37 protein-coding genes (2 of these 37 running past the window's edge) are annotated in these 57,671 nt (G+C 65.3%); 7 read left to right on the top strand and 30 right to left on the bottom strand.

Annotated elements, in window-relative coordinates; all coding sequences use genetic code 11:
• A protein-coding gene (locus tag KEG38_RS24125) for a HEAT repeat domain-containing protein (RefSeq protein WP_272422224.1) crosses the window boundary here: on the top strand, positions 1-1,503 show its 3' portion. It extends 498 nt beyond the left edge of the window; 1,503 of the gene's 2,001 nt are visible here — the last part of the coding sequence; the start codon falls outside the window, past its left edge; it ends in the stop codon at positions 1,501-1,503.
• A 2-nt stretch (positions 1,504-1,505) separates the two neighbouring features.
• On the opposite strand, the gene KEG38_RS24120 is transcribed toward KEG38_RS24125, so the two are convergent.
• The 8 genes from KEG38_RS24120 to KEG38_RS24085 are packed head-to-tail and all read right to left on the bottom strand — an operon-like array spanning position 1,506 to position 16,991.
• Positions 1,506-3,143, bottom strand: coding sequence for a hypothetical protein (locus KEG38_RS24120; RefSeq protein ID WP_272422223.1), 1,638 nt, complete (start codon positions 3,141-3,143; stop codon positions 1,506-1,508).
• Positions 3,144-3,150: 7 nt separating this feature from the next.
• Positions 3,151-7,386, bottom strand: a complete 4,236-nt coding sequence (locus tag KEG38_RS24115; protein ID WP_272422222.1) for an RHS repeat-associated core domain-containing protein — start codon at positions 7,384-7,386, stop codon at positions 3,151-3,153.
• Between the two features lie 3 nt (positions 7,387-7,389).
• Positions 7,390-7,764: a PAAR-like domain-containing protein gene (locus tag KEG38_RS24110; RefSeq protein WP_272422221.1), complete on the bottom strand. Its 375-nt coding sequence runs from the start codon at positions 7,762-7,764 to the stop codon at positions 7,390-7,392.
• The gene (locus KEG38_RS24105) at positions 7,761-8,804 is read right to left on the bottom strand and encodes a hypothetical protein (RefSeq protein WP_272422220.1); all 1,044 of its coding nucleotides are present in this window, start codon (positions 8,802-8,804) and stop codon (positions 7,761-7,763) included. Before KEG38_RS24105 ends, KEG38_RS24110 begins: the two co-directional genes overlap by 4 nt.
• Complete coding sequence (locus KEG38_RS24100) at positions 8,801-9,829, bottom strand: DUF2169 family type VI secretion system accessory protein (protein WP_272422219.1); 1,029 nt, start codon at positions 9,827-9,829, stop codon at positions 8,801-8,803. The genes KEG38_RS24105 and KEG38_RS24100 overlap by 4 nt, the downstream gene beginning before the upstream one ends.
• A 7-nt stretch (positions 9,830-9,836) precedes the next feature.
• On the bottom strand, positions 9,837-12,536 hold the full coding sequence (locus KEG38_RS24095; RefSeq protein WP_272422218.1) for a type VI secretion system Vgr family protein: 2,700 nt from the start codon (positions 12,534-12,536) through the stop codon (positions 9,837-9,839).
• A gap of 3 nt (positions 12,537-12,539) precedes the next feature.
• A complete protein-coding gene (locus tag KEG38_RS24090; RefSeq protein WP_272422217.1) occupies positions 12,540-14,774 on the bottom strand; it encodes a type VI secretion system Vgr family protein in 2,235 nt (744 codons plus the stop codon).
• Between the two features lie 6 nt (positions 14,775-14,780).
• Positions 14,781-16,991 carry a type VI secretion system Vgr family protein gene (locus tag KEG38_RS24085; RefSeq protein WP_272422216.1) on the bottom strand — a complete coding sequence of 737 codons (2,211 nt, stop codon included), beginning with the start codon at positions 16,989-16,991 and terminating at the stop codon, positions 14,781-14,783.
• Between the two features lie 128 nt (positions 16,992-17,119).
• Here KEG38_RS24085 and KEG38_RS24080 point away from each other — a divergent pair, with 128 nt between their 5' ends.
• Positions 17,120-17,683 carry a hypothetical protein gene (locus KEG38_RS24080; protein WP_272422215.1) on the top strand — a complete coding sequence of 188 codons (564 nt, stop codon included), beginning with the start codon at positions 17,120-17,122 and terminating at the stop codon, positions 17,681-17,683.
• 65 nt (positions 17,684-17,748) lie between these two features.
• Here the strand turns inward: KEG38_RS24080 and KEG38_RS56045 are convergent, their stop codons facing one another.
• Positions 17,749-18,222, bottom strand: a complete 474-nt coding sequence (locus KEG38_RS56045) for an IS110 family transposase (protein ID WP_372518188.1) — start codon at positions 18,220-18,222, stop codon at positions 17,749-17,751.
• A gap of 375 nt (positions 18,223-18,597) precedes the next feature.
• Between KEG38_RS56045 and KEG38_RS24075 the strand changes: the two genes are divergently transcribed.
• Positions 18,598-21,099, top strand: coding sequence for a type VI secretion system Vgr family protein (locus tag KEG38_RS24075; RefSeq protein ID WP_272422214.1), 2,502 nt, complete (start codon positions 18,598-18,600; stop codon positions 21,097-21,099).
• Between the two features lie 12 nt (positions 21,100-21,111).
• On the opposite strand, the gene KEG38_RS24070 is transcribed toward KEG38_RS24075, so the two are convergent.
• The 3 genes from KEG38_RS24070 to KEG38_RS24060 are packed head-to-tail and all read right to left on the bottom strand — an operon-like array spanning position 21,112 to position 26,694.
• A complete protein-coding gene (locus KEG38_RS24070; RefSeq protein WP_272422213.1) occupies positions 21,112-23,562 on the bottom strand; it encodes a phospholipase D-like domain-containing protein in 2,451 nt (816 codons plus the stop codon).
• 7 nt (positions 23,563-23,569) lie between these two features.
• Entirely contained in the window at positions 23,570-24,334 is a 765-nt protein-coding gene (locus KEG38_RS24065) for a PAAR domain-containing protein (protein WP_372518187.1), read from the bottom strand.
• Between the two features lie 14 nt (positions 24,335-24,348).
• Positions 24,349-26,694, bottom strand: a complete 2,346-nt coding sequence (locus KEG38_RS24060; RefSeq protein ID WP_272422211.1) for a DUF2169 family type VI secretion system accessory protein — start codon at positions 26,692-26,694, stop codon at positions 24,349-24,351.
• 236 nt (positions 26,695-26,930) lie between these two features.
• Between KEG38_RS24060 and KEG38_RS24055 the strand changes: the two genes are divergently transcribed.
• The gene (locus KEG38_RS24055) at positions 26,931-28,091 is read left to right on the top strand and encodes a GTPase domain-containing protein (RefSeq protein ID WP_272422210.1); all 1,161 of its coding nucleotides are present in this window, start codon (positions 26,931-26,933) and stop codon (positions 28,089-28,091) included.
• A gap of 12 nt (positions 28,092-28,103) precedes the next feature.
• Positions 28,104-29,645 carry a hypothetical protein gene (locus KEG38_RS24050; RefSeq protein WP_272422208.1) on the top strand — a complete coding sequence of 514 codons (1,542 nt, stop codon included), beginning with the start codon at positions 28,104-28,106 and terminating at the stop codon, positions 29,643-29,645.
• A gap of 1,203 nt (positions 29,646-30,848) precedes the next feature.
• Here the strand turns inward: KEG38_RS24050 and KEG38_RS24045 are convergent.
• The 5 genes from KEG38_RS24045 to KEG38_RS24025 all read right to left on the bottom strand — a co-directional run bounded on the left by KEG38_RS24045 (position 30,849) and on the right by KEG38_RS24025 (position 34,455).
• Entirely contained in the window at positions 30,849-31,523 is a 675-nt protein-coding gene (locus tag KEG38_RS24045) for a PEGA domain-containing protein (RefSeq protein WP_272422206.1), read from the bottom strand.
• 201 nt (positions 31,524-31,724) lie between these two features.
• Positions 31,725-33,218 (bottom strand): IS66 family transposase, encoded by a 1,494-nt coding sequence (tnpC, locus tag KEG38_RS24040; RefSeq protein WP_272422205.1) that lies wholly within the window; start codon positions 33,216-33,218, stop codon positions 31,725-31,727.
• 65 nt (positions 33,219-33,283) lie between these two features.
• The gene (gene tnpB / locus KEG38_RS24035; protein ID WP_272422203.1) at positions 33,284-33,661 is read right to left on the bottom strand and encodes an IS66 family insertion sequence element accessory protein TnpB; all 378 of its coding nucleotides are present in this window, start codon (positions 33,659-33,661) and stop codon (positions 33,284-33,286) included.
• Entirely contained in the window at positions 33,658-34,026 is a 369-nt protein-coding gene (locus tag KEG38_RS24030) for a hypothetical protein (protein ID WP_272422201.1), read from the bottom strand. Before KEG38_RS24030 ends, tnpB begins: the two co-directional genes overlap by 4 nt.
• 48 nt (positions 34,027-34,074) lie before the next feature.
• On the bottom strand, positions 34,075-34,455 hold the full coding sequence (locus tag KEG38_RS24025) for a hypothetical protein (protein ID WP_272422199.1): 381 nt from the start codon (positions 34,453-34,455) through the stop codon (positions 34,075-34,077).
• A 138-nt stretch (positions 34,456-34,593) separates the two neighbouring features.
• Between KEG38_RS24025 and KEG38_RS24020 the strand changes: the two genes are divergently transcribed.
• Entirely contained in the window at positions 34,594-35,223 is a 630-nt protein-coding gene (locus KEG38_RS24020) for a hypothetical protein (RefSeq protein ID WP_272422197.1), read from the top strand.
• Positions 35,224-35,765: 542 nt separating this feature from the next.
• Here KEG38_RS24020 and KEG38_RS24015 read toward each other — a convergent pair.
• From KEG38_RS24015 to KEG38_RS23955, 13 genes are all read right to left on the bottom strand, one after another.
• Positions 35,766-36,878, bottom strand: a complete 1,113-nt coding sequence (locus KEG38_RS24015) for a PEGA domain-containing protein (protein ID WP_272422196.1) — start codon at positions 36,876-36,878, stop codon at positions 35,766-35,768.
• Positions 36,879-36,947: 69 nt separating this feature from the next.
• Positions 36,948-37,910 carry a PEGA domain-containing protein gene (locus tag KEG38_RS24010; RefSeq protein ID WP_272422194.1) on the bottom strand — a complete coding sequence of 321 codons (963 nt, stop codon included), beginning with the start codon at positions 37,908-37,910 and terminating at the stop codon, positions 36,948-36,950.
• A gap of 14 nt (positions 37,911-37,924) precedes the next feature.
• Entirely contained in the window at positions 37,925-40,006 is a 2,082-nt protein-coding gene (locus KEG38_RS24005) for a serine/threonine-protein kinase (protein WP_272422192.1), read from the bottom strand.
• A 1,153-nt stretch (positions 40,007-41,159) separates the two neighbouring features.
• On the bottom strand, positions 41,160-42,926 hold the full coding sequence (locus KEG38_RS24000; protein WP_272422190.1) for a serine/threonine-protein kinase: 1,767 nt from the start codon (positions 42,924-42,926) through the stop codon (positions 41,160-41,162).
• 301 nt (positions 42,927-43,227) lie between these two features.
• Positions 43,228-43,911: a hypothetical protein gene (locus KEG38_RS23995; protein WP_272422188.1), complete on the bottom strand. Its 684-nt coding sequence runs from the start codon at positions 43,909-43,911 to the stop codon at positions 43,228-43,230.
• A complete protein-coding gene (locus KEG38_RS23990; protein WP_272422186.1) occupies positions 43,896-45,218 on the bottom strand; it encodes a histidine phosphatase family protein in 1,323 nt (440 codons plus the stop codon). The genes KEG38_RS23995 and KEG38_RS23990 overlap by 16 nt, the downstream gene beginning before the upstream one ends.
• Positions 45,215-45,955, bottom strand: coding sequence for a hypothetical protein (locus KEG38_RS23985; protein WP_272422184.1), 741 nt, complete (start codon positions 45,953-45,955; stop codon positions 45,215-45,217). The genes KEG38_RS23990 and KEG38_RS23985 overlap by 4 nt, the downstream gene beginning before the upstream one ends.
• Complete coding sequence (locus tag KEG38_RS23980; protein ID WP_272422181.1) at positions 45,952-48,303, bottom strand: glycosyltransferase; 2,352 nt, start codon at positions 48,301-48,303, stop codon at positions 45,952-45,954. Before KEG38_RS23980 ends, KEG38_RS23985 begins: the two co-directional genes overlap by 4 nt.
• Entirely contained in the window at positions 48,300-49,226 is a 927-nt protein-coding gene (locus KEG38_RS23975) for an NAD-dependent epimerase/dehydratase family protein (protein WP_272422179.1), read from the bottom strand. Before KEG38_RS23975 ends, KEG38_RS23980 begins: the two co-directional genes overlap by 4 nt.
• A gap of 138 nt (positions 49,227-49,364) precedes the next feature.
• A complete protein-coding gene (locus KEG38_RS55595; protein WP_272422178.1) occupies positions 49,365-50,741 on the bottom strand; it encodes an RNA polymerase sigma factor in 1,377 nt (458 codons plus the stop codon).
• A gap of 162 nt (positions 50,742-50,903) precedes the next feature.
• A complete protein-coding gene (locus tag KEG38_RS23965) occupies positions 50,904-51,269 on the bottom strand; it encodes a restriction endonuclease (RefSeq protein ID WP_272422280.1) in 366 nt (121 codons plus the stop codon).
• Positions 51,270-51,292: 23 nt separating this feature from the next.
• On the bottom strand, positions 51,293-51,670 hold the full coding sequence (locus KEG38_RS23960) for a hypothetical protein (RefSeq protein ID WP_272422177.1): 378 nt from the start codon (positions 51,668-51,670) through the stop codon (positions 51,293-51,295).
• Between the two features lie 533 nt (positions 51,671-52,203).
• The gene (locus KEG38_RS23955) at positions 52,204-54,117 is read right to left on the bottom strand and encodes a KAP family P-loop NTPase fold protein (RefSeq protein ID WP_272422175.1); all 1,914 of its coding nucleotides are present in this window, start codon (positions 54,115-54,117) and stop codon (positions 52,204-52,206) included.
• A 217-nt stretch (positions 54,118-54,334) separates the two neighbouring features.
• Between KEG38_RS23955 and KEG38_RS23950 the strand changes: the two genes are divergently transcribed.
• Positions 54,335-57,671 carry the 5' portion of a protein NO VEIN domain-containing protein gene (locus KEG38_RS23950; RefSeq protein WP_272422173.1) on the top strand. Its footprint extends 923 nt past the window's final position, so the window shows 3,337 of its 4,260 coding nt (coding positions 1-3,337); its start codon is at positions 54,335-54,337; its stop codon lies beyond the right edge, outside the window.

Raw genomic sequence — 57,671 nt, 5'->3', positions numbered from 1 at the left:
TTCGAGGAGCTCCGAGCGACCGCTGAGGCGATGCGTCGCCTCGCCAAAGAAAAGGTGAAAACGCGCGTCGCGCCGCCGAAACGCGCAGCGCGGCAGGAGGCCGTCGCGACCGACGAGGGAGCTCCGCCCGGGTTCGCATTCGCGCCGGAGGGTGCCATCTCCGAAGAGACCTTCGTTCACCGCTGGGCGCGCACGTGCTTCGAGGAGATCGGGATGCTCGGGGTGCAGCGAGCCCCGCTGCGCGGCGACGACTGGCGCGCATGTCAAAGCCTGGAGCTGCGCATGATCGCGGGCATTGATGCGGTGGCGGCGCTGGGGCCGAAGGCGATCGCATACCTCGAGCCCTGGGCGATGGACGCGCCGGCCGCGGATCCGATGCGGATCTTCGCGGCAGCGATGGTCGGCGGCTGCCTCGAAGGTCGAGACGCGCTCGCGTGCGCGGAGCGGGTGCTCCATCGATTCGGGCCGGGTGATCCGGCCGTCGCCGAGGCCTTCGCTTCGGCCATGAAGCTCGCGCCGAACCCGTTCGTGCCGAACGTTCTGCGAGCGCTGTACCGATCCCACGAGCGAGGATGCCGGGCCATCGCGGTCGAGGTGCTCGGTCATCGCGGCTGGCTCACGGCGACCGAGATGGAGGAGCTTTGCGCCGAGGAGGACGCTCGCGTGTTCGCGCTGGCGTTGCCGGCGATCGCTGCGTCGAAGCATCCGGGCCTCGAACGAGCGCTCGGGCGGGCGCTCGTGCACGAGGACCCCGATGTGCAGGCGGCGGCCCTCGACGCCATGGCCATTGCGGCGCACCCGCGGGCAGCAGCGGCGGCGCGCGCGGCGGCGGAAGGAGCGCTCTGGGAACGCGCGCTCGTGCGGCTCGCGATCGTGGCGAAAGAGGGCGACGCGTCGTGGTTGCTCGAAAGAATGCGGCGATCGCCGACGCCGTCCGCGATCGAGGCGGTGGGGTGGGCAGGGCTCGTGGAGGCCGTTCCAGCGCTGATCGAGCAGCTCACGGACGATGACGAAGGGGTGCGATTTGCCGCGGCGGAGGCGCTCGATCGGATGCTCGGCGCCAACCTGGTCGAGGAAATCGAGCTCGAGCCCGAGGCGCTCGAGGAGGCGGGGGTTGTCGATCCAAACCCGGAGCCAGCGCGCGGGCGGGTGGCGCTCTCGGAGCTGGTGAGTGATCCGCGGGACAGGCTGCCGGCAGGATCGAAGGACACGGTGGAGGCGCCATCGACGGATCCGGAGCGATGGCAGGCGTACTGGGCCGAGCATGGAGCGCGGTTCGATCGAAAAGGTAGGTATCGGCGAGGACAAACGTATTCCCCGTCGGTGTCGCTGTACGAGCTCGACAGGCTGGCGCTTTCGGCCGAAGACCGGCGGAGGCTTTCGCGGGAGCTCGCGGTGAGGACGGGGCGGTGGGTGCATTTCGATCCGCATGATTTCGTGGCGGATCAGGTGAGGAGCTTGCAGGGGTGGGAAAAGGTCGTGTCGGGCGTGAGGGTTTCGTGAGGTCAGCCCCCGAAGTGCCTTCCTGAAATCCAAGCCTCCACCTGGTCCTCGGCCTGCGCCCAGGCGACGAGCGTCTCTTCGCCGCCGAGGCGCAGGACGATATCCGAAAGCCACTCCGGGTGGACATAGCCGCGATCATACGAGAAGAGGCGCGTCGTCTCGGCCCCGGTGGGCTGCCAGACGGCTGGATCTGCGCGCCTCTTCCATATCGCGAGCAGGTTCTCCTCGGAGAGCCAGGGCAGCATCTCGTAGAGGGAGCTGTCGGACTCCTCGGGCGGAGCGCGGAGCGCGTCCTCGATGGCGAGGGACACCGCCGGTGCGAGCGCCTGTCGCTGCGCCTCGGAGAGCCGGGGAAAGGCGACCGCCCAGGCGGACAGCCGGTTGGCCCCCGAGGCGGCCGTTGCAATGACCTCTGCGAAGCGAGCGATGTCGCCGTCGTCCCGGAGCTCCTCCGCCACCCAGGGGAGATCACCAGAAGCCTCTTCTTCGTGGAGATAGGGTCCCAGCAGCCGCTCTACCTCCTCGAACGGTCCGCTCCGGACGACGATGGAGAGCCGCCCGTAGCGCCGGGTCTCCTCTTCCACAATCGCCGTCTGAAATGCGCGGGCCGGCTCCATTTCACCGAGTGCTGCCGCTCGCTCGGTCAAGGCCAGAAGGGCTTCGTCATCCCACTGTTCCATGAGCGGCAGGAGCTCGCGCTCGAGGTGATGGAGCTCTTCGACGGTGGCGACCGGAGCCCACCTCCGGACGGCGCGGGAATGCGCTCGGAGCACGGGCGCCGGCTCCGCGAGGAGCGCCTGCGAGATCGACGCGCGCGCCGCTCCCCGGATGTGCTCCACGAGCTCCGAGAGAGCGCACAGCCGGTCGGAGGGGGCCATGGCCATCGCCTCGCGCAAAAGAGATTGCTCCAGCTCCGCCTTCAGCCAGCCGGGGACATGACCGACGCGGAGAGGCGCGGTCCTCTCCCAAAAGCTGTCCGTGTCCGCCTGCCAGCGTGCCACGACTTCGCGCGCCTCGTCGGGCGGTAGTGCTGCCCAGTCGGATTCGGGGATCCGAGCCAGGAACCGGCGCGCCATGGGCGGCAGACGCTCGCAGGCGAGAAGCCAGTTGATGGCTTCGCGGACGAGGCGTGTCGCGCCCTCCGGGGCGGCACCGAGCCGCTCGGCCGCGGCGGCGACGCGGTGTTTGAGCTCCGGCAGCGAAAGGATCCCGGCGTCGACCTCGCGGAGGAGCTCGTCCCTCCGGTCGTCGTGGGAGAGGCGCGCGAGCGTGGCCAACCACGAGAGACGCTCTTCCCCCGAGCGTGCCTCGACGTGGCGAGCGGCAATGTCCAGCACACGCTCGCGCACTGGGAATGACAGGCGCTCCGCGATGGCGAAGACGACATAAAGTGCATACCCCGACCTGGGGAATCGTGCACCGAGTCGCTCGAAGAGGGTGCGAGCTCCCAGCGAGCGCGCGATCCAGGGGCCGCTCTCGTCCGGCGACGCCGCGGCTTCGAACGCATGGTGAGCGTGGCCCCACGCATCCAGGACGAGGACGCGCAGGTCGGAGGTCTCTCCACCGGGGACCTGTGCGTGCGCCTGCTCGACTGCGCGGAGCAGTTCGGAAAGAAAAGAATCCCGTTCGTCGAGCATCATCTCTTGATCAGTCGTCCTCGGGCGGCACGAACTTGGGCGTAGGCTGGCCCCCCTGGCCCTTCTTCAGGTAATTTCCCTCGGAGTCCAGGTAGGGCGCTTTGTCCATCTGCTGGGAACCGTCGGGCTTGAGCTTGGGCACCACGGGGGTCGCCGATTTGCTCTCCCTCGCGACGTTGGCCCCGGGTTTTTTCTGGTCCGGATCATAGACCCCGTCGTCCTCGTGGCTCCATTTCTTGCCATTGTAAATAACCCCGCCCTCGGACGTGCCCGTGGTGAGCCCGGCTGACTTTTTGACTGCATCGGGGACATCATCGTTCGGGTCCGCGTTGATGTTGTCAGGGTGGATGCCGAGCTCACGGTAGACCTGTGCGCAGAACGGACAGGGCTTCTCCGAGGAGCGCTTCTTTTTCTTTTTCTGGTGGGCTTCGATCTCGGCGCCACGTCGATACTCCTCGCGGAGCTCGTTGCGGATGCGCGCATTCCTCTCCGCCTCGGACATGTTCTCCCATTTCGGACATGGCTTGCCGTCGGGGGCCTTGCTGAGGCGCTTGCGGATGTCCCTGGCCTGCTGGTTGAGCACATCGATCTCCGCGCAGCGCCCGTCCTTGCTCGAGCCTTCGGGCTTGCCCCGGTTGTCCGGGTGATCGGCTGGCTTCCTCGGATCCCTGAACTTGTCCCGCGCATTGACGACCGCTTCTTTGAGCGCAGGATCGAGGTCCTCGTCGCTCGTGACGTTCGAGCTCTTTCCGTGGATCTCCGGCAGCGTATTGCCCTTTGCGTCCCGCCGGTTCGAGACCGTGGCGTCCATCAGTCCGGTCGGATCGACCAGCTTGGTGGGCCGGTTGTCGGCGTAGGCGAAGCTGTTGCGCCCCCCGAGCAATCCAATGGGGTCGGCGCTGATGTACCGGCCCAGGGCGGGATCATAATAACGATGCCGGTTGAAAGCGAGGCCCGTCTCTTCGTCGAAGTATTGCCCCAGAAAACGCAGCGGCGTCTGCGTGCGCGCCCCCTCGCGGGGCCTCGCGGCACCCCAGGTCGACCGTTCGAGGTCGCAGGCGACGTTCGCTGCGCCATCGAGGAGCCGTTCGGGCATACCTACCGCGTCATTGAGGTAGTGATACCAGCTCCCCGTGATCGAGCCGTCCTCGGCCCTGCGTACGTCGCGGTGCGCCCACGGTACGCCGGTGTCCTCGTCTGCACAATACGTCCTCTCCTCGACGACGGGATCCCCTCCTTCGGCGGCCGATTGCTTGATCTCGTGAACGAGGGTGGCGCCGTCCCAAACGAACCACGTCGTGGACCGGAGTCGGCTGCGCCCGGCTGCATCAACCTGGGATACCCGTTTTTGCAGGCGTCGCGCGAGGGGGTCGTAGATGTGCTCGATACGGGTGCCGTCGGGCCGCACGACGGCACGGAGCATGCCGGCGTGGTCCCATTCGTAACGCGTGATCAAGTCGTCTCCACCTGGCACACGGATGCGGCGCTCCATGAGCCTGCCGTCGCCGTCCCATACGTACGACGCGGGTCCGCGGCGGTGGAGCACGTTCCCGACACCATACTCTCGCTCCAGCGCGCCTGGGCCGTATTCGTGAACGTTCCCCTCGGTGTCGTAGCGAAAATGCTCGCCACGACCTCGCGCGTCTACCCGAGACAGCACTTGCCCCTTCGAATCGTGCTCCCAGCGAACGGCGCCGCGCACGCGGTCATCTTCCGCGGCGACGTCGCCGTCGAGGCTGTACCGATAGACTTGCTCCACCGAGAGGTCGTGAGGCACGGCGGAGACCCTGGCGGACTGTACGTGGCCCATGGCCTGGCCAACCTCCGCGCGGCTCGCCGTGCGGCGCACGATACGATCCAGGCTATCGTAGGTGATATCGATGCGGCCTCCCTGCGGCAAGAAGCGCGTGACCTCGCGGCCCGCGAGATCGCGGGTGATGCCGACCTGCTCTTTCCCGTCGAGCGTGACTCGGACCGCGCGCCCGAGGAGGTCGCGCTCCCAGGTCTGACGGTGGCCGAGCGACGTCCTCCTCTCCGTGGGAAAACCCATCACGTCGTAGGTCGTCCAGATATCGAACGTCCGGCCGTGAACGCTCTGCGTTTCACGGGTCAGCCATCCGAGCGGGTTGCGCTCGAAATGGACGTCGCCCGAGGGGCCGTGCGCCGCCCTCATGCCATCGAGCTCATCGTACTCGAATGTCTCCCGGGTACCGTCGTCATGAATTTGCTCGACGACACGCCCGACCAGATCGCGCACGTACTCGATCTTCTGCCCGAGGCCATTCTCGTACACGATCATGCGGCCCATTGCGTCGTACTTGTAGCGGAGGGTCCGACCGTCGAACGTGTCCTCCTTCGACACGAGCCGCGCTGCGTTGCGTTCGATCCGGTGAACTTCCCCGCGGCTGTTGTGCACCTCGATGAGACGGCCTTCGCGGTCGTAGCGGTACCGGGTCACACGCCCGTCGGGCTCACGGGTCTCGCAGATCTTGTTGTAGCCGGCGTACCTGTGTGTGGTCGCCGCGCCGGTCGGGTGGCGAACCTCGACGCAGTTCCCCGCGTCGTCGTAAGCGTAGGACGTCACGCCCCCGTCGGGCGTGCGCTCGGACCGCAGCCTCCCTACTTCGTCGTACGTGTACGTCACGACCGCGCCGGTCGGGTCCGTCATGCTCTGCCGCCGTCCCCAGTAATCGTACGTGAAACGCGTCGTCGCGCCGGTCGGGTCGACCCGCTCGATCTCATTACCGTAATCGTCGTAACGGTGATGGGTCTCTCCACCGTTCGGCGCCACGACGAGCGTCGTGAGCCCACGACGATCGAAGCGCACCTCGAAGCGAGCGCCGATGGCGTCTCGCCAAACGAGCCCGCCCCGGACTCGCTGCGTCTCGATGACGCCGCCCGCTGGATCGACGGCTCTCACGATATGGCCGTCGGCGTCGCGCTCGTACGTGGTGACCCGCCCGAGAGGATCGGTGACCCGCACCTCGCGCCCGCGCGCGTCGCGCTCGAAGATTGTGGTCGCACCGAGGGCATCGGTGAAAGACAGGACGTTCCCGTGCGCATCGTACGTGCGGCTGAACACCCCTGCTGCCGTCACCGATTTGTCGACCTTGCCGAGCTCGTTACCGAAGAATCGGTCCAGGGAAATGGAGTCCACGACCTCAGTATAGCCGTTGGGGCCATACTCGAATTTGGTGTGAAAGATGCCCTTGGCGCGCGTGGTGCCGTCGGCGAGCACTCGGGGTACGCTCGTGGCGAGGCTCTCGTCCGGGCGCCGGGCGTATTCGCCCCACGTCTCGATGCAGCGCCCGCGACCATCGTAGAGGAACGAGAAGCGGAGACCCGTCGGATACTCCTGCACCGTGAGCAGATGGTCGCTGTACGTGCACTTCGTGGCAGCGCCGGCGGCGTTCTCCGCGGCGACCAGGTCGCCCGCCTCGTCGTAGAGGTAACGTGCGAACGCGACCAACCGGCCCTGATGCGGGGTGTTCTTCACCTCGAGCGCTTGGATACGGCCCTCTCTCGTGGCGCGGACGTGAATCGTGCGGCCGACGGCGTCCTCGATCCTGATCAAGCGGTCCTTCTCGTAGATGAAGGAGACGCGATTGTCGTGCGAATCCGCCTCCGCAGACAAGAGCCAACGATCTCCCGAGCGGTGCTCGAAGATCAGCCAGCGCCCGTCTCCTCGGTCGAGTACAAACCCCGTATCTCCGCAGACGAGAACCCAGCCGTCGGGCCCGACCGCCGCCTCGCCCGCGGACAGCGGAGCGAAATCGACAAACATGCCATTGCCCGTCCAGAGCCGGGTCCGGCTGCGGCGCATCTCGACTTCCCAGGCATACGAGTGATGCCAGCCTGGTCCAAGGCCGACGTCCCGATCGCGCGCTGCGCTGTTGTACCCTCGAACGAACGTGACCGGCAGCGGTCCAGGTAGGTGCAAGTCCGTGACGGGCACTGTGAACACGCGGCCCGTCACGACATCGACAGGGTCCCCTTTGGAGGCTTTTCCGCTCCCCTTGCCCGCATGGTGGTTCGGGCAGGCGCCGCCGTTCTTCCCGCTGCCACAGGCGCCTTTGCCATCACCAGACGCACCTTCGCCCTCGCCCTGGCCATTGCCGCGCGAACCGTCTCCCCCGCCTTTGCCATCTCCATCCCCGCCCCCGCTCCCCATTCCCCCGCCCTTGACCACGACGCCCGGGCACATCCCCGGCGGGGCCGCCGCGTCCGGCACCGGTGACGTCGGCATGGCTCAGCCTCCCCCTTTGTTCATGAAACCCGGGCTCCCCGTGATCCCCTGCATTCCGAGCTCCACGAACACGACCGGCGCTCCCATCACGATGAAGCACGGCCCGCCCGTGTTGACGCTGACCACCTCTTTCAACGTCCCCGGCTGATTGCCGATGCACATCTTGAAGCACGCCCCCACCGTCAGGATCTTTCCCCCTTCGATCTTCGTCCGCACGGGCGCGCGTTTGATTCCCGCCATCGAACTCGCCGTCACCGGATAGGGCACTGGAATCGGGCTCGGCGCGGCAGGCGTCGTGCACACGCTCACCGCGAGCGGCACCATCTGGTGCCCCGATTTCGATGTGACGCAATCCATCATGCATGCCGTGACGCTCATGCCCTTGCCTCCTGCCTCACCTCTCGCTTTGCGCTCGAAAGCACCACCGCCGCCCGCTCTCCGCCGTCGCTCCCCGCGATGGCCATGGCCACGGGCGAGGGCGCATACTCGTGCTCCCAGGCCGTCACCGCCACAGCGACGAACAGCGGCATCGCCGCGGCCCCCAGATAACCGATGCGCTGGGCTGACGAATCGATGTAATAAGGCTCCGCGAGCGCGTCCTGCGCCCGGACGAACGCCGCTTGCCACTCGCCGAGACGCCGCATCTCGCCCGTGAGATCCGTGAGCATCCATCCGGCCTTCGCCCCGGACCTGACGAGCGGCTCGGCCGCTTGCTGCACGGCGGTCGTCAATCCGAACGCCTCGTAGGCCGGCGCCTCGTTGTCGGGTCGCGCACGCTCTCGCCCGCTCCCCACGCCGAGCACCCGCGCGAGGGGCGAGAGCCCCCGGCGGCGCGCGTCCGGATCGCGCATCAGCACGAAAAACGCCGCCGCCTCTCCGGGAATACGGGCGTCGAGGTTGTCCGGCGAAAACAGACGCCCGCCGGCTTCGAGCGCGCGAATCGCGTCGATATCGTAATCACTGTGCACGCCGCCCAGCACCACGGCGTCGGTCTCCCTCGATACGAGCGCCCGCAGCGCCTCCGGCAGGAGCGCGCCGAGGGCCGCCTCGCCCCGGGGAGCGACCTCCAAGGTCGAAGCCGGCAGCACGCGTCGCACGAGGGCTGCGAGCTCCCGCGCCGCCGCGCGCGCCTCGGCATATCCTTCATCCAGCGTGATGTGCACCTGCGTTTTCGTGTTGCCGAGCGTGGAGGCCACCTCCTCGAAAGCCGGCTGCGCGAGGAGCGCGAGCCGCTCAGGCCCCACGATGCGCGGATCGATCGTCGGGACGAACCCCATCGTGATCGCCTCGCCCGCCGAATCCGCGAGGGGCGCCTCGGCCATGGCCGGAAACCCGGCCCGGAGCAGAAAGCCCGTCTGCCGAGCGTCGAGCCCGATCGGCGTCCGCGCCCCGACCTTCACGATTCCGACGGCGCTCACGCGGCCTCCCTCTCGATCACGATGATCTCCGCGTCTTTCATGCGCCGCGGCGGCCGAAACACGGCGCGCCACACGAGCTCCACGGTGACGCCGGTCGATTCGAGTGTATCGATGAGGACCGTATCGATGTAGGGCACGAGCGTCTCGGGCGCTCGATCCTTTGCTTTCAGGGTCACCTCGACCCGGATCCTCGGCAGCCGGAAGCTCGTCGTTCCACCGCCGGGCGTCAAATTGAGCAGGGCCACGTCCTCTCCTCCGCGCAGCGGCGGCACCGCCGTGAGCCCTGGCGACGCGCAGAGGTTCGACTGATCGTCGTGATCAAGCGGCAAGAGGGGCGCGCGCTGCTTCCGCCAAGCATCATCGTAGGTCCCGAGATGACGCCGACGCGGCTCCCAGTGCCGGCCCAAAGCACCGAGCCCCGCCGGGGGTGGGCGCGTGCTCGCCGAACGAATCGGGTGGAGCGGATCCTCGATGAAGGGCGCGGGCTTGTGCGTCAAGGTCTCCGGATCCCGCGCGATTCCGAGGCCCACCGGGTTGCGGGGCTCCTCCACCGGGCGAAGCAGGTCGCTCGTATCGAGCCCGCCCCACGCATGATCGTATCGAAGCTCGATCCCCGTGGTGGGGCGGGGCGACGAGAGCCCGCTCCCCTTCGCCTCCCATACCCGTAGCCCGAAGACGCGGACGATTTTTTCGAGCGGCCCCACGCGCACACCTGCATCGAACGAAGGCACCGCCTTTCCCTCGGGCGCGTGGGCGGCCGCCACCACGATGACGTCCGTGCCCGGCTTCGTGATGCAAAGATCCGAGGGATACTTGATGCTGCTCTTCTCGGGAACGCCCCACGGCACGTCCGCGCCGCGAATGGCGCGCTGCTGCGATCGCTCCGCGAGCTCCAGCTCCCCCTCCCCGGGCACACGCAGGAACGTCGCTTTCACGAGGACGACGAGGCGCTCGCCGTCCTTGCCGATCAGGGGGACGGGCGAGACCAGAAACTCGCTCCTGTTGTTCAAGCGCGGCGCGTCCATGCTCTCCTCATAGCTGCGACACGTTGCCCTTTTCCTTCACGTTCGGCGCCGTGATCGTCACGAGCGGCGACTTGATGGTGATCCCTCCGCCGTCGATCACCACCTCGCTCGCGCCGCATTTGAACACGATGGACTCGGACGCATCCACCTTGTGGAATGCTCCGACGAACATCCCCTTGCTCGTGGCCACCACTGTATGCGATCCGCCGATCTTGTCCACCACGGCGCCGCCCACCATCGTCGTCCGGCTCCCGCCGACCGTCTCCGACTCCGGAGCGCCGCTGATGACCGCGAGGCCGAGCGCCTTTTCGGTCTTGTCGGCCAGGCACGTCTCCGCGCGCGTGCCCGCGACGAGCTCGACGCGCGCGGCGCCTACGTCCTGCGTGCGCGCGCCATTGACCGTCGTGTGAATGCCGGCCGCGGCGATCGTCGCCTTGAGGCCCCCTATCGTCTCGGCGTGCGTCGATGCGCAAACGTTGACCGAATGCCCCGGCCCGGTGGCGCTGTCCGAGCCCGAATTGCCCGCGACGGCCCCGTCCGGCCCCGACATGTTCGCCCCCGATGCGCCGCCTCCCCCGCCGCCATCGAGCCCGAGCGCGTCGCCCAGGCGCTCGGCGCCCGCGTCGATCGCGCCATTCACCAGCGTATCGAGCCCGAGCGCGCTCGACGCGTTCCCCGACGCCGCGGGCGCGACAGCGGCCATTGCGCCGTCGAGCGAGGCACCGAATGCGGAGGGCGAGGGCAAACCGGAAGCCGCGCCGAAGACGCTCGCCGTGGCGCCGAGGTTCCCGCGGCTCACGGCCTCCATGGCGCCGCCCAGGCTCTCGACTTTGCCCTGGAGCGCCTGGACTGGCCCCATCACCTGATTCACCTTCGCGGCGACCGCCTGATCAAGGTTCTGGAGCGCGCGCTCCGCCTCCGCCTTGGCCGCCTCCGTCGCGGCTTTCACGGCGAGCGAGAGCAACGCCTGGATGGGATTGCCATCCATCTCCATCTGATTGCCGCCCACGGACGTCGCGCTGTCCCCCTTCACCGTGAGGCCATACACGGCATTGACCTCCACGGTCCGGTTCCCCCCGACGCTCGCCGTCTGCGCGCCGTCGACCGTGTTCAGATAACCGTTCGTCACCTGGATTTTCTGCTCGGCGCCGACCGTGAGCTTGGCGTCCACCTTGACGTTTTTCGTCTCGTTGACCGCGGTGGATCGTTTCTTGTTGTTTGCCGTCGCGATCGTCGTGTTTTTCTGCGACCGGATGCTGATCTCCTCGCTCCCGGCCTTGTCTTCGAGGCGAATCTCGTTCGTGCCGCGGCCCCCCGGCGACGAGCTCGTCCGCAGCGCCGTGCGCGATTTCCCTTCGGGAAGCGCATAAGGAGGCATCCACTTCCCGTTGAAGACGCGGCCCGTCACGAGAGGCCGATCGGGGTTTCCCTCCTGGAACTCGACGATGACCTCCCAGCCGACGCGCGGCAGGATGATCGCGCCGCTCGTCTGCGGCTGCGTGACGCGGATCCAGCACGACGCCGTGTCATCGTCTTTCCCGTACCGATCCCAGTGGAACTTCACCTTGCATCGGCCGTGCTCGTCCGTGTGGATCTCCTCCGCGGGCGCTCCGTCCGGCGCCACCACCACGGCCGTCTGCGGGCCCTCGATGATCGGCGCCGGCGTCCGCCTCGGGCTGCGGTATTTGACGTCCTTCTGGATGGTCGTCGCGCGGGTGAGATAGATCCCATCGCGCAACGTGTGCACCACACCCGTGATGAAATAATCGCCGTCGAGCTCGTCGGGCGCGTCGACCAGCGAGAGCCACCGCCCGTCCGTGAGACGCGGGCAACCCGATTCGAGCTCTATCACCGCGCGCTCGCATTGAAGCGCCTCGAGCCGCACCCGGGCCAGGCGCTCGCCCTCGCTCTTGTCCTTGTAGAGCCCCGGATAATCGTAAACCTCGAGATCGGCGTCCGCGTCCGCCGCCGCGGTCGCCGTGAGATCCGCCTTCGGCTTCTCGAAATCGTAGTCGCGCAGGACGACCTTGCCCGTCGCGGTCCGATACCGGCGCGTGATCACGCCAATCGCGTCCTCGATCCCCGCGAGCCCGGCGCCGAACCGATAGGGCACCTCCTCGCCCCCCTCGATCGGATCACTCGCCGCGCTGTCGTCCGAAAAAATGAGGGTCTCGCCGTCCTCGCCCGCCTCGGCGTGGAAAAAGATGCCCTCCTCCTCGAGGAGCCGAGACACGAACGCGAGCGAGCTCTCGTTGTACTGCACGCAATACGTGCGCTTCGGGTACCGGGCCGCGAGGCGCCACGCCTGGCGTTTGTCCTCGATGCCCGCCGCCCGCAGGACCTCGGAGGCGATCTCCTTCACGTCCTTGTCCTGGAAGATGCGGCAATCGACCTCGCGCGCGAGGAGCCCCATCCACGAGCTGACCCGGATGCGGTAGAGCATGCTGCGCTCGTCGTCGTCCTCCGGCGTGCCCTCCATCTCCACGTCCATCACGACGCCCGAGACCTCGTGCTCGGGACCTCCTCGGCCAAACGCGAGATATGCCGGGCGGCCGAGCAGCTCGTCCGGGTCCACGTATTCACTGTGACGGGCCTCGATCACCGCCTCGGTCACGACGCCGAGCCGGCGCTCGACGCGAAAGCCCACGACGTCGGACGTCTCGAGAGGCTGGGCCTGGAAAAACGTGGTCAACGTGCGCGTGGCCATGGCTCAGTTGTCCTTGATGAGGCCAAGCTCGTCGCAATCGCCGTCGAGCGTGATCTTCGTTCCCGCAATCGATACCGAGGCCGGCGTGAGGGTCAAGGTCGAGGCGCCCATGACCACGCTGAGCACGTTCTTGGCCTCGAAGGTCACGTTCGTCGCCTTGATGATCTGCGCGCCCCCGGCGACCTCCAGGAAATCGCCTTTGCTCTGGTCTTCGCGGTCGCCTGACACCTTGTTGACGATGGCGCCGATCACCTTCTGGCTCAGCCCCGCGCCCACCTCCACCGCGCGTCCGCCGCTGGAGAGGACCACTTTCGCCAAACCCGCGGTCTCCGTCCTGCTCCCCTTCACGGTGACGGTACGATCCGACGCGGTCATCTCGATCAGCACAGCGCCCACCTTGTCCTGCATCGTGGCCATGGTCTCCTCGTCCACGGAGCCGGCCACGAGGTCGACCTGCATGCCGCCAATCGACGATGTCGATGCGCCGGTGACCGTACGCTTGTGATCCCCGCCCGCCTTCAAATCGCGGTTTCCGCCGACGGTGAGCGCGTGGCTGCCTACCTCGTCGACCATGTAGGTCGAGACGTGGACCGTCTGATTGCCGCCCACGCTCAGATCCTGGTTTGCCCCGATATGGGCGGACATGCTGTCGGAGACCGCCAGCGCGTGGTTCGACCCGACGGAGCGCGTCTCGTTGTTCCCCACGCTCTCGGTCGCGTTGTTGCCCGCGGAGACCGATCCGTCGCGGGACGCGTTCATGAACATCTCTTCGTTGCCAGCGCGGTCATCCATGCGGATCTCATTGGAGGATCCGCCGCCCGGCGTCGTCGCGGTCTGCAGCGCCATCCGCGCCTTGTTCGCCGGCAAAGGATACGGAGGCGGCGACACGGCATTGTACAGGCGCCCGCCGATGAACGGCTGGTCCGGATCGCCGTCGACGCACGCGACGCAAACCTCCCAGCCCACGCGCGGCGTCAGCATGCCCCCGCCGAGGGGGACCTGGGTCGTGCGGATCCACAGGCTCGACGAATCATCCGCCTTGCCCCTCCGATCCCAGGGGAACAAAACCTTCACGCGCCCGTGTTTGTCCGGGTGAATCTCCTTGCCCGGCGGTCCCGTCGTGACGGCCACCTGCGCTCCCGCGACCTTCGCCGCGCGCGGGACACGCGGCGGCCTGTACGCCGTTTTTTGGGTGGGGATCGCGCGAAACGTGAACCGTTCCCCCTCCCCTTCCCCGCGCCGGTTCGTGCCTCGGCGCGCCTCGAGCTCGATATCAAGCTCGACGACGAGGTACTCCTTGTTGAGCGGCTCGTACGGGTGCTCGGAGAGCTTGAACGTCCGCCCGGTGAGAATGCGCAGCGCGTTCGTCGTACCGGTGACCACCTCCCGTCGCGCGCGCAGCGACTCGAGGAGAACCTTCGCGTAGCGATTGCCCACCGCCGGCTCGGTGAAGCGACCAGGATAAACATAGACCTCCAGGGCTTTTTCGGTGTCGTCGTCACCTTCCGCCTTCCCGTCGAGCTTCAACCGGGGCCGCTCGAAATCGTAGTCGCGCAGGTGCACCCGCCCGGGCACGATCGATTTTTCATGCGAGAGGGTCGTGATCGCGTCTCCGGTCGCGGCGAGCCCCTCCGCCGGGCGGAAGACGATCTCGGCGTTGCCCTCGACGGCTTCGGGATCACCGTCGAAAAAGACCACCACGTCGGTCCCGCTGCTCGAATCCACGAAAAAGGCGATGCCCTCCTCGGACAGGATCCGTCGCACGAAATCGTGGTCCGTCTCGCGGTATTGCGCCGTGTAGACGCGCTTCGGGTAATTGCCTCCGAGCTTCCAGCGCTGATCCTTCGCCGGGAGACCGGCGCCCGTGAGGACCTCTTTCACGATGTCGGGGGCCGACATGTCCTGGAAGGTGCGGCAATCGGCGCGCTGGGTGAGGCGGAAGAGGCGGTGGCGCGCAATCAGGCGCGTCCCCGCCTCCTCGGCGCCCCGCGTCGTCGTGCCCTCGGCCTCGACGACGTACCCGGCGAATTTCCGCTCCTCGTCGCCCCCGCGGCGCGACAACGTGAGCAGGAGCGGTTTTCCCACGAGCGCCCTCGGATCCGGCCCTCCCGCGTGATCCGTGATCTCGCATCGCAATGTGCCAATCTCGTCGAGCGCCTCGCGCGCCGAGAGCGCGAGCAAGTCGAACGGGGCGCCGTCAATCGTGAGGGAGTGCTCGATCTCGACAGGGTTCGCCATGGCTCCTCACCCGATCTTCAGGCTCGCCGCCTGCTTCACGATGCCCACAGCCTTGATCGAAATCTGGGAGCCCTTCAGCGTGACCGGCCCGCCGTTCAGCTTGATCGAGCTCCCGCCGCCATTGAACTTCCCCACGCCGCCGCCGAGGACGATCGTGGACGCCTGCACGGTGTAATCCCCGGTCACGTTGCGCAGGTGGACCCCGCCGATGAAGTTCTTCACCCCCCCCTTGGCCTCGGTGGAGATGGCCCCGACCATGTGCAGCTCGCCGGCCAGGTTCGTGTGGTCCTTGCTCGTCGCGACACTCTCGACGCTCGTGCCGCCGACGAGCTGCACGATGGCGAGGCTCGCCTTCTCGTCGTAGGTCGAGAGCATGTTGTCGTCGATCGAGGCGAGCGAGACGTTCGCCTGGATGGAACCGACCTCACGCGTGAAAGCGTCCGTGATTTGCTGGCGTACGCCGCACGAGATGGTGACCTGGTTCCCGCCTACCGTGTAGTCGCGGGTCCCGCCGACCTTCTCCACGAAATCGGCCTTCGCGTGGAACTGGTCATTGCCGCCGACCGACGTGGTCTGATCCCCTTTCACCTTGACCTGGAGCGCGTTGCCCACGTCGATCGACTGATCCGCGCCCACCGAGGTCGCCTCGTTCGCGCCTACCGAGACCGCGTAATTGCTGCCGACGCTGTGCGTCTCGTCCACCCCGACGGTCTCGTTCTTGTCGTTGCCGGTCGTGACGCTGAGATCCTTCTTCGCGGCGATCGACATCCCCTGGCTGCCCGCCGTGTCGCTCATCTTGATCTCGTTGTGGCCGGCGCCTCCCGGCGTGGACATGCTCTTGAGCGAGCTATCGGCCGCGGCGCCGGGCAGCGCATACGGCGGCGTGTTCTCCGCATTGTATGCGCGCCCCAGCACGAGCGGGCGATCCGGATCCCCGTCGACGAACCCGACCGAGACCTCCCAGCCCACCCGGGGCAGGACCATCGATCCGCCGAGGCCGATCTGCGATACACGCAGCCACACGCTCGACGTATCGTCCTGTTTGCCCGAGCGATCCCAGAGGAATCGCACTTTTACGCGACCATACTTGTCGACGTGCACGCCTTGCGCCTCGTTCGACGGGCCGGTCACGACCGCCGTCTGCACGCCGCGGATCCGAGGCTTCTTCGTCCGCCTCGGCGCAGCGAACGGCGCGCCCTTGGGGATCGCGGTGAACTCGTTCTCCGAGGCATCCCCGCCTTGCCGCCCGCGCGCGCGAAGCTCGGTCACGACGAACGCGCCATTCAGGAACGGCTCGCGCGCCCCCACGACCGCCATCGGCGCGCCACACACGAGCCCCGCGGCGCGGCTTTTCCCTTGACAAACGTCGGTGTCGCCTCGGAGCGCGCTCAGCCTTCGGTTTGCCTTCCGTGATCCCTCGGCGCCCGCGACGAACCCGCCCGGATACTCGAAATGCCCGAGCGGGATGGGGCCCGGGGCGGGGACCTTGGCCGTGGGAGACACGTCCGGCTTCTCGAAATCGTAGTCGCGGAGCTCGATCTCCGTCGGTCGCAGCGTCTTCTTGCGCTGAAGCGCGACGAGCGGCTGGGCGCCCGCGCCAAGGCCCTTGCGGCGCGAGAGCAAGACCGGCTCCGCCCCGTCCTCCCCCACGAACGCCTCCGGATCGTCCGCGAAGACGAGCTTGTGCCCCTCGGCGCCGTGCGCGAAGAAGTAGAAGATGCCCTCCTCCTCCAGGAGGCGATGGACGAAGTCAATCTCCCTTTCGTGGTATTGACAGAGGAACTCGCGCGGGGCGTAGGTCTGCCGCAGCCGCCATTCCACGTCCTCGTCGACGCCGGCCTCGCTCAGGATGGCCTTGACGACGTCGATCGGGCTCTTGTCCTGGAAGATGCGCGAGCCCTCGCGGTGCTCGAGGGCGGCCAGGGCCGGACGTAGCCGGAGATGAAAGAAGAAGTCGCCGCCGCGGTAGGCGAGGAGCCCGGCGCGATCAGGAAGGCCGTCGTAGTAGCGGATCCCGCCACGCCCATCCACGACCTGGAGGAGGACCCGGCGTTGTAAACAGGCGTCCACGCGAAAGGCTGGATCCTGCGTCGAAAACTCCACGTTGACGGCGTAGGGCAGCGAGATGGCCTCGTGCGCGTCGTAAGACTGGACCTGCACATCGCTGGGCAAACGTTCGCCTGCGAGGATGATCTGACCGAGGGCGCCCTCCCGCATGCTGGTCTCCCGTTCGAGGAACCTGCAGGGTAGCTAACCAGAGGTGAGGCGCGCCAGCAACAACTCTTCCACGAAGCCCCGCGCTGTCTTACGCTGGCGCGAGCCGCGGAGCAGCGGCGGAGGCACCGATGGCTGGTCGCAGGGAGACAGAAGGGGCCGCGCAGCTCGTGGACGAAGCAGAGGAGGCGCCGGCGCACGCGCCGGAGGGACCGCGGCTCTCGCTCGAGGAGCTCCTGCCCGACCTCCCGGTGGGCGCCGAGGTCGCGTCGGATGCGCCCATGGCGCGCCTACGGCCGCCGTCGTTGTGTTCGGCCCGCCTCGTTTCGCTCGAGGGGCGTCGTGCGATCGTTACGTGGCGAGGAAACACCACGCCGATCGAGGCCGACCTCGCGCCCGAGGTCGAGGAAGAGTTGCTCGCGCTCGCGCTGCGAAACCGAGACGGCGTGCTCGTGGAGATGGGCGCCGAGAACAGGCCCGTCATCGTCGGCGTGCTACAGACGCGGATTCCGCGCGAGATGCACATCGCAGCGGACAAGGTCTCGATCGACGCGGCCCAGGAGCTCGTGCTGCGGGCGGGGCGCGCGGCCCTGCGGCTCCGTGAAGACGGGGACGTCGAGCTCGTGGGGAGCCGCATCAGCGCATCATCACGGGGGCTATTTCGGCTCGTAGGACGGATCTTGCGGCTCAACTGATCGAAGCTTGGCCCCCAGGAACACGCTTGTCGTTCGGGCGATCAGGATCCGCCGATGCTACCAAGTTACCCCTCGCGAACGACAAGTGCTAGGCCCCCGCCGCTCGACTCGCCTGGTTGGCGGCCTGGGTGCGAGCGACGATGGCCGCACGCAGCTCCAGCCGTGGGAGGCGCATCACCTCGACCGAGCCATCCTGAGACTTTGGCAGCCCCAGCGCGTCTCCCGAGAGCGTAGCGCGCGCGGCTCCTTCCGCGCCGGCCGGGTCGGACTTGCAGTGGCATCGGCGAGTTTGCCGATGAGGCCGGGTTCACCTCGACGAGGTTGATGCCCTGCTCGCGCAGATACCAGGTCAGACCAGCGCGGTACGAACCGGTGCCCTCGATACCCACGCGGTCGAGAGTGCGGAGACCTCGAAGCCAACCGGCAAGCGCCGCGTAGCCAATCGTGGCGGCCGGGAAACGTCTCGTTGCCGAGCTTTCGCCCGTGGCGTCGAGGGCCACGACGATATGGGTGTCTTTGTGCGTGTCGACCCCCGCCATGGATGACCGAGCGAGCTCCGAGGCCGAGCAGAGGAGGATAACGGTAGGAAGAGCCGGTCGAGACAACCAGGCTTATCCACCACGGCGCGGACCGCGGACCCTACACACGTTCCGCAGCCAAGAGCGAAAGGGTCAGCATTCGATCACAGGCTCGAATGCCATCCCTTGAACCCGCGCGCGAACTTCTCGACCGGCAACGCTTGCGTGCATACTTCTTTGTCAGGTCAGATGCAACATCCCTCACGAAATTTATTGACACCTAGAAGCGTCTGTGTGTTTTGTTCCCAACATGAACTACTAGAACCGTGCCGCGGGAACGACTGAACGGCCACGCCTTCTGACCTGGTTGGTCGAACATCCTACAGGGGAATTACCATGTCTCAGCTCGCTCTCTGGTTCGCTTCTGGCGAAGACTCACTCTCCGTCCGTAAATTCTCGGTGCGAGAAGTGATGTCAACGCTGTTCGAGGTGTCGATCCTCGCCCTCTCTCCCATCGAGGACCTCGACATCGACTCCATCATCGGCCAGCCGGCTGGGTTCAAGGCGCTCGTCGGGCTGGACCACGTCTCCCCCCTGCGGGCTTGGAGCGGCGTCTGCTCGCACATGACCCAGTTGCAGGCCGAGACCACCGGCCTATCCACCTACGAGTTGCGTATCGTGCCCAACCTGTGGCGCGCGACCTTGCGGCGAAACCATCGCGTGTTCCAGCATGAGACGATTCCGGCCATCGTCCGCGTGATCCTCGCCGAATGGGGCATCGAGCCGGAGCTGCGCATCTCCGCGAATCGATACCCCAAGTACGAATACCGGGTGCAGTATGGAGAGACGGACTACGCGTTCGTCTGTCGATTGCTCGAAGAGGCTGGTATCTCCTTTCACTTCATTCAGACCGAAGACCTCGCCGTCCCTTCGAGGCTCGTCCTCTCCGACGCTCCTCAAGCAGACGAACCGCGACACCCGCAAGCACTACCGTGTGTCGACAATCCCAACGAGTCAGCCAGACGCGAATTCGTGACGAAGGTCTCGGTCTCCCACGAGGTCCGACCCGGGAAATACACGATCCGCGATTTCGATTTTCGCCTTCGCCCAGATCATCGTCTTTTCGCGCACGCAGGCGGTCACGGCACGGAAGATGCCTACGAACAGTATCACTATATTCCGGGTTCCTTCCAGGTAGAGACCGCGCCAGGGCGCACCGACACGCCTGCTGCGGACGACAAAGGGGGCGTCCGAAGCGATATGCATGAGGCGCAATCTCTTGCCTCGCGGAGCTTGGAAAGCGAACGCAAAGCGCGGAGGGTCGTCTCTTTCGAGACGAATGCTTACGACCTCGCGCCGGGGATCGTTTTTTCGCTCTCGGGGCATCCGAGGGCCGCCCTTTCGCCCGACCGGAGGCTGCTTTTGTACTCGTCGACGTTTTCAGGCGCTCACGATACCGAATGGCGTATGGAGTGCAGGGCGGTCTTTGCGGATGTCCCTCATCGGCCCGAGCGGCGGACACCCCGCCCTCGTATCGTGGGCGTGCAAAGCGCGGTCGTCGTGGGCCCGCCCGGAGAGGAGATCCACACCGACGAATTCGGCCGTGTGCGCGTGCAATTTCACTGGGACAGGGAGGGCGAATACGACGACGGAAGCTCGTGCTGGATCCGAGTGAGCCAGGGATGGGCAGGCAATGGTTTCGGGATGATGGCGATACCGCGCGTCGGCCAGGAGGTGCTGGTCGACTTCTTCGAGGGCGATCCCGACCGCCCGGTGATCGTCGGTCGAGTATACAACAACACCTCGCGCGTGCCATACAAGCTGCCCGACAATCGAACGAAGAGCGGCTGGAAAACCGACTCGTCGCCAGGCTCGAACGGATACAACGAGCTTTCGTTCGAGGATTCGAAAGGGCGGGAGCTCGTGTCTTTGCAAGCCGAACGAAACCTCGAAAAAGTGGTGAAGGTCGACGAGGCGATATCGGTGGGACGCGATCGCAAGACGACGATAGGAGAACACGACGAGGCCGTCGTGGGCGTCCGGCACCGCACTCAGATGATGCAGGCGGCAGGCACGCCACCGGACGTCGCGCCGACCCAGTTCGAGATGATCGACAAAAGGATACGGTTCACGACGGGCGAGGCGAGCATCGTCCTCGATGGGCCGAACATCACGTTGCAGGCGAAAGGCGTCATCACCATCCATTCGTCGAACGACGATGTCGTGATCCTCGGTGGACCCTGGGTGAAGCTCAACTGCGGGCCCGTGGAAGCGGAGAACGAGGCGACGGTGACGTCTCGTCACGTGACCGGCGTCGTGAAGGATCAGGATGGCGAGCCGATGCGTGGTGTGAAGGTCGTAGTCAAGGGCAGCGATGGGGTCATCCAACAGGTGGAGACGGACGCAGCCGGCATGTATCTGGCACTGGTGCAGCCCGGCGGATGCGAGGTTTCGCTACCTGGTATGCCGCGGTATGGTTTGGCGGGGTCGAAGCTCGACGACATGACGACCGAGGCGCTCGAGCTCGACGACTGCGGGCCCGTAGGCGGCGGAGGGAGCGGAAAGGATATCGTTGTGCACGCAAGGATGCAGGCGTGCTGTCGAGGCCTGCTCTCGAAGCTCGGGGAACAAGCCAAGAAGCTCAAGCTCACGCGTGGGAAGCTCGCCATCCCGAGCCTCCCGTGTTTGGGGGGCCTACCCATGCAGGCGTTGAAGGTCGAGCTGCTGCCCAAGCTCACCGCGCGGCTCTCCAGGAAACGAAAACCCGCCCGCGCGGATGCGATCGCAATCGATATCTGTAAACGCCTGTGCGCCCTTCACGCGGATGCGCACCGCACGAAAGGCGAGAAGGAAGAGGGGGAGGTATGGGCGGATCTCGCGGCGAGCTTCTCCCCGTGATGGGCCGGGGCATCAGGTGGGCATCGACGTCTCCCCCCGCTCCAGACGGGCGAGCAATTTGCTAAAGGCCTGTTCGATCGCATTGAGCGTCTCTTTCTCGAGCCACCGTTCCGGGAGCAGGACGGCGTGGCCCTTGATCCCATCGAGCATCGCCACCGTGCCGTTCCTTTTGTACTCGGGCACGACGCTGAAATTTTTGATATCGACGGATAGCGGCTTGCCGCCCTCGCCGCTGCCGAGAGGACCTGTCGAGACGAGGGGCAACATGGCCATCGTGTCAGCCGGCATGTTCCAGAAGACCTCACTGTAGATGCGGCTGTTTTCCGTGGCGATCGCCCGGAGTTGCTCGATCGTCTCGCCATCGCCCCCTATCGGGTCCTCCACGTCCACTTTGAAGTGTTCTTTCCATAGCTCCATGCGTAGCTTGCGCGCGAGGTTTCGTGTCACGGTGGGCTTTCCGCCCATGGGCGTCGTCGATGTCGCCTCGTCCACGACGATGGCGCTGACCTCGGAGTCCCTGTCGCCAAGAAGGCTTCGGTCATTGATGTTCGCGGAGCCGACAATGAATACGCGGTCATCGACGAGCATCATCTTCGAATGCACGTAGATCTGCTCCGTCACCGGAACGTTGTCGAGCTTCCCATGGTTTCGCAGGCAATAAAATGACAGATACTTGCGGTGATCGCCTCCAGTCACCTTTTTGACCCTCTCGATGAGATCCCGGATGGTCTGGAGCTGGAGGACGAGAATGCCGTGCGTCGAGCTGAAGTAGATGTCGAGGATGTTCTTGAGTTGATCCAGCGTGAGCCCCAAGTCGGCTAGCCTCTTCGCGATGATCTCAAGCAGGTTTGGCGTCTCCTTCCACCACTCGACGAGCCAATCGCGAATGTCCGTGAGAGGCTTCTTGATGAAATCCGGCGTGTATTTGACGATGAGGTCCTTGAGCTTCTCGGACAGCTCTTTCACCTTGATCCGCACGGTCTCGTAGCCCCGCTTCACCGCGCTAGCCGCGGTCTTCAACAGCTCCGGCGTGGCGTTCGCCACATAGGCCTTCGTGGCCTCGATGATCGTGGCGATGCTCCTGCGCAACGCCATGATCTGCTCGATGCGCTTGCGCACCCCCTCGACCTGCAGGAGGACTCCGTGCAGGACACCCTCCGGGTGCACGGGCAGCATGACATAAACGTGAAATCGGCGGGACGGGGTCTTCGCCATCTTCTCGATGCGCGCCACCAACGTGTCGACGATCTCGTTCTCGACGGGCCCGAAGAGCTTCCATGTGAAGTATGGGAAATCGACCGAGGTCGGGGCGATTCTGGACAGGAAAAACTGGTTTTCAATATAGATGTAGTGCTCGGCGCTGGAGATCGCCTGTTTGTACGCATCATAGATGGTCCGCTCGGTCTCCCCGCTCGTCCCCGATTCTTTCGACAGAGAGCGCACGATCTGCACCGCTTGCGCCCCCCCCTGGACGGGACCTGGGATCGGAATCTTCTCGGGCGCCGGTAATTCGGGCTCCACGTCGGTGGCGAAACCGTACTCCACGCCTCGCAAGACGTAATCCGTCGGCGGATCGATCTTGCCGACCTGCGCCGGATCACGATCCTCGATCGCGTCCCCCAGATCCTCGATCGCGCGGACGGCGTCCGTCAAGGATGGCTTGGCGACGTTCATGAGCGCGTGCACGCGGTTATGGTGCGCCCAGCGCTGCGCGAAATGGCGCGCGAGGTGTCCTACCGCGGGCCCCTCGATGCGCAAGTGGATGTCGTGCCAGGGCATACGCGGGATTCGATGGCGCTTCGACTCGTCCTTGTGGTCCGCCCGGCACGGATTGTAAGCGTCATAGGGTGACGGGGTCTCGAGCGAGGTCAAGGGGTGATCGTCCGTGTCCCAGCGCCCCTCGAAAAGATCGATGCCTCCAAGAAAACCGATATTCCCGTCGATGATGATGAATTTCCCATGGTGCGCCCACCCCCGCCCAGGCCGGTGGCGGAGCACGCGCGTCTTGTGCCGCAGCTCCTTCGGCTCCGCTGGCAACATTTCCTCCACATCCTTCTCGAACTTCTCATCATTGAGGTTGTATGGAATGTTGTTTATCCCGTCCCAGAGCAGGATATAAAGTTGCTGGAAGGTAGGCTTCGAAGCGGCCCCCATGAGCAAATCCCGCAGGCTGCGATTGCTCCCCTCGTCCCGTTGGAGGCGGCAACCCATATCGAGTGCCCACCCCGCCATCCATATACTCGTTTTCGCCTCGATGATCCCCTTGGCGATCTCACCCATCGCCATCTTGCCGTCCACGAGATACGTAACCTTGTTTTTATACGTCACGTCGCTGACGAGCTTCGGGGCCTTGACCCAATACGCGCCCGCGGCGGCGACCTGCGCCTGCGCAGGCGTATACAGCGTCTCCTGCCTCGTGGGCAGATCCGCGCGGGCGACGGTATGACTGGTGGGATTGGTCATGGTTTCCTCAAAAACCAGCAAGCTTCTGTAGCAAAGCGCGCGTCTCGCCTTCACATCGACCATCAGGCGCAAGGCCGTGGTCAATCTGGAAAGCGATGATAGCGTTCGTCGTTGCGCTCGAGGGACGCCCGGTGAGTGGGCCCGGGTGGTACCCGATGGCGCTCAACCGTATCTGGATGCCCTTCAGCGTATCCGCGGTCGTACCCGGCTCCAGCAGGATTTCCAGCGTCCTCCCCGGATACCGCAATTCATAAATCCTGCTCGTCCGGAGCGGCGTACGAATGTGCACTTGGCCCTTTTGATCCGTCACGCCCTCCTCGATCACGTTCCAGTCGAACAGGAGCTGCCAGTCGACGTTGATGAGCGGCACGCCAAGCTGCCCCGGCATATCCTTGAGGACAATCCTGGGTGCATGCGTCTTCTGCTCGTCCGTGGATACGTGATCGCCGATGAGCACGTCCGGGCTGCCCTGCACCATCTTCCCACGCCCACCGCAATGTTCGTCCACGTCGCCCATGCGGTGCGCTCGGCGGTTGTTGATGAGCACCCGCGGCGCTCCCTGGACAGCCTCCCACTCGTTTTTCCCGCAGCACTTCGAATGCACTCCCTTATCGCCCACTCGGAGCGCTCGACGATTGTTCACGAGCACGTTCTCCGAGCCCGTTACCGCCGGACCTATCGCGGAATGAGCACAAGCATCACATCCATGGCTGTCCTTCGAAACGTACGACTTGTCCCCCAGCCGCCCAGCCCTTTTTCCTGTGGAGTTCATGAAAAATCCCCAGCTTATCGGCGAATCACGAGACCGCCCGCGATGGCGAACAAGGCGACCTTGCCGCTCTCCCCCATTTCTTGCGGACCGTCGAGCTCGGCGATGAGCCGGACCTGCATCGTCTGGAGCAAAGGCAGCTCGTTCGCGAGGGCGTCCGGTAGGTAGGTCGTCACGACGCTGCCCCCGTTCAATCGGATATGCCCGCGTACCCAACCCCCGCCACGCAGGAGTCGACGTTGATAATGCCTGCCGGAGAGAAGGAGCCTCGTTCGCCCCGTGGAGAGCCAATCCGACGGTAAGCGCTGTCGCTGCGCAGAGGGAGCGAACGCCTCCTCGACCTGACGCCCGAGCCCCTCCGTCAAGCCGCTCGCGCTGCAAAGGCCAGGGGTCTTCAGAACATCGGAGACAGCGTCGAGCGTCTCCCGGAGTTTCTTGTCACCCGCGGCCGACGGGCTCGCCATGGTGACAGTCGCCTTCAGCGCCTCCAGCTCGTCGAAGAGCAAGACGAGCTCCCCCGCGACGAGGACCAAAGGCGGCAAGAACTGCCCGCGCGGCCCCACGGCGTGGGCAAAGCAGCGCTCGAGCTCCGATGGCTCGAGAGCCCTGCCGCCCGCGAGGATCGCCGAGATGTCTCGCCGCCCCTTCTCCTGGGGCGGCTCGTCCTCCTCCGGGATCTCGTCCTCCGCCGCGAGCGCCTCGAGCTTTTCGAGCTCGATCTCGGCGAGCAGGACCTGCCATTCCGGGTGCTTGCTGATTCGCGGAAGGTTCTTCTCGTCGAACCATAAGAGCTTGACGGGTTCGTGCATCGAGTGGGATGTGGCCCAGGCGGCTCCCTTCCGTCGTTCATGGTCCTGCCTGTCCGCCGGGACCATTTCGGCGCGCGCTGCCGCATCCGAGAGCGCTGCGGCGCCAGCGCGCGCGATGTCGCCCGTCACCGCGGCGCCCACGATCGCAGGCGGCGCGGGCGCAGCCACCTGCGCGGACGTCGCGGACCATACATGTGATGCGCCGCCTCTCGCCTCCACCGCCAATTGTCCGACCGACATCCGGGCTGGAGCCTCCGGCGCCCTCTCCAAGGGTCGGACGACGGCCACCTGCGGCACCACGGTTTCCTCGACGCTCGAGGGGATCTGCGGAGCTTCGACCCCGCGGATCCCCGCCAAACCCTGTCCGAACGGCAGGGCCGGGTCTCCAGGCCTCGCCCCTTGCAGAGCCGACGCCGGCCGATGCTGGGATCCGCCGCCCGTGAAGGGCATGACCGGTCCCGCCGTCGAGAGCGATGGCATCATCGTCATGGCGGCGATTTCCTCGCGCTCTTTGTCGTCCGCCGCTTCGAAAGCGCCCGGAGGGATCGTCTGTAACAAATCCTCGTCCTCTAGCTCCTCCGCCCCGTCTTCCGCGAGCTTCACGAGGAGTCGCCCGGCTTCGCTCACGTGGCGCAGCCCGATCCTGCCCCGCCACACCACGACGCATGTCCCGCGATCCGTGTCGATCAACAAGGTATCCGCGACGAGAGTGACGTCTTCCCGCTCGCCCGTCGCCCGCTCCACGCTCACCTTGGGCCGAAGCCCCGGCAGGCTCGTCACCAGCCGCGCGTGCTCTGGATGCAGGTTTTCGAGGATGATTCGCTCGTTCGGTCGAATCTCGGTCACTTGTTGGTCTGGCGGCGCCGCTTGGAAAAACGACGGATCGAGCCCCTCCGGCAAAGGCTTCCGCTCCCACCCAGCATGAGGGAACGTCCCCGTCAAACGCCCGAGCCGCTCCACTCGCCCCGGCCACGTGCCTGCAACCGGCCCGTAACACACTGGGGGAAACGTATCCGATCGCTTTGATACGAACACCCCCGGCGGCTGCAAGTTCGGAATCGGCACCATCCCGTACCCGTCAGGGGCTGCGTCAAACCTCACCCCGGCCGGATTGTTCGTTTCTGGCCCTCCCGCTGCGCGCTCCCAGCGGAGCGGCATCTTCATGAATCGCGGCCCCTCGAAGAGCTGGCCATCCTGCACCCGAAATCCGCGATCGCACCAGACCTCGATCGATTTGTCGAGCTCACCCACGACGAGCCGGGTCATCACCGATCGCACGGGTTGTTTCCCGGGCGCGTACGCATGCCCGACGAGCATCACGTCGGCGCGCGGCTTGTACGGTACCTTGTCGCTCGGTGCGACGAGGCTGCGGGCTGTGTCGTCGTTCCAGTGCGCATCGTCCTCGTTCGGCTCCTCCTGCTCCGCCGCGAGCGGTGCTCGCCCCGGCTCGAGCACGAACGTCGCCTTCACGACGACCGTCTGCGCGTACCGCCCGTCCTGCGACTGCCACACGAACCCCCAAGCCCGCAGCGCGCACCTCGAAATGACGTCCATACGCAGGCCACCTTACTCCTCTCTCAAACTCCTCGGCAAACCCGCGGCTCCATCTGGTACGCCACGCACCCACCTCCCCCCACTGCGCCTCCCTGGCATGCCCGAGCACGCTCTTTTCTTGGCCGTGTTCCTCCTTGCGTGGTTGGCTGCACAAGCCAGACCCATCGTCGAGCACACGGGGGATCCTCACCGGGGGGCCGCTTCGCCGTGCGCTCGGTTTACGTATCGAGGCGCGTATGTTGGTCACCATCATCGTCATCGCTGTCGCTGCTGCTCTCGTGGGTGTGCTCGTGCTGGTCGGTCTGCGGGCCGCGAACCTCGGAAAGGCGCTCGAGGCTGCGGAGCACAAGATCGAATCTCTTCAAGGAGAGGTCCGGGCCCTGCACGGGAAGAACGCCGCGCTGAAGGACGAGAGCGACCAGAAGGACAACTGGCTCGACAACCTGGACAAGGACGTCACGCACCTCCGCAGCGAGCTCGACAAGCGTCCGATCCAGAAGCGTAAGTCCTACCGGATCCTCACGCTCGGCATGAAAGCCACGGGCAAGACATCGCTCACGCTGAAATGGTCGAACCCGCTGGTCGATCTCGGGACGATCGAGGGCACGAAGATCGAACGGTACGAGCGCAGCGTGAGCCACGTGCGCGAGAAGGATACGCTCGTCGAGCACGTGTTCGAGGTGCACGACTGGGGCGGCGAGCACATCGTGGACGCCTTGCAGGAGCTGATGGTCGAAGAGATCCACGGCTTGCTCGTCGTGGTGGACCTCGGCGGCAGGGAAGCGACGCAGGTCGAGATGGGCCGCGTTTCCGAGCAGCTCCAGGAGTTCCAGCCGCAGGCGCTGCGATACTTCTTCGGTCCGAAGACGCTCGCGTCGTGCAAGTCGGTGGTGCTCTTCATTAACAAGAGCGACCTCATCGCGGGAACGCCCACGCAGGTGGAGGAGGAGGCGAAGCGGCTCTATCAGCCGCTCATCGACAGCCTCATGAAGTACGCGAACCAGATCGACGTGCGGGTGTTCGTCGGGAGCGCGAACTACGGGCACTCGACACACCTTCTGTTCTCGCACTTCGTCGAGAAGATCCTGCCGAAGAACGCGTACGACCCGCAGCTCCTGCAACGCATGAAGTCCGACTTCGGCCAGGTGCGGGCTCTCCCCAGCGCCGCTCAAGCCATGCAGCTCCCACCCGTGTCCTCGGGGACGCCCGCTCCGCCAGTCGCCGCGCCCGTTGCGGCCGCGCCACCTGTCGCGCCCTCCTTCGGGCCGCCACCGGGGCGCGTGGCTCCGTCGAGCGGCCTGCGCCCGCAGATCCCCCATTTCGGGAATGGCACGGCGAGCATCGGGGACACGGCGCCGCTCTTGCACCGGACAGCGCCGCTTTACCAGAAGGCGTGACAGGAGAGTACCATGGAAGCGCAAGTGCTTTCCGCGGGCTACGAGGCTCCGACGTACCAGGCGCCGGCTGGGACCGTCTGGTATCACTTCCTGCACGGAAACGTGCCGCGGCACCAGATCGATTTCATGTACCGGCCAGAGGTCCCGCAAGGACTGCTGTCGCGGCAGCACTTCAGCCACCTGGCGCGGCTCATGAAATATATCGAGCCGCGACGCGGGAGCGCGTATGCGTTTGCCATCGGCAACCTGTCGCGGGACGATACGCAGTACGAGCCCGGGCGCGGAGGCGTCGCGCTGATCTTCGGGCTGCGGATCAAGGGCGCGAAGGATCACGCTGGGCGGCAGGACCCGCCGTTTTGTCATGCGGTGGCAGCCGTGGATCGGCAGCTCGACGAGGCGATGATCCTCGAGGCTGCGACTGCGTTTTATCGGAAGCTCTTGCCCGACCAGGAGTCGCAGGCGGAAGGAAGCGGCTGGTACCACTCCTACGTACAGTCCGCGACGAACCCGGACGCGCTTCTGCCGCTTCTGCGTTCGTACGTGGCGGACTTTGCGGATTTGCCAGCGCCGCACCCCAGCGGGCTCGGGCTCCGGTGGTCGGTGGAGGATGTGACTCCGCCGAAGCGGGTGGTCATTGTGCACGCGGACGCGGCGCCTTTTGAGGTGATCGCGCGGTGTGCGGCGCGAATTGCGGGTGTCCTCGTGGAATCGGACATCCGGTGGACAGCCATTTCGAACGGGCGAGAGGGGGATGTACCTGGCGGTGTAAGCGTGCGTTTCGTGCCGCGGCGGGAGGCGGGGCCAGAGCCCTCGGACGTGGTGATGATGGCGCTCGAGGATGTGCCGGAGGATCCGCGAGAGCTCGCGGAGAAGCTGTTCAACGCCTACGAGGTGCGGGTCTCGCAGATGCCCGAGCTGCGCATGGGCTGGCGGCAGATGTTCGCGCAGCGGAATGCGGGGAATACGGGCGGGGCGGCGGGGGAGGCGGCAGATCCGGTGGAGGCGCGCCCGAAGCCGTGGGCGAAGAACCCGGAACTCGCAACCGGAGAGATCCGGGTGGATCTCGAGGACCTGGGGGCGAAGGCGGAGAGGGATTCCGACGATCTGAAGGCTGCAACCGGGTTGGTCGCGGAGGTCAAACCCGCCAACGCCGCCAAGGCGAAGAAGGCGGGGGGTGGGGTCGGGCTGCTCGTGGGTGTGGGCGTGGCGATTGCATTTGCGGGGGTCGTTGCGGCGGTTGCGCTGGGGGGCGGGGGACCGGCCGGGACGGCGAATGCTGCGCAGGGGCCGAGCGAGGTGCCGACGGTCCAGGCGGTGCCGGCGGCGATGCAGGTGGAAGCGCCGCCGATGATGGCGACGGTGGCGCCGACAGCGAAGCCTGCGGCGACGCCGGAAGTGAAGCCGAAGACGGCGCCATCCGCGGAGTCTGCGGGGAGTGCCCAGGCGAGCGCGAAGAAGGGGTCAACGAAGAAGGCTGGGGGAACGACGAAGAAGAGCGAGACGACGAAGAAGAGTGGCGGGAGTATGTTCGACGTCGAGACGCTGAAGTTTTAGGGCGTCTGGCAGGTGCGGGGGAAGCTCCTGCACCCGCCAGCGCATGTGCGGGCTCAGGTGCAGGTTCCGCCCGAGCAGTTGTTGGTGCAGCATTCCGATGGTTGCGTGCACGGAGCTGCAATGGGCTTGCAGCAGGTCTTCAGTCCGTCACCGTTTCCGTCATCGCAATTCTTGGTGGCGCAATCGCTCGGAGATGCGCAGGCAACTCCGACCTTGCTTCCGCAAACGCCTGCTCCACTGCACTCGAATCCGTCTATATTGAGGCACTGGGGCCACGTGTCCTCCCCGTGTAATGGAATGACCGTGCACTGACCCAGGTAGCCCGCGGCGTTGCAGGCTCTACACTGGGTTTGGCAGGCAGAGAAGCAGCACACGCCGTCGACACAGTAATTCGAGTTGCAATCCGACGGTGAAGCACACAGCTCTCCGTTGTCGCACTTGCCGCAGCGTGTTCCGCCGCAGTCCACGTCCGTCTCGTCCCCATTTTTGATGCCGTCGTCGCAAGCAAAACACGTCGCCTCATGGCAATACCCGCTGGCGACGCAATCGGAGTCTCCGTTGCACTGGATGCATTGACCGGTGCTGTTGCAGACGTTCTCCTGGTTGGGGCCGCACGGGTTGCCCACGTTTGCGGGCGTGGACGACGGTTCTCCGTTGACACACTGGCTTGTTTGACACTCGGCTTGGGGCGTGTCGCTGTCGTCGTTGACCTGCTGAGCGGCGCCCTGGCCGTCACATTGCAGTTGTTTGCAGTCGCCGACCACTTGTTCGAGCGTAGCCGGGACTGCACCAGCTTCCAGAGGCACCTGCTTGCACGTGCCCTCCTCGCACCTCCAAGGAGCGCACGGGGTCAGCGTCGAATCGCCGCATTGCTCGTCGATCGAGCAGCCCCCGCCACCTCCACCCATTCCGCCGCACGAGCCTGCTTCATCGCAGGTAGCGTCCTCTCCACAAGTCTTGCCGGGGACCAGAACGTGCTGTTTGGATGGCGGATCGCCCTCGCACATCTCGACCGTGCAGGGATTGCCGTCGTCATCAGCGCGTGATGTGGGGCAGCGAGACTGCGCTGCCCTCTCGAGCTCGGCTGCGTGCTCGTCGGGGTCGACTGCGCAGCCTTGAGGCTGCAGGCCACCGAGCGCGGCCAGCGCCAGCAGAGGCCACGACGCACGAAGTCTCATCCGCTGCATGTCTACCCCCGTCGCGTCAGAACGCTCCCACCACAACCGCACCCGCTTCTCCGCCTCCGAGCGCGGGGAGCACCGCCACCTTCGTCGTCCCTTGCGGGTGGGCCCCCCGGCTCGTCGTGAACCACAAGATCGCCGTCCCTGCGAGCGCCGCTCCTCCCACGGCGTATCCTGCGATCGCCGCGCCCCTCATATAGTTGCGATCGGTGGCAGCGGTCGCCCACTTATCATAACATTCAGCAGCCCTGCACCCATCGGTCCCATACGCGATTCCGTCGATGATACGGTTCGCCTCGTCTGCCTTCCCATTCGAAGCCACCGTCATCCCGACCCCGACTCCCAGGCCCACGACCGCGAGGCCGAGGCCTCCGATGGCCGTGTAAGTCCTCCACTTCGGTGCCCCCTCGGACGTATCCGCTCTCGTCGCGCTCGCGACTTCCTGCCGCTCCGGCACCATCACCACAGGAACCTCGACCGCCGGCCCCTGCCCCTCGGGCAACGTGACCTTCTTTCGCAGGGTCTGATAGCCCGACGCCTTGACCACAACCTCGTGCTCCCCAGGGTTGAGGGCCCGGGGCATGGTCACGAGGGTGGGCAGGATCGTCTCGCCGTCGATGGTCACCGCCACGGATTTCAGGGGGGCGCCCTCGATCCGAAGAACGAGGGAAGGAATCCGGGTATCGAGCGCCTGCATCGCAAAGGACGCGTTTTCGCGAGCGTCCTTCTGTAAGTCCTCGCCCAGCCTCGTCTTGCTCGACGCCCGCAGACGTGGCAGGGCCGGCCGGCGCGTTCCTGGCGGGCCGGCTGGTTCGTCGCGAGCGATCAATACGCCGCGCACACCGGTGCGCTCATCGCACCGCCTTCGGCACGGACAGCAAATGGCCTGCTCGCCGCGCTATCTCTCGACCGAGACCTCGTGCGGCAGCGCGATCCGCTCCCCGCGTAGCGCGGCCATGACGGCCGTGCGCAGGTACGCCTTCGGGTCGAGCCCGCAGAGCTTCGCGCTCTCCACGTACGAGTAGAAGAGCGCTGCGACCTCGGTCCCGCGCTTCGACCGTGATCCGTAATGATTCTTGCGCCCGACCACGACGCCGCGCTCGGCTCGTTCGGTATGGTTGTTATCGAGCGGGATCCGCGGATCGTCCAGGAAGCGCGTGAGCCCGCTCCACATGCCGGCCATGTACTGGATCGCCTTGTCGAGGCTGCTGTCCGGCACCACGGCCGTCGTCTCGGCGAATTCCCGGATTCGATCGATGATCGGCCTCGACACGTTACCCCGCAGCGCGCGCCGCTTCTCATCGCTGGCGGCTCCCGGCTCGCACTGCGCCTCGACGGCGTACAGTCCGCGAATCAGTCCGAGCACGGCCTTCGTCTCCTCGGGATAGGACTTCTCGGCTTCGATGAATTCGCGCCGCACGTGGGCCCAGCAGTGCGCGAGCTTGATCGGAGCATTCTCCCCCTTCGCCAGCGACTTGTAGACCGCGTAACCGTCGCACATCACGGTGCCCTCATAGCCACCGAGCACCTGCTTCGCCTCCTCGGCCGAGCGACCTTCGAGGATTCGATACGCGACCGCGTCCGGCGCTACAATCGACCACGCGTGCCATCGCGAAGGCTCATTCTTGCCGAGCAGCGGCCACCGGGTCTCGTCGGCACCGATGACGGGATGGCTCAGGACGTGACGCACGAGGGCCTCGTAGCCCGGCGAAAGGAGCCGCGCGAGCCGCTCAATCTGGTCCCAGAGCGTCTGCGACTCGACGAGCAGTCCTTCGCGCCGCATCTTGCGCACCTGTCGCTCCAGTGGCGCATGATCACAGTACTTCTCCGTCGCCACCTCGACTGCAAAGTCAATCGAATACCGCGCCCCCTCGAAGAGCTTCATCGGAGCGGGCGCCGTCTCCACGCAACCGCCGCAGCGGCACCGATACTTCTGCCGCTTGTGCTTCTTGAGCTCGAAGCGCCGCGGAGCGACGTCGACTTCCTCGGACTCCTCGAATTGCCCTTCCCACACCTCGAGCGCGCCGCCGCACGAGTTGCAGACCTTGTCTGCCTCGTCGAGCTCGTGCACGACCTCCACGATCGGCAACGACGGCTGCGCCTTCGGTCCGTGGCCCTTTTGCGGCGGCTTCGGCGGCGGCTCGGGCGTTGCGTCTTGCGCCTCGCCGCCGCGACGCTCCGACTTCTCGCCGAAGAGCAGACGGTTCTTCTGGGCAATCTGCTGCTCGAGCTCGGCGATGCGCAGCTTGAGCTGCTCCGGATCGCCGCCTTTGAGCGCGAGAAGCTCGGCGGTCAGCTCGATGATCTTCTTCGCGAGCTTCTGGTTTTCCCGCTCGAGCAACAGCGCCGCCTGCCGCAGGACTTCGGGGTCATTCTCGGTCTCGAAACGCATCGGGTCTCGAGTTGTATATGTCGTCAGACCCCTCGAATGTACCGACGGTCCGCGTAAGAAAACGCTCATCCCCAGCGCAAGACCCGATTGGCGGGCGTGTACGGCGGCGGTGAGAGCGGCATGCGTCCGATGAGCTCGCTTCCTTCGAGCAGGAGCGCGAGCTCGCTCGTGGTGAGCACGAGCGGACCGTCCCCAGGCCGCGCCCACGGCGCCGCGAATCGGCCCTTCGCGAGCCGCTTCGAAAAGAGGCAAAGCCCCGTGCCGTCCCAGAACAACACCTTGGACCGCTGGCGACTGCGACTCACGAAGAGGAATATCTCACCCGACATCACGTCGCGGCGAAGGCCCTGAGCGACCAGCGCCGTGAGGGTGTCGAATGATTTCCGCATGTCGACGGGCTCTCGATACGCGTAGACCCTGACCTGCCGCGTCGAGCCGATCACGACAGCCTCCGGAGCAGCTCGGCGAGCGCGTCGAGGTCGAGTCCCTCGACGCGTAGTCCCGAGCGGTGCTGCACGACGATAGGCCCGCGGACCTCGGCGGCCGGGGCCTCAATGATCTCGACGGGCGAGAAACCAGCCGTCGGCAGCTGCGGCGACGCGCCGCCCCTGGCCCAGCCGTACAAGGTCCGCCAGTGCAAGCCGATCTCGGCTCCGATCTCCGCAATCGTCGCCCCCTCGTCACGCCGCGACCAGAAGTATTCGATCGCTTGCCGACGTACACGCTCGGGATACGCCTTCCCCCGTCCTCGCCCCTCGTCCCGCTCGATCTCTGCACGAATCGCCGCCGCTCGCTGATGGTTCCGCATCGGGTGCTCCCTTCGGGGCACCAGCGTCGGAGGTGCAAGCCGTCGGTGTCAGGACGGGGGTGGGCGAGGTGGTACGTCCTTCTGGGCCTGCGCCTCGCCAGGCTTCTCGGGGATCTGCGTGACGTCGTACGCCATCGCGCGCGCCTCGACGAGGCGGCCGAGGACTTCGAGCGCCTTCACGACCTCGAACCCGGTCGTGGGCAGGTTCATGAGCAGATGCGCGCCCTGGAACCGCTCGAGGGCCGCACGGGCGTCTCCAGCGTCGAGCAGGCTGCGCCCTCCGCCGAGCAGGTTGCGGGCGGTTTGTCGGTCCGAGGGGGAGGGATCAGCGGATGCGGATCTGGGTGCGAAGAGGTGTGCGGCGAGGATCAGGCCGCAGGAGAGGGCCCGAAGGCCGTGGCTGAGACGCCGGGTGCGCCGTTTGTCCATGAAGGATTCTCCGTGTCCCTGGTTTGGCAGGGTCGAGAGAAGCGCGGAAATGGGGGGCGGTGCAAGAAAATGGCTGGATCAGGGAGCAGCTGCGGAGATATGGAAGGTGCGGGAGAGGCCCTTCGATCGCTGGGGCACGTGGAAACTTACATGCAGGTTCCGGCGGCGGAACAGTTGTTGCTACAGCATTCGGAGGCTTGCGTGCAGGGATCCGCACTGGGCTTGCAGCAGGTCTTCTGTGCAGCACCGTCCACCTGTTCGCACCGTGCAGTAGCGCAATCGTCTGCGATGTCGCAAATGGAGCCGACCTTGGCTTTGCAAGCGGCGGACCCGTTGCATTCAAATCCAGTTTCGTTTAGGCACTCCGGCGAGTTGTCCTCTCCATACAATGGTATGTCTTTGCAGTTACCCAAGAAACCGGTGACGTTGCAGGCTTTACATATGCCAGTGCATGAGTTGTTACAGCATACCCCGTCGACACAGGCCGAATTGCAATCCGTTGGGGACGTGCACGACTTTCCGTTACTGCACTTAGGGCAGCTTGTGCCGCCGCAGTCCGTGTCGCTCTCGTCGCCATTTTTGATGCCGTCACTGCAAGCAAAGCAACTGTTTTCGAAGCAGTGGTTATCCGGTCCGCAGTCGCCATCAACGTTGCATTCGACACACTGGCCGCTGTTGTTGCAGACATTCTCCTGGTTCGTGCCGCACTTCATACCCACGGTGACGGGCGTGGACGACGGCTCTCCGTTGACACATTGGCCTATCTGACACTCGGCCTGAGGCTTGTCGTTGTCGTCGTTGACCTGCTCAGTACTACCCTGGCCGTTACATTGCAGTTGTTTGCAGTCGCCGGGGACTTGTTCTAACGTGGCAGGGACTGCGCCGGCTTCTAGAGGCACCTGCTTGCACGTGCCCTCCTCGCATTTCCAGGGGTTGCACGGTGTCGACATCGGATCACCGCACTGCTGGTCGGTCGAACAGCCCCCACCGTTCCCCCCCATTCCCCCGCTTCCCCCGAAGCCCCCACCCCCGCACTCCCCTGACTCGTTGCAGGTTCCCCCGACACACGTCTTCCCGGGGACGGCGACATGCTCGGGCTTGTCCCCCTTGCACATCTCGACCGTGCACTCTTTGCCATCGTCGTCCGCTCGATTGTCGGGGCACCGCGCCGCAACCAAATCCTTGAGATAATCCGCCTCCTGATCCGGATCCCTGCCGCACCCCTGCTGATGCAGCCCCACCAGCATGGACATCGCGAACAACGTCAGGCACGCCCCTCGTGTCGTACGTCGCATCTCAGCGCCTCCGGCTCAGAACTCACCCACCAAAATTGCCCCCGCATGCCCACCCCCGACCGCGGGAGCCAGCATCACCTTCTTCGCCTCGGGCTTGGGCTTCGGCTTCGTCAAGAACCAGAATGCCGCCGTCCCGACCAGCGCCGCTCCTCCCACCACATACCCGGCGATCATTCCCCCCTTCAGGGTCCTATGCTCCGCCACCAGCTCTCCGAACGTATCGAGGTTGCGAGCTGGATCGCTCCGGAGTTTACCGAACTCGTCCTCGAGCTCACCGTATTTGCTGCTCGCCGCCACCGTCATCCCGATCCCGACCCCCAGCCCCACCACCGCGAGCCCCAACCCACCGATCGCCGCGTACGTCCGCCACTTCGGCGACGTGTCCGCTGGCACCTTCTCCCCCGGCACCCCCACGAACCCGTTCCCCGCCCCGCTCCCCGAATTCGCGCTTCCGCCCGCCGCCGTCAGTGCGAGCCGCACCTCTGGCGCCGACCCCGCCTCGACCACGAGCTCCTGCTTCGCCGGCTCGTAGCCTGCCTTCTGCGCCTCGAACGTGTGCTTCCCCGGGTCCACGAACACCGGCTTCGCCAGCGGAGACGTCCCGAGCTTCTGCCCGTCGAGCAGCACCTCGGCGCCCTCCGCTCCCACGACCACCGTCACGGTCCCGAGCTTCTTCCGGGCTTCGTCGAGCTTCTTCTCGGCTTCCTGCCGCGTGGCCTGGTCGATGTTCTTCCCATCCCGTAGGAAGATCGTGAGCCGCTCCGCGACATCCCGGTACCGCCCGAGCTCTTCCTCCGCCCGGATGAGCGCTGCCAGGTAGCGCGGGTCCTGCGACAGCTCGTACGCCTTGGCAAACTCCTCGCGCGCCTTCGCCCACTGCTTCGCCTGCGCGAACTTGACCCCCTCCGCGAAGTGACGCTCGGCTTCCGTGACCTGCGCGCTCCCGGCGGCTGCCGCCGCGCCCGGCGCCTTCCCCTGCCCGAACGCAGCCCCGCTCACGAGCAGGTGCGCCGCGACGAGCCCGGCCAGCCACGCGCGTCCCGCCCTTCGCCGGCTTGCTTCTCGAACGTCTGCCCTGCGCGTCGACGCTTCCCCCACGCGTGCTGCCTCCGCCCTTGACTCGTTCATGTGTTCGACGGCCGCATTGGAGCGCACTTTCGCCCTCTACTCAAGTCCCAACGTCAACCTCGCGTCGTTTCACCATGTCCCGCTCACGACGAGCCCCGCCGACGTCGCTTCCCAGAAGGGCACGAACGCGACGCTCCCGCCGCTATCCGCCCTCCGTCGTCCGAGTCCGTAATAGAGCCCCGTAGCCCCAGCGATCGCCCCAGCCGCGACGAACGTTCCAATCGACGCGATGGCCAACCGACGTTGTTGCTCCTCAAGGCCGATGACGTGACGACAGAACGGTCCCGTACCCTGTTTGCAGGAGTCCGGCGCATTACCTGCCGCATCCGCGTCCACCCACGCCTGTTTGGACTCGGTTCCCTTCATGCCCGAGAAGATCGCGAGCGCCGTACCCGCGCCCGCGAGGACAGTCCCAGCCGCGATTCCTCCGAGAAAGAGCCTACTACGGCTCGCCGGCGCGACGGAAGGCGTCTGTTCGAGCGAAAGCTCCACCTCATAGGTCTTCCCGGGTTCCACTTCGAGTGTCCTGTGCGCAGACGCGCGGCCCACGCGCCGGGCCTCGATCTCGCGATGTCCGACGTCCACGAATACTGGCTCCCAGGAAGGGGCGATACCAATCGACTTGCCGTCCACCAACAGCTCGGCTCCGGGCACGGTAACCGTCACGCGTAGTATGCCGACCCGGGATTTCGCTCTGGCGAGCATCGCTTCCGCGAGGTGGCGATCCTCGTCGCTCACGTCAGTCGCCGTTCCGAGGAATCTGGTGAGATGCTCCGCCGCATTGCGATTCTCACCAAGCTCGAACTCTGCGCGCCCTAGCTGCGCAAGAATCTGAGGATGCTCGACGATCTCGAGCGCATCGCGGAAATGGTCTCGCGCCTCCGCCCAGTGGTTTGCCTTGGCAGCCTTCGCCCCCTGCGCAAAGAGGCGCTCCGCCTCGGCCTTGCCGGCCGGTTCGCTTTCCGCCCGCGTATCCGTCGCTCCAAGAAGCGCGGCGACGACGAGGAGTGCATGGAAGTGTCGCAGGAACATCGTCGGCTCTCGGGCTACCGGGAGAGGGGGCCATCGAACATGCGCGACCTGGGTTTGGCCGATTGCGACCCCTGTGGGGCCGTACTCGTCGGTACCGGCTGCGCTTTCGGCGTGGATTGTCCTACTGGAACGAACTTTTGCGGCGTCGATCCCGCCGACAGAGGCTTTGCCGGAAGTCGTCCCGTCAAAACCGAGGGGGCCGGAGGCTGCGGCGCCGAGACGGCATTCGTCCCAGGAGGTTCCACCGTGGCGACCTTCACGGGCTCAGCCGGAGCAGCCTCGGAAGTGGGCTTCGTTGTCGCCATTGCCGCAGGCACCACCGGCGATTCCTCCGGGGTCTGTGCCGTCGCCGCTTCGGCTGTCGGCGTTCCACTGGGATCCACCAGAGCCGTCAAATTCAGCACGAGGAACACCGCGAGCACCGTCACCGCCAGGATTCCCACGCCGATCGCAGCATACATGATTCCCGCGCTGCTGCGTCGCCTGGCACGATGCCCGGCGAGCTCCGGATCCGCGGTCGGAGATGCAGGGATCGGATGGACCATCCCGCCCGTCGACGTCGTAACCCCCCCGCTCACCCCGGAAGCCACGCGCTCCACGAGATCCGAAGGAATGGCCATCGTCCCGCCCTGCAATGCATCGACGGGAGACGATTGCCGGTGAGCATCGGCCGCACGTTTGGCCTCGAGCGCCTGCTTCATTGCCTCACGCCAGTTGGGTCCCGGCGATGCGACCGGCTGATTGGGCATGAGGAGTTGCGTTCCGGTCGGCGATGCACCGGGGGGGGCTTCAGCGACTGACGCGTTTCGACGTTGCATCAGGTCGGCCAGCACCGCACGGCCCTGCATGGGCTGCGTCGCCACCAGATCCTCGTCTTCCATCATGGGCGCGGAGCCCATCGTCGCACGAGGAGCGGACGGCGGAGGAGGCTCGTATCCGCTGAATGAAGGTGGACGTTGGGGCGCGGCCATGGGTTGCGTGCCCGTCGGCGCCGTGCTCGGCGGTGGCGCTGGCTGCCCTGTCCACGAGGGCCTACGCTCCATGGCAGGAGCCGGCTGTACGCTCGCGGCGGGACCCGGGGTCGGCTGCACAGCGAGAGGCGATGGCGTCTGTCCAGTAAACGAGGGACGCCGTTCCTGGGCCGGAGCTGGCTGCGCAGCCAAGGTCGATGGCGCGATCCCCGTGAGCGTCGGTCGTCGGTCCGGGCTCGAGCTCGGGGCGGCCGGCACATTGATCTGGATCCGAGCGGACCTACTCGTTTCAGCCTGCGCGGCGAGCGCTCGCGAGAGGTCTGCCGCGTGCGCGAATCGCTTGCCACGGTCGCGATCGAGGCATTTCGCCACGATCTCGTCGAGCTCGGGTGATATGCCACGCACCTTGCTCGAGACCGGCGCGATGGGCGCGAGCAGGATCTGCCGGACCACATCCTCCACCGACCCCGAGAAGGGCCGCGACCCAGCGAGCATCTCGTAGAGCACGATCCCCAGCGACCAGATATCGGTGCGGTGATCGAGGTCCTTCCGCATGCCCACCTGCTCGGGGCTCATGTACGCGGGAGAGCCCACCACGGCGCCCGTAACGGTCGCGGGACCGTCGGCGCTTTCCAGGTTCTTGGCCACCCCGAAATCGACGACCTTGACGACGAACTCGTCCTCTCCGGCCCCAACGGCCCGGTGTAGGAAGATGTTTGCGGGCTTGAGATCTCGGTGGATGATCTTGGCTGCGTGCGCGACGGCGAGCGCGTTTGCGATATCGCGGCCGATGCGCGCGGCAATCGGCGGCGCGATACGACGCTTCGCTTTGAGCAAATCGCCGAGCGTCTGCCCCTGGAGCAGCTCCATGACGAGGAACGGTTCGCCCGTTCCCGTCTCGCCTACGTCGAGCAGCTCCACGATGTTGGGGTGGGAGAGCTTTCCGCAGGCCCGGGCTTCCCGCAGTAGGCGCTCCCGGAGGTCGAGCGTCGGCTTCAAAATGAGCTTGAGCGCGACCTTGCGGCCCGTGGACAGGTTCTCACCCGACCAGACCGAGCCCATGGCCCCCTCGCCGATCTTCTGGATGAGCCGATACTTGGCACCGATCGTGTCCCCCGGTTTCATGATGGCTTACATCCTGTCATGCTCGGGTTCTCAGGAGCCAATTTTTGGTGTTGGTCCTGGTATGGGGGACAGACAGAGGTGGACGACTGGACGAACGCACGCTGTTATGATGTTCAGCGGCAGCAGATGGTGTGAGGGCCGTTGGGTAGGACAGTGCCGCTGGGCTGGCCGCCGGTACAGGCGTTTGCGTCGAGTTTTGGGGTTGCGGGCACGAGGCGAATCGATCCGGTATCACTGTCGAGGTGTTCGCCTACGAACGTGCAGGAGGCACCATCGACTGAGACTTCTTCCCCCGTGCAGCCATCGAAATTGAAAATCGTGTAGCCCCCGCCCTCGCACTCGACAGTGTTCATATCGCAACTGCAATCCGAGCACGCTCGCGCATCCTCCCCCTCTTCGTAGACCGTCACGCTTTCGCCCCAACCATCGGGACATGCCACTTCACCATCAGCGATGATGCAAATTCGTTCACCTTCCAGCTCGTCCCTGGCACGACATAGCTGGCCCTCCTCGCATCCGCCAGCATGCGTCTTGGACTCACACGTCTGATACTCATGCTTCCACTTCGGTTGGACCAACCCACTTCTACACGAGAACGCGCCAACGAGCTTCGACGGCTCCGTTATTTGGCAGCGTCCGATGAGTGAAGCTGGGCTGTCCCAGCAGGACGTATCGTCGGCCTGATGGGCAAAGCTGAACGTCTTGCAATCACTGCCGAAGGTATAGCAAGTCAACTTGGGAGCGGAGCAGTTTTCTTTGCTCAGCGAGCATTCACACGCCCCGCACTCGGCGTTAGCCGCGGGCCCCCCATAGTAGCGGCGGTGCGATGAGCCTGGTGGGCAATGTAGTGTGTTCTCTGCTGGATACAAGAATTCGCGCATACTGCCGATGCGCCAACCGACAGACGGAATCGAATAGTCCACGCATTGGTAGGTCTCGGTGCACGCCGGATCCGCACAATCCGCGAGACCATCGCCGTTGTTGTCATATCCGTCCTCGCAGTTCTCGGGGGCATCTTGACAGGTCCTGGTATCCTCGCAGCCCCCTACGAGTTCGTCCAGGCACCCGGGCGCGACGAGAGCCGCACCGAGCAGCATGAAACACATCGCCGCCGCTGACCGCGTAGTCCCACCCCATCCCATGCCCAGACTCCTCACTTGCAGGTCCTGAACAGCCCAATTCCCTTGCACTTCTTGGCCGTCGCCGCCGGCTTCGCCTCGCCCATCGAGCCCCCCGGTTTCGCGGGCGGTGGCCTGCTTGTCCCCGCGACGGGCACCGGATTCGCGAACGCGGTGGTCGGCGTTGGGCTACCTGCAGGCTGCGTGGTCGGAGCCGGTTCCGGCTTGGCGCTCGACTCAGCCATCACCGACGCTTCCGGCACGGGCGCGACGACGGGCTCCTCCTTCGGCTGCGGATTCGCTTGTGGAGCCGCCTCGATGGGTACATTCACGGCCTCCGCTGCGGTCGTGTTCGTCACGACTCCTGTATTTCTCCTCGATATCCCCAGGGCCAGCACCCCGCCTGCGACGACGACCAGGACCGAAGCTCCCATGACGGTAGCCCGCATGCGCTCCTTCTTTGGGGCGTTCTTGCCCGCATGCGCATCCTCCCTAACGAACACGGGCGAGGACGCCGTCGAGGGCGTACGTGATTGCACCACTGCCGACGTGGTCGTCGTCACGCCTGATGTCGGCATAGCTGAGACCGGCTCAGCCAAGGCACCTCTTTGCGCAAGTACCTGACGAACGTCCCCGAGGAGCGCGGTTCCTCTCGGCCCCACCGCGCGGGGGCGTACGACATCGTCCATGATGAGCGTCCCCTGCTTCGACCGAGGTTGCATGGGAGGCAAGGGCGCCGTGGCCACTGGCGTGAAAGGCCCCGGCATGTCGACCCTACCCGCCGCAGAGGCCATCGCGGACGCAGGCAGTGGCATTGTCGTCTCGATAGCGGGGGACGAAGCCTCGCGAATCGATGGCGCCGATGTGGGAAATGCGACCGACATCGGCGCTGCAGCGCTCCCGGGCTCCGCTTCCGCCAGCGCCATCGCGCGCTCTGCCAGCCCCACGTGGATACGTGACCCCTCTTCCGGCGCGACGTATGCCGCGAGGAGGCGCTCCACGACGGACGCAGACGCAACGCGTTTGTTGCGATCTCGCTCGAGGCAGTTGGCCACGACGTCGTCCAAGCCTGAATCCAAGTTCCGGACGAACTGCGACGCCCGTGGAATGGGGCCCACCAGCACCCGCGTGAGCAACTCCTGCCGATTCCCCTGGAAAGGACGTATGCCCGTCAGCATCTCGAAGAGCACGACCCCCAGCGCCCAGACATCGGTGCGATGGTCGAGATCCCGTGCCGCGCGAATCTGCTCCGGGCTCATGTATGCGGGCGAGCCGACTGCACCACCGACCATCGTGACGAGAGACTCGTTCGCATCCAGGCTCTTCGCGACCCCGAAATCGAGGACCTTCACGATCGAGCCTTCCGTGCCCGCTTCGTGATGCAGGAAGATATTGGCGGGTTTCAGATCTCGGTGAATGACGTTCACCGCGTGCGCCGCTGCGAGCCCCCGCGCGACATCACGACCGATTTGCGCCGCCATCGATGGCGAAAGCCGACGCTGCCGTCCGAGGAGATCCGCGAGCGTCTCCCCGGACAAGAGCTGCATGACGAGGAACGGCTCGCCTTGCTCCGTCTCGCCCACGTCGTGGACCTCGATCACGTTTCGGTGCGCGATCGAGCAACAAATGCGAGCCTCACGGAGGAGTCGATGCCGGAGATCGTCCGAGGGTTGGCTGATCAACTTGATGGCCACCCGCCTCGAGGTCGTCTCCTGGATCGCCTCCCACACGACCCCCATGGCCCCCGAGCCGAGCTGCCGTAAGAGGCGGTACTTGCCGCCCACTCGATCTCCGCCGTTCATGATGGCGGATGTTGTCGTCGGGTGGGTCCAGAAACACAAATTTTTGGCGTGAGGAGTTGAGAATACGTACCTGAATAGCTGGCCGTGTGTTCAGTGACGACGAAGGGGAGAGTGATCGGCTTCACCCCCTGGCACCCTCGGACAAGCCCCCCGTTCCGTGGCCCGGACGGCTTATGAGATGAGTTCTACTCTTCCTCCGTTTCAACGAGGAGAGCGGGGAGCGGCGCAGGTCGGGCACAACGAGGAGAGCGGCGGCGAGAGCCGCCCTCAAAGACTGGGCTTGAGTGCTATGGATCGGGCGTCATCGGGCATCCCACTCGTTGCCGCGCGTTCGCAGGTCGTTCGCCCATCCCAGATGTTTGACGTGCGCAAAGTAGGTACCTGGTCCCACCATGTTGAAATCGTTACGATTCCAGATCTGAACGACCCGCTCGCCCCACCAGAACTCGGAGCGCGTGAGGATGTCGGCAGGCAACACGGAAGCCCAGAGCAGCTCGTCGTTCGGCTCAGGAACGGCCGCTCCGAAGCTTCTTTTCATCGCATCGATCCAGCCTCTGCCCGCATGGTAAACCCCGCAATTCACGGTCGCCCAGTAGTTCGGGATCTGGATGAACTTCGGCGTTCCTCCTCGTCGACAGAAGGACCAGAAGTCTTCGTCCGGTTGGCGCAGCATCACCGTGTCCCAATCCACCCAGAGGAATTCGCCAAACGTTTCGAGAGCCCAAAGGCACATCCAGTGCTTCATCTTGTGCGCCGTGTCGCGGTGAATCTCGGCAGGTGCGTCATCGAAGACCCGGTGCACGTTCAGACCGAAGCTCTCCAGCTGTTTTGCAGAGGCCACATCGCCTGCAAGGACGAGGAGGTCGCGTCGATAGCTCGGGTTGACCTCGAGGCTCAGCGGGATCTCCTGCAAAGTAACCGTCGGCGGGTGTGCAACGCCGCCTCTCGTGTACGGGTACAAGCCCGCGATCATGGGAATCTGCATGCAGCCTCCTCGACCACGTTGAAGCCACCGATGGCCGTCCGTTCGAAGCGTCGGAGCATCTCGGTCCTCATTTCCGGCGATTGTTCCTGGAACACACGCCAGACCTCGTCTTCCTCTGCCTGCGGCACCTCGAAGCCAAGCTCGGCCGCGTAGCGCCGCATCCGCTCGAGTGTCGCGAGTGCGTACTTCCAGTTGACGAGCGGCTTGAGCAGAAGGATCTTTCGCCGATCCACCGACGCCTTGGCGAGGGGGTGGATCCTCGCTGTCCATCGGTCGCCGGGGAGATGTTCCGCGCCGACGGCGGAGAGCCCGATATCGAAGCGTGCCAGGCGCTCGTCGAGCGTCGAGGGCTCCGTCGCATGTGGTACTTCGACCACTCGATCGTCAATCTCGAATGCATCGGCGAAAGTGCCCGTGGAAAGCCGTTTAGCACCGCGCGCATCGAGCGCCGCCACGATACGTTCCCGGTCCTCGGCAGACGGCGCCCAGAGATCGAGGTCGCGAGGAGGCCGCCCCGTCAGGAGCGTCTTGAAGGCTCCTCCCGCCAGGAAGAACCGAGCGCCGCTGTCGAGACCCACGGTTCGCGCGACCTCTCGGCGGGCGAATAGGATGACATCCTCCTCGTCGAGCGTGCAAAGAGGGCCCGGTGCATCCCGACGAACGTGATCCCGGTAGGCTACCGCGAGGCGGCTGTCGTCACGCCAGAAGAACGCTCCCTCGAGATACCAGGGCCACGCATCGGGCCCGAGGAGCATGCCGAGGTGCCGAGCCGCTGTGGCGGTCACGAGCGAGTCGTGGGTGACGAATACGTGGATGCCTGGCGTTCCTGCGGCCCGAGCGAGCATGTGGTGCACGAGGAAATGCGCGGCTCGCCGAGGATGAGCCATTCCCGGCAGGGCATCGTCCGCCGCGACGAGATGCTGCATGACACCCTCGTGGCCGAGGTCCTCCCAGTTGCGCCATGCGCGGCGCTCATCGATGACGAAGACGCCGGGGTCACCCAGCAGTCGATCGTGGACCATGGGTAGATCTATCGCCGCACCCTCGCGCAAGGCCTCTGCCGTCTGCACGCATCGCACGAGAGGGCTCGCGTGGAGCGACCGCAATCGCCCGCCGATCCTGGCACCGAGATCCTTTGCGAGGCGCACGCCGATGTCGGTGATCGGGAGCGCCTTGCCGGCGTCGCCGGGTGGGAGGTGGTTGCGGACCGAGTGCCGCAGGAGAATGACCACGGGTTGGTCGCTCGGCGCCTCTCCCAGCCAGCGAATCATCGAGGGAGGGACTTGCCATTCGATGACGCTGCTCATGTGTGCGTCCTCCGGGCAGAGGACGGAAGTGCGGCGCGGATTTCAAGGACGGTCGCGCCCCGCTCGTCGATCACTTCCAGCCCGCCGTCGAAGCGCTCGACGCGCGCTTGACCATTGTAGAACGGCTCGATCGCGGCGAAGCGCGGTGTGTAGACCGGCCGTCCCGCGCAGTCGACGTGCATCCACCCGGCTTCGTTGCGCGCACGAGCGAAGCCTTTGTGGAATACATCGAGGTCGAGGAACCAGCGGTCGTGGAGTCGCCTGCCCAGGGGATCGATGTGCGTCGATCGGCCATCGGCCGCCTGGACCACGGCCACCCCGTCGCGGAAGTCGCCCGCATACCGCCAGCGCTCTGCATAAGCCGGCTCTCCCTCGACCGTGACGTGCAGGTAGAGGCCCTTGTGCTCCCGCACGGCGCAGCGGTTGCCCTGGAAATTGCCGCACCAGGCATACCGCTGTGAATATGCATCGGCACCCTCGACGTCGATGTGAAGCCATCCGTTGCCGCTCACGACGGCCGCGAGACCTTCATAAAAACCGAACGTACGGCGAAATCGGCGAGCGTAGGCAGCGCGGCCATCGTCATGGATGTGCCATGCCTCCTCGCCGCGCCGGACCGGCGCGAGCCCGGGTGCATGGTACTTCAGCACCTCGTCGAACCGCTCGGCGTAGGCAGGCGCGTCGCCCCGCAGATGGTGAGTTCCGGACGGCGCGACCGTGAATTCGCTCCACCTCATGGCTTCCCCTCGGTCGGCTTGCGCATGTTGCAGCTCATACAGAGTTTTCGATTCCGGTACGTGGAGGCGAGCTTCCGGTAAGCATCGCCGTTCCATATCTCCATCAGCCCCCGCTCGTGCAGGCTCCCGAGCTCACCCAGCGTGCGGCGCTGGGCGTCTGGCGCGCAGCATGGATCGAAGCGCCCAAGCGCGCTGACCCAGGCCTCCTGGCCGAGGAACGGGCAAGGGCCGCCCGGGGCGAGGTCCTCGGTCGCGCCTTCGTCGAGAAGGAAGATGTTCTCGAGCATGACGTGCCGTCCGTCCGGCAGGGTCCTCTCGGCGGCCGCCTCCCGCGCCAAGAGGACCGCGGCGTTCCAGCGCCGGATCGAGTCGGCATCTCGACGCATCGACAGACCCTCGATCTCGTCGAAGTGGGCCCACAGGTGATGCCCCTTCACGCGGTCCACGCCGAGGTCGATCGCCAGGCGTACGATGTCCGCCAGCTCGGCGACATTGGTCTCCAGGAACGTGAGCTGGAAGGTCACGCGGCAGCGGTTCCCGCCCTCGGCAGCGTGGGCGTCCCGGACCGCGATGAACGTCCGTACGTTCTCGAGCACCGTCTCCCAGTTCGAGCCGATCATGATTGCCTCCTGGGTCGCCTTCGTGGCACCATTCCAGGAGATCTTCACGTCGGAGCCGACCGGCACGATTCGCCTGGCCCAGGCCTCGGCGCCGAGGCGTGGGAAGGTCCCGTTGGTGGTCAGGTTGAGCTTCACGTCGTGCTTCGAGCAGAGCGCGAGGATGTCCTCGAAGTGCTCGTAGAGCAGGGGTTCGCCCATGGTCGACGGGATGATCTCCCGCAATCCGTGGGGCGCAGCGTCGGCGACGACCCGCTGGATGAGCTCGATGGGCATCAGCCGCCGCGGCTTTCCTTCTGCCTTTCGTTTGATCTGGAGCGGGCTGTGGGGCGAGTGCTCCTCGCACATCACGCAACGCATGTTGCAGGTGTCGGGATTGGTGTCGAACGTGATCCGCCACGGCCCAGCGCTACGGGGGATCCGCGCGCTGTCGCGTCGCTGGAGGACCTGCGTATACAGGCGCTCGATCTGCGCCGCATGCTCTTCGATGCCGGGAACGTCACCATTCTCGCTGAACGGGTACCCGCGCTCGCCCAGACGGCGCGCGAACGCCGGGTCATCGACGAAGCGCTGCATCTGCTCGGTCAGCGAGGTCCGCGAGCGATGCTCGAAGAGCAGCCCGTTCACCTCGTGATGCACGTATTCCGCCATGCCGCCTGCGTTCGCCGTCAGCACCGGGACGCGAGCTTGCTGTGCCTCGTGGATCACGAGCGGCGAGTTTTCAACCCAGACCGACGGTACGACGATGGCGTCGACGTGGTTGAAGACGTCGCCTACGATCTCCTGGTTGCGATACTCCGGGAGCCACTCGACCCGCGCCGCGACACCCGCCGGCAATCCCGCCACGATCCCCTTCAAGGCCTCGGTGTCCTGACCCCGCGGCCGTCCCCAGATGCGCAGCCGCGGTTCTCCCCGCAGCTCGCCGAATGCGTGGATGAGATCGTGAATACCCTTGGCCGGGATGTGCGTCCCGATGTACCCGAAGGTGAAAGGCTCGCCCGGCGCGCGCTTGCGTCCGGCCATGCGCTCCCGCGCGAAGCCGTAGTCGAGGTACACGAGCTTGCGCTCGGGCAATCCAAATTCGTCACGATAACGTTCGAGGAGGTACCGCGCGGGGGCGATGAAGAGGTCGACCCGCTCCGCCATCTCGCGGATGTGGCGCATCCTTCGGCGCACCCAGTCGGTCCAGTAAGCGACGTCCGCCTCGTGCTCGTCGGGCGCTCCGCTGAAATATCGCGCGTAGCAGCGTTCGGCGCACTTGCGATCCTCCTGCCCGTCGCACGCCGCCCAAAGGTTGTCCGGGTCCTTCGGGTGCGTCTGCATGAACTGACCCCGAGGGCACATCACCCAGTAATCGTGCAGGGTGTAGACGATCGGTATCTCGCGGCCAGCCGCCTCCTCCACCAGCGACGTGGACAGGTGGTTCAGGTGGCCGATGTGGACGACGTCGGGCTGCACCCGGTCGAGGACCTCCGCGAACCGCTGGTCGATGCCGACCGCGCGGTAGCGATCCCTGTTTCGCGGATTGTTGACGAGGTGGAGCGTGATGCGGGGGTCGTCGGCGTCCGGCTCGTTGCGCAGCCGGTCATCCGGCGCAAAGGGGTCTTCTTCGCGCGTGAAGACGTGGACCTCGTGACGGTCGGCGAGCCCGTGGCAAAGCGTCTGGGTGTAGACCTCGGAGCCCGCGTTGTAGCGCATCGGGTAGCCGTGGATGACTTGCAGAATTTTCACGATGCGACCTCCTGCGAATGGGCCGTGCCGAGCTCCGGGCGAAAGTCTCGGATCAATCGAGCGAGCCCCTCTCGGAGCGTCACGCGCGGCTGCCACCCGAGGAGATCCCGTGCGCGGTCGGGGCAGCCGTAGAATCGCGAGACGTCGAAGGTCCGAGGCGGGGCGTGCTGGATCGCCGATCTTGTCCCGGCGAGATCGATCGAGAGAGCCGCGAGTTGCCCCAAGGTGGTCGGCTGCCCGCTCACGAAATGAATGGGCGGTGGGGCGTCCGCGCCGCTCGCCAGGTGATCGACGAGCCCGACGATGCCCCGGGTGACGTCGTCGATATGGGTGAAGTCGAAGGTATGCTCGGCCCCGTCGACGCGGAGCGGTCGCGAGAGCACGGCCATGCGCGCGAACGCGGGGACGACGCGGTCGGCGTGGTCCCGCGTGCTGCCGTAGACGTTCGAGAGGCGAATGATGGCCCCACGGAGCCCCTCGCGGCGCGCCGCCTCGACGAGCCGCTCTCCTTCGACCTTGGATCGGCCATACACGTTGACGGGGCAGAGGGGCGTGTCCTCGGATGCGGGCAAAACCTCGGGTTGTCCGTAGACTTCGCGGCTGCTCGCGAAAATGAGCCACGCTGGATTCGTCCGGCGCCGGGCCGAATCGATGACGTTGCACAGGCCCGCGACGTTCGTCGCCCAGCAGAGCTCGGGGTCGCGCTCCCCCCAGAGCACGCGAGAGACGGCGGCCAGGTGAATGACGCCGTGGCAATGCGCGACGGCGGCGCGGACGCGCTCGACGTCCCGCACGTCGCCCGCGTCGGCGCCGGTGGCCTGCGTGTCCAGGCCGATGACGTCGATGCCCCTTGCTTCGAGGGCGGATCGCAGGGCGCTGCCCACGAGGCCGCACGAACCGGTGATCAGGATCTGGTGACGCATGATTGTCCTCGAACGACAATGCTGCCGCCCGATGGGCGAGCGGCGGCGAGGTGGACCTCGGGTCCGCAGCCGTCGCTGCGAACCGGTGACGAAGGTCCCAGTCACGAGGCGACAAAACGTGACAAAAATTTCTTCAAGTCATCGACATCGCTCGTAAAATTTTGCTTCGAGGGCCTCGCGGGCGCGGCTGTACCGTTTCCGGGCGGCAAGCTCGGAGATGCGGAGGCGCCGGGCGACCTCGGCGTGCGAAAGACCGTCCCAGACATGCAGCTCGATCACCTGTCGTTCCTCACCCGAGAGATGACAGAGGGCGTCCTGGGCTGCTTTCCCGGTCGCCTTCAGGATGAGCTCCTGCTCGATGCTCGGCAGGATGCATGCGTCGGGGAGCCAATCCGGCTCGTCCGGCACCATCGGACAGAAGTGCCGGTTTCGGTGCCATGTGTCCTTGGCGGCGTTCTGGACCGACCGGACGAAGTAGGGCCGGATCTCCGCGACCCGATGGCTGATGAGGCATACCGAGACCATGACCTCGTGCACCACGTCCTCGGCCTCTGCCGCGTTCTGGAGGACGCGGTATGCCTCGAGCACGGCCCAGGAGCGGAGGCTCCTTCCTTGGTTGTCCTTTTGATGAATCTCCTCGATGCACCGATCGAAGCTCGCCTGCACCTCGGGCGTGGTGATCTCCCCGCTCGGCGCCGGCGCGAGGCTCCGCGGTTTTCCCCCGAGCGCGCCCTGAACGACCTGCCGCGAGCAAGCGGTCGTCGAGCCCGAGCACGTCTCGAGCGCCCGCGCCATCTCCTGCGCCGAGAGCGCCGATGCGACCTGGCCGAGCGCATTGCCGATGAGCAGCGCGATCACCGAGACCGCGAGGCTCCCCGCTGTCACGAGCCCCGCGAAAAACGCCGACCGGCGTACGCCCGCCCAGAGCGAGCGCATCCAGAGCCACCACCCCCGGGTCGAGAGCGCCGCGGCAAACAGGAAGAGGAGCGTCGCGCCCGCGAGGATGAAACCACCGAGCAGGACCGGCGGCATGCGGATCACGCGTGATGCCTGGAAGGGCACGACGCACCCGTCGACGAAGAGCGCCACCCCGCCCAGAGAGAGCCACGGATGGCGAAAGAGCTCCCGATACCAGGACGAACGCGCCTTCGGCGGGGGAATCGGCGGCACGTAATAGCCCACCGGTGGTGGCGCTGCGGGCCGAGGCGGCGCGCCGCGGGAGCCGAGTTTGCGCACGACCGAAACGATGGCGCCGATCAACGCGACGAGCCCTGTCAGCCCGAGCAAGGACGCGGCGATCACCACCGCACCCTCCACGACGTGCGTCTCCCGCGCGCCGATGGCGTCGAGCGCCCACGCGCTCGCGAGGCCCAGGACGCCCGCCCAGAGAGCCAGCAGCGTGACCGCGAGCGGCAACAGGACGAGCACCGAGAGCAGCGCGAGCGACACCGCCGCCAGCGCGGCCTGCCAGCGCGGTGTGGACGAGGTTGGCGCCGTGGCCTGTGGCGTGTTCACCGGGCCTCTTGGTAGGCGAGCATGGTTGGCTGGGCACCAGAGCGTAGAGGAGAAGAGCCTGAGGATGCAACAGGCACAGAGGGCGGTTCGTCATCGCTCGCGACGTACAGGCGCCGCGTGGATGAGGGGAACGGCTAGGTTACGAGCCCTACCGCGCCGACCTCATGCACCCCCGAAGTAGGTCAGTAGATCGCGGAAAAAGCAGTCATCGATATCGCCGCCTGGATTCATGCCGATTCGCCGACCCATCATGACGTCAACAATCTGGTCGAGCCCCCAAAACTCGACCGCTCCACCAGTCTTTGCTTTCAGGTCCCGGTTGTTGACCACGAGTCCCACGGTCGCACCGAAGTCCGCAAGGTAGCCCTGCACCTGCTTCACCGCCGCGGGCTCGTTCGCCTGTCCACACTTGGCTTCGAACACGCAGTTCTCGACGTCCGAGCCTCGAAGCCGGGCGACGACCGCATCGATGCCATGGCGATAACCGACCCCGGCATAACGGATGTAGTAACCGAGCCCATCGAACATGATGGTCACAAATCGTTGGAATTCTACGAAGTCGAGGCGCTCGATGCGCTCCCGGAGACGCCCACGCGTGCCCTCTTTGGGGCAGCGAGGGGTTCGATACGCGAATCCAGTGCGGCGAGGCGGGCGGCGATGGGGTGGCAGCCGTGGTATTCGCCGCCGCGCTCTGCTCCCCAGCCCGGCCGGAACATTTGCGGAAGGTGATGTTGCCACCGGTTGCGAACATCCGCCTTGATGGCGCGTTCGACCTCTGTCGCGTTGACGTCGAGCGTGAATCGGGTTGGTAACTCCGCCGCGATCTCTTTGTAGAGAAGAAGTGGCTTTCGTGCAATGGCCTCGTCGACCAGCAACTCCCGGATACGGAGCACGATGAGGACGTCGCGGTCACGTTGCGGAAGCTTCACAGTCGTACCGGTGCACAGTTTCTCCGAACACGTCAAGCCCAACGTTCGTGTCGTCTCCAAGCCTGCGCCGCAGGGGATGCCACGCCACCACACATCACGCTGCACCCTCCTACGTACGCCGGGGCTAGCCTCCCGCACCTGGCTCCCGAGGGCATCCCCGTACAGGCCCGCACCTTGGAGAGCCGCGGCGTGCTCCGCGGCTCAAGCGTATCGAGGGAGGGAGAGAATGCACCCGGTAGAAGTAAGAGAGCAGCGCGGCGAAACCAGGAGGAAGGGAACGATGCCAGCGTGGGATTTGGCGGGGGGTTCCGGTCCGGATCGAGGTTTGGGCGGGCAAGGGGGTGGAGGCTCGCTCGGCAAGCAGGTCCTCGTGAGCAATCTCGGAAGGCGCCCTATAGGTCACTTCATATGGCCGAGCCCTCTCGCGCAGTTCCCCGGCCGGCGCCTCTCCGACTGGGCGTCGCATTTGCGCCCAGGCCCACAGTCTGACCTATCGTGGGCCCCTTCGGTTCCGAGCGGTTGGTCCACCTTGCTCACGACTGCAAAGACATGCGGCCTCTGCACTGGTCCACGAGTTCGGACAGAGGAACCTGCCGCCCCTCCCGCTCGACGACCCAGTATTGTATCATCGGCACCGTGCCCTGTTTCTCCGCGGTGCCGAACAGCTCTGCACCAGGCTTCTCGTTCTGAATGCGACGGAAGATCTCTCGCGTAGCCGTGCTCAGCGTCTGCGGGGAGCCCTCGAAGGTCACCTTCATGAAGGCCCCCTTGTGCTCAACGTCTGGCTTCGCCATTGGAGCCGCCTTGAATACTCCCTCGTCGCGCCCTTTTGGATCTCGGAACAGTAACACGGAATCAGTCGATAGCAACGGGCGGCCATCCGTCCCGGGCGCGCACAGGTGGTAAAAATTCACCCGGGCTGTCCGTGACGCTGCCGAGGTGTCGATATCCTCTTCTTGGACGACGGATGTCGACTTGGCCAGGTCCAGCACTTCTTCCAGCCACTTGCGCTCGTTTTCGTCGATCGTCTTGTTGTTGTTGGTGTCGATGGCCTTGAAGAGCAGCTTGGCCAATACGGACATGTTTCGGAGATGCCTGCCGGATTGCGCGCTGCGAATGTGAACGATCTCGTTCGCCACCAGACGAACAGCATCAGCAAACGCCCCTTCGTTCGCCTTGACGACGTCCTTGAACTCGCCCTGCCGCACCTTCCTGATGATGCCCTCGATAGCATCTTCGGCGTTGAGCTCGTTCAGGTCGCCGGCTGCACTGACCAAATCCCGCTGGATGTCATCGACCATGGCAAAGGCCACCAGCACGTACTCTGGCCCGGGGTAAACGCAGTTCGCTGCGATCAGCGAGTACACCCGGACGTACGCCATCTGGATACACGTGAGCACCAAGAGCTGGTTGAGCTGCGCGTCGGCGAGCTTCTTGGTCTTCTTGATCACCACGAGGTTTCGCAGAAGCGAATGCAAATTTAGCAATCGCTTGATGGATCGGGGATTGTTGCCAATCGAGACGTCGAGGAGTGCCTTCGCGTTCTTGTCCACGAACTCAGGTAGCCTGCCGTGCAGGTCCTTGAAATGCTCGCAGAGGAACCGATCCGCTTTGTAGCTCGCGGTCGGCATTCGGTAAGGGACCTGGATGAGCTTGTCGAAGAAGCTTTTGCACTCCTCGGCCATGTGGCCGGCGTCCTCGTATCCCTTGCGCTCCTGGAGCCCGCGCACGACGACGTCATAGTCGATGGCGAGCACGAAGATCGCCCCATCGACGTCCAGGAAGTTCTTCATCACCTCGAGCAATTCGATCGCCCGAGCCGGCTGCAGACGGTCGAGGTCGTCGACGTAGAACACAACTTTTTCGCACTTCGTCGCCTCCTTGAACTGCCGCACGATCTCGGCGAAATCATCGCGCAGCCTCTCGAAGAGGATGGCATCGTCGAGTCGCTCGTCCTCACCCTGGAAGGCGTCGAGCAGCTTTTCACCGTCGAAGTCCCCGCCGGCCAGGCGCGTCCCCAAAGCCGTCCCGGCAACAAGCGCAGAGGCCTTGAGCAGGCCAACGGCGAACCGCTTGAAGGCACTTCGGGCCCTCTCGGTCGGCCAGCCTTTCGTCTCGACTCCGCGGAGCTTCCGCGTGAGGTTCATAAGCATCGAGTACGCAAGCCGGCCCTCCTGTGAAAACTGCGAGTATTGCCAGGTGTTGAACCAGATGCCGTGTGTCTTCACCCCCTCCTTTTTCAGACTTTGCTCGACCATGCGCATGAGAGAGGTCTTGCCCGTGCCCCAGCCCCCCTGAATACCGATTGTCATGGGGGTCCTGCACACCGCTATGAAGCGCGCCAGGGCCTGCGCGTGGTCCCCGAGTCCGAGGATGCGCTCGGCCTCGGTCATGTCCTCGGGCTTGAGAGGGAGATCGGGCAGTCCAACCCTGGTTTCGTCGGCCATGGCGTCCTCCTGTGCTTGCGTTCCCTGACGTGCGACCAGTCTTGCGGTCGAGCACCGCCTGGTTACGTCCAGTAGGATGCCAAGTCACCTGAACCTGGGCGATCGGTCAAGAAAGCTGGCATCGAGCTCGTTGCTCTGCATCCGCATATGTTGCGGACTCAGAGCCCGAGGTTGCTCGGCTCCCAGCGCTGAACATCTCGATCTAGTGGACAGGGAGTTGGACGAAGCGCATCATCGAGCTGTGCTCAACCCCACGGAGTTCGAGGAGGACGAGGGTGAGGTCGGTCGGTACTGGACGCAGTCCGAGTGGCAGGACTGGGTCAAGCGAAGAGTCGACGAGCGTCGCCGCATCTACCTGACCGACCCAGACGAGCTGATTTCTGCGTATGTCAGGGAGACCGTGACTGCGCAGGATTACCGCGGTCGCGAGCTCCTCGAACTGCTACAGAACGCGGACGATGCGGGGGAAGGCTGGGAGGGCGAATGCAGAGCCGCCATCGTGCTCATGAACGAAGGCATTTGCATCGCGAACAGGGGCGTAGGCTTCACAGCCGGAGGCGTGAAGTCGTTGATGCTGACCCACATCAGCCCCAAGCGTTTCCACCGCACGCGTCATATCGGGTACAAGGGGCTCGGCTTCCGCTCGATCCTCAGTTGGACCGACCATCCCTTCATCCTCAGCGGTGACCTGGAAATCGCTTTCTCTCGCAAGCATGCCGAGAAGTGGTTGGACGAGTTGTGCGCGGAAAACCCGAACGTGCGCAAAAAGGTCGAACAGGAACGCAAGCGCAGCACCTCCCATCCTGTCCCGATCCTTGCGTCCCCCATCGTGGGGCTATCAGGCCCTAGTATTGATTCTAAACTAAGTTTTCGCACGGTCTACCAGAAGGCACGCTCGCTCCGTGACCAAGGATACGACACGGTGATCGGACTCCCCTTCTCGGACCACCAAGCGTACGAGGATGCGGCAGCGCAACTGACCCGTATCGATCGAAACGTCATTCTATTTACTCGACATCTCTCGAAAATTGAGCTGTCGCATGCTGGCAGGGAGCGAACCTGGCGCATCGACCGACGCAAGGATCCCCTAGAGATTGAAGACCCCTCGGGTTCGTTCGAGCACTGGACAGTGTTTTCCAAAGTCGCAGAGATCCCTCGCGAGTATCTGCGCGCCGACCAGCTATCGACACCCGTTTACGAGCTAAAGCTGGCTGTTCCGAGGGAGCACATGCCCTTGCCGCGCGTCTTGTTCAGCTACTTTGCGACGCAGGTGCGCTTGCCGATCCCCGTCGTCGTCCACGCGACTGTTGAGCTCACGCAGAACCGCATGAACCTCGTGGACAACCCGGCCAATGCGTATGTCGTAGACCAAATGGCCGCATTCCTCGGGGAGGTGGCGAGGCGATGTGCAACGCCGGTCGAGCCGTGGCGCGCGCTCTCGATCTTGGCGCTCGAAGGGCATCTCGACCCCGTTCTGGAGAAATTCGGCTTCGGAGAAAAGCTCATCGCGGTGGCCCGACAGCTCCCCATCGTCCCGGTTCGCTCCGGCGAGCCCGTTTTGCCGGGCAAGGCCAGGAAGCTCGCCGCGCCCGCCGAAGACTGGCTCCCGCTCGAAGAGTTCGAGGACATCGTGCCGTCCCCGCCGACGCCATCGATCCGGAGGCTACTCGAGGTCTTGGATATTCCGCCGCTCACGGAGCTTCGTGCGCGGCTCGAACGTATTTCCTCCAGGCTGACACTCGAGGCGCGAACGAAGCTGCTGGTTGGGCTTCTCCAGTCGGATTTGCTGCCGCCCGGGCCGCCGCCGCTCCTCATCGACGACACTGGCGCGCTCCTTCCGAAGGACGGTTCGATTTTCCTGCCCTCCTCCGAAGACGTTTCGCTTCCCCTTCCCCCCTGGACGCACGTTCGGTTTCTCGACGGAGCCCTCGCCGCGAGTCTTCGTCGCGAGCTTCGGGTCCACACGCAGCGCGATCTTGCCGCGCGCCTCGGAGCCTTCAACGTACGGGAATATGCGCTCGGGCAGATCGTCTCCGCGGTGAACGCGGCCGCCTGGACACGCATGAGGGACGAACCGACGAAAAAGGCCGAATACCGAGCCGACCTGATCCGTGCCCTGTTCGATCTGTACACTCATGCGGCGCGCAAGGAGCAATCCCCGCCCCCACCCGACACACGCGTGTACCTTCCCACTCGCGCCGGCACCGAGGCGCTCGCGTCGACTCTGTATCTGAGCGCCGAGTATCCACATGGGCGACTCACGCACGAACTCTACAACGCGCTCCCGGAGCTCCTCGTGGCAAGCCCCTCTGCGCTCGGCATTCAGGGACGCCCCTCGGAAGTCGAAAAGTTTCTCTTGTGGCTCGGTGTCGCGAAGCTTCCGAGAACGATGGGCTTCGATAGCCCACCGACGAGCTTCCTCGACCACGTGAAGAGCCGGTTGCAATACCCCGTGGAATTCGGCGACTTTAAGGCGCATGATCTCGAAGCGCTCGAGAACACGTGGCTCGAATCGCTCTCCACCGTCGATCGGCTCGACGACATCCTGGCGAAGACCGATCCGCATGCTGTCATCGCATGGCTGGCCCTAGATAATCGACTCGATCAATGGAGGCGCAACGGTGACGAAGAGGCCCGCCTCTGCATCAGGCCTCCCTACAAGCAGAAAGATCGAAGGTTGAGCGACCAGACGATACCGTCCCTCGTCACCTGGCGCATCGAGACGACTGCCTGGGTTCCGACGCAGAACGGTGACAAGGCCGTACCCACGCGTTGCACGATGGATCCTAAGCGGCCTGATGGGGTGCAGCGTATTCTTCCCGTGCCAGCGCTGCATCCGAGTCATCCCATTCTCCAGGCGCTGCGAGTCGATGGTCAAGGCATGAGGCACGCGATCGAGCGCGCTGGGATGCGCGCAGCGCTTCACGACTTTGGTTGGGATGAATTTTATGATTTGCTACGGGAGCTCCCGCGCATCGATCCCCAGGGGCACAGCGCACGGACACTCTATCGGATCTTGTTCGGACGGGCGGAAAACGATGAGCCGGAGGGACCGAGCTGCGAGAGATTTCGCAACGAAGGGAAGCTCTGGGGAATTCAGGGGAGCAATTGCGGTTACTTCGACGCTCGCGTCCTCTACTACGACGACAATGGGATGGTTCCCGCCCGCATCCGAAACCTATTGCCGATCTTCCAGTTCGACCGTCGACGTGGCGCGCAGAAGGTCCGGCGAATCTTCGGCGTCGAGCCACTCAGACTCGAAGAGCTCACGTTGATCATCGATGATGCCCCCCCCGATCCGCGTGCGAAGGAGCTCGAGCGCGAGATCGACCGTCTCAAGCCCTATATCTACGTCATGCGTCAGTTTGCCGACGTACAAGGTACTGGTCTTGGACGGCTCGGAAAGCTCGACGTCCGGCTTTGTCATCACCTGCGTGGAAGAGCCACCCTCGGCAAGCGGCAGTACCCCATCGATTCAAGCACTCCTGCGGATGTCTTGATGGATGGCAACACGGCCTATGTGATCGCTTGCACGACCGAGACGACACGATTGC

This window comes from Polyangium jinanense, assembly GCF_028435265.1.
GTDB classification, from domain to species: Bacteria; Myxococcota_A; Polyangia; order Polyangiales; family Polyangiaceae; genus Polyangium; species Polyangium jinanense.
The sequence above is the reverse complement of the archived record's forward strand: the minus strand, read 5'-3'. Positions and strand labels throughout refer to the sequence as shown.

Bases quoted from the DNA above. Each gene is read 5' to 3' on its own strand.
- KEG38_RS23955 (WP_272422175.1), bottom strand. From the start codon at position 54,117: ATGGCCGACGAAACCAGGGTTGGACTGCCCGATCTCCCTCTCAAGCCC.
- KEG38_RS24060 (WP_272422211.1), bottom strand. From the start codon at position 26,694: ATGGACGTCATTTCGAGGTGCGCGCTGCGGGCTTGGGGGTTCGTGTGG.
- KEG38_RS24070 (WP_272422213.1), bottom strand. From the start codon at position 23,562: ATGACCAATCCCACCAGTCATACCGTCGCCCGCGCGGATCTGCCCACG.
- KEG38_RS23975 (WP_272422179.1), bottom strand. From the start codon at position 49,226: ATGCGTCACCAGATCCTGATCACCGGTTCGTGCGGCCTCGTGGGCAGC.
- KEG38_RS24055 (WP_272422210.1), top strand. From the start codon at position 26,931: ATGTTGGTCACCATCATCGTCATCGCTGTCGCTGCTGCTCTCGTGGGT.
- KEG38_RS24025 (WP_272422199.1), bottom strand. From the start codon at position 34,455: ATGGACAAACGGCGCACCCGGCGTCTCAGCCACGGCCTTCGGGCCCTC.
- KEG38_RS24080 (WP_272422215.1), top strand. From the start codon at position 17,120: ATGGCTGGTCGCAGGGAGACAGAAGGGGCCGCGCAGCTCGTGGACGAA.
- KEG38_RS24030 (WP_272422201.1), bottom strand. From the start codon at position 34,026: ATGCGGAACCATCAGCGAGCGGCGGCGATTCGTGCAGAGATCGAGCGG.
- KEG38_RS24010 (WP_272422194.1), bottom strand. From the start codon at position 37,910: ATGTTCCTGCGACACTTCCATGCACTCCTCGTCGTCGCCGCGCTTCTT.
- KEG38_RS24050 (WP_272422208.1), top strand. From the start codon at position 28,104: ATGGAAGCGCAAGTGCTTTCCGCGGGCTACGAGGCTCCGACGTACCAG.
- KEG38_RS24000 (WP_272422190.1), bottom strand. From the start codon at position 42,926: ATGAACGGCGGAGATCGAGTGGGCGGCAAGTACCGCCTCTTACGGCAG.
- KEG38_RS23990 (WP_272422186.1), bottom strand. From the start codon at position 45,218: ATGAGCAGCGTCATCGAATGGCAAGTCCCTCCCTCGATGATTCGCTGG.
- KEG38_RS24090 (WP_272422217.1), bottom strand. From the start codon at position 14,774: ATGGCGAACCCTGTCGAGATCGAGCACTCCCTCACGATTGACGGCGCC.
- KEG38_RS24005 (WP_272422192.1), bottom strand. From the start codon at position 40,006: ATGAAACCGGGGGACACGATCGGTGCCAAGTATCGGCTCATCCAGAAG.
- KEG38_RS23995 (WP_272422188.1), bottom strand. From the start codon at position 43,911: ATGCAGATTCCCATGATCGCGGGCTTGTACCCGTACACGAGAGGCGGC.
- KEG38_RS23985 (WP_272422184.1), bottom strand. From the start codon at position 45,955: ATGAGGTGGAGCGAATTCACGGTCGCGCCGTCCGGAACTCACCATCTG.
- tnpC (WP_272422205.1), bottom strand. From the start codon at position 33,218: ATGCGTTTCGAGACCGAGAATGACCCCGAAGTCCTGCGGCAGGCGGCG.
- KEG38_RS24045 (WP_272422206.1), bottom strand. From the start codon at position 31,523: ATGCAGGCGCTCGATACCCGGATTCCTTCCCTCGTTCTTCGGATCGAG.
- KEG38_RS56045 (WP_372518188.1), bottom strand. From the start codon at position 18,222: ATGGCGGGGGTCGACACGCACAAAGACACCCATATCGTCGTGGCCCTC.
- KEG38_RS24075 (WP_272422214.1), top strand. From the start codon at position 18,598: ATGTCTCAGCTCGCTCTCTGGTTCGCTTCTGGCGAAGACTCACTCTCC.
- KEG38_RS24085 (WP_272422216.1), bottom strand. From the start codon at position 16,991: ATGCGGGAGGGCGCCCTCGGTCAGATCATCCTCGCAGGCGAACGTTTG.
- KEG38_RS24015 (WP_272422196.1), bottom strand. From the start codon at position 36,878: ATGAACGAGTCAAGGGCGGAGGCAGCACGCGTGGGGGAAGCGTCGACG.
- KEG38_RS24115 (WP_272422222.1), bottom strand. From the start codon at position 7,386: ATGCCGACGTCACCGGTGCCGGACGCGGCGGCCCCGCCGGGGATGTGC.
- KEG38_RS24100 (WP_272422219.1), bottom strand. From the start codon at position 9,829: ATGGACGCGCCGCGCTTGAACAACAGGAGCGAGTTTCTGGTCTCGCCC.
- KEG38_RS24065 (WP_372518187.1), bottom strand. From the start codon at position 24,334: ATGAACTCCACAGGAAAAAGGGCTGGGCGGCTGGGGGACAAGTCGTAC.
- KEG38_RS23965 (WP_272422280.1), bottom strand. From the start codon at position 51,269: ATGTTCGATGGGCTCGGTTACTACATCCGTTATGCCGGGGTCGGTTAT.
- KEG38_RS24110 (WP_272422221.1), bottom strand. From the start codon at position 7,764: ATGAGCGTCACGGCATGCATGATGGATTGCGTCACATCGAAATCGGGG.
- KEG38_RS24095 (WP_272422218.1), bottom strand. From the start codon at position 12,536: ATGGCCACGCGCACGTTGACCACGTTTTTCCAGGCCCAGCCTCTCGAG.
- KEG38_RS24120 (WP_272422223.1), bottom strand. From the start codon at position 3,143: ATGATGCTCGACGAACGGGATTCTTTTCTTTCCGAACTGCTCCGCGCA.